This is a genomic window from Streptomyces sp. NPDC046870 (genome assembly GCF_040704595.1).
Classification (GTDB): Bacteria; Actinomycetota; Actinomycetes; order Streptomycetales; family Streptomycetaceae; genus Streptomyces; species Streptomyces argyrophylli.
In genome coordinates, this window is sequence record NZ_JBEYXM010000006.1 from 270,621 (window position 1) to 326,638 (window position 56,018).

Annotated in this window: 52 protein-coding genes, 7 tRNA genes and 2 pseudogenes (2 of these 61 cut by a window edge); 46 read left to right on the forward strand and 15 right to left on the reverse strand. The window is 72.6% G+C overall.

Going from position 1 to position 56,018, the window contains the following annotated elements:
- From AB0946_RS16660 to AB0946_RS16670, 3 genes are all read left to right on the forward strand, one after another.
- Positions 1-901, forward strand: partial view of a glycerophosphodiester phosphodiesterase gene (locus AB0946_RS16660; protein ID WP_366761321.1) — the 3' portion only. The gene continues 275 nt to the left of window position 1, outside the view; only the last 901 of its 1,176 coding nucleotides appear in the window; its start codon lies off the left edge, out of view; the stop codon is at positions 899-901.
- A 122-nt stretch (positions 902-1,023) separates the two neighbouring features.
- Positions 1,024-1,530: a sigma-70 family RNA polymerase sigma factor gene (locus tag AB0946_RS16665; protein ID WP_366761323.1), complete on the forward strand. Its 507-nt coding sequence runs from the start codon at positions 1,024-1,026 to the stop codon at positions 1,528-1,530.
- A 45-nt stretch (positions 1,531-1,575) separates the two neighbouring features.
- Entirely contained in the window at positions 1,576-2,073 is a 498-nt protein-coding gene (locus AB0946_RS16670; RefSeq protein ID WP_366761466.1) for a GNAT family N-acetyltransferase, read from the forward strand.
- A gap of 36 nt (positions 2,074-2,109) precedes the next feature.
- Here AB0946_RS16670 and AB0946_RS16675 read toward each other — a convergent pair whose 3' ends face one another.
- The gene (locus AB0946_RS16675) at positions 2,110-2,529 is read right to left on the reverse strand and encodes a hypothetical protein (RefSeq protein ID WP_366750841.1); all 420 of its coding nucleotides are present in this window, start codon (positions 2,527-2,529) and stop codon (positions 2,110-2,112) included.
- Position 2,530: 1 nt separating this feature from the next.
- Positions 2,531-2,890, reverse strand: coding sequence for a hypothetical protein (locus AB0946_RS16680; protein ID WP_171158062.1), 360 nt, complete (start codon positions 2,888-2,890; stop codon positions 2,531-2,533).
- 537 nt (positions 2,891-3,427) lie between these two features.
- Between AB0946_RS16680 and AB0946_RS16685 the strand changes: the two genes are divergently transcribed.
- The 9 genes from AB0946_RS16685 (at position 3,428) to AB0946_RS16725 (ending at position 16,137) form a co-directional block, all read left to right on the forward strand.
- Complete coding sequence (locus tag AB0946_RS16685) at positions 3,428-4,462, forward strand: ATP-binding cassette domain-containing protein (RefSeq protein WP_366761324.1); 1,035 nt, start codon at positions 3,428-3,430, stop codon at positions 4,460-4,462.
- On the forward strand, positions 4,459-5,196 hold the full coding sequence (locus AB0946_RS16690) for a methionine ABC transporter permease (RefSeq protein ID WP_366761325.1): 738 nt from the start codon (positions 4,459-4,461) through the stop codon (positions 5,194-5,196). The genes AB0946_RS16685 and AB0946_RS16690 overlap by 4 nt, the downstream gene beginning before the upstream one ends.
- Before the next feature lie 119 nt (positions 5,197-5,315).
- Positions 5,316-6,146 (forward strand): MetQ/NlpA family ABC transporter substrate-binding protein, encoded by an 831-nt coding sequence (locus AB0946_RS16695; protein WP_366761326.1) that lies wholly within the window; start codon positions 5,316-5,318, stop codon positions 6,144-6,146.
- Between the two features lie 20 nt (positions 6,147-6,166).
- Positions 6,167-6,988 carry a MetQ/NlpA family ABC transporter substrate-binding protein gene (locus tag AB0946_RS16700; protein WP_366761327.1) on the forward strand — a complete coding sequence of 274 codons (822 nt, stop codon included), beginning with the start codon at positions 6,167-6,169 and terminating at the stop codon, positions 6,986-6,988.
- 161 nt (positions 6,989-7,149) lie between these two features.
- Positions 7,150-7,788, forward strand: a complete 639-nt coding sequence (locus AB0946_RS16705) for a GNAT family N-acetyltransferase (protein WP_366761328.1) — start codon at positions 7,150-7,152, stop codon at positions 7,786-7,788.
- An 88-nt stretch (positions 7,789-7,876) separates the two neighbouring features.
- Entirely contained in the window at positions 7,877-9,106 is a 1,230-nt protein-coding gene (gene cbiE, locus AB0946_RS16710) for a precorrin-6y C5,15-methyltransferase (decarboxylating) subunit CbiE (protein ID WP_366761329.1), read from the forward strand.
- A 390-nt stretch (positions 9,107-9,496) separates the two neighbouring features.
- On the forward strand, positions 9,497-13,861 hold the full coding sequence (gene cobT / locus AB0946_RS16715; protein ID WP_366761330.1) for a nicotinate-nucleotide--dimethylbenzimidazole phosphoribosyltransferase: 4,365 nt from the start codon (positions 9,497-9,499) through the stop codon (positions 13,859-13,861).
- 141 nt (positions 13,862-14,002) lie between these two features.
- Complete coding sequence (gene cobA / locus AB0946_RS16720; protein WP_366761331.1) at positions 14,003-15,235, forward strand: uroporphyrinogen-III C-methyltransferase; 1,233 nt, start codon at positions 14,003-14,005, stop codon at positions 15,233-15,235.
- Positions 15,236-15,318: 83 nt separating this feature from the next.
- A complete protein-coding gene (locus AB0946_RS16725; protein WP_366761332.1) occupies positions 15,319-16,137 on the forward strand; it encodes an RNA methyltransferase in 819 nt (272 codons plus the stop codon).
- Positions 16,138-16,179: 42 nt separating this feature from the next.
- On the opposite strand, the gene AB0946_RS16730 is transcribed toward AB0946_RS16725, so the two are convergent.
- On the reverse strand, positions 16,180-17,619 hold the full coding sequence (locus AB0946_RS16730) for a serine/threonine-protein kinase (RefSeq protein ID WP_366761333.1): 1,440 nt from the start codon (positions 17,617-17,619) through the stop codon (positions 16,180-16,182).
- 602 nt (positions 17,620-18,221) lie between these two features.
- Here AB0946_RS16730 and AB0946_RS16735 point away from each other — a divergent pair.
- From AB0946_RS16735 to AB0946_RS16745, 3 genes are all read left to right on the forward strand, one after another.
- Positions 18,222-18,398, forward strand: coding sequence for a hypothetical protein (locus AB0946_RS16735; RefSeq protein WP_014671580.1), 177 nt, complete (start codon positions 18,222-18,224; stop codon positions 18,396-18,398).
- 264 nt (positions 18,399-18,662) lie between these two features.
- Entirely contained in the window at positions 18,663-19,664 is a 1,002-nt protein-coding gene (locus AB0946_RS16740) for an aminoglycoside phosphotransferase family protein (RefSeq protein ID WP_366761334.1), read from the forward strand.
- Positions 19,665-19,773: 109 nt separating this feature from the next.
- The gene (locus AB0946_RS16745; RefSeq protein ID WP_225811140.1) at positions 19,774-20,070 is read left to right on the forward strand and encodes a zf-TFIIB domain-containing protein; all 297 of its coding nucleotides are present in this window, start codon (positions 19,774-19,776) and stop codon (positions 20,068-20,070) included.
- A 62-nt stretch (positions 20,071-20,132) separates the two neighbouring features.
- On the opposite strand, the gene AB0946_RS16750 is transcribed toward AB0946_RS16745, so the two are convergent.
- From AB0946_RS16750 to AB0946_RS16770, 5 genes are all read right to left on the reverse strand, one after another.
- A tRNA-Val gene (locus tag AB0946_RS16750) sits at positions 20,133-20,204 on the reverse strand.
- 28 nt (positions 20,205-20,232) lie between these two features.
- Positions 20,233-20,304: transfer RNA gene (locus AB0946_RS16755), tRNA-Val, on the reverse strand.
- Between the two features lie 40 nt (positions 20,305-20,344).
- A tRNA-Val gene (locus tag AB0946_RS16760) sits at positions 20,345-20,416 on the reverse strand.
- 1 nt (position 20,417) lies between these two features.
- Positions 20,418-20,491 (reverse strand) — tRNA-Cys (locus AB0946_RS16765).
- 38 nt (positions 20,492-20,529) lie between these two features.
- A tRNA-Gly gene (locus AB0946_RS16770) sits at positions 20,530-20,602 on the reverse strand.
- Between the two features lie 178 nt (positions 20,603-20,780).
- Here AB0946_RS16770 and AB0946_RS16775 point away from each other — a divergent pair.
- The 3 genes from AB0946_RS16775 to AB0946_RS16785 are packed head-to-tail and all read left to right on the forward strand — an operon-like array spanning position 20,781 to position 23,528.
- Positions 20,781-21,836, forward strand: coding sequence for a chorismate-binding protein (locus AB0946_RS16775; protein ID WP_366761335.1), 1,056 nt, complete (start codon positions 20,781-20,783; stop codon positions 21,834-21,836).
- On the forward strand, positions 21,833-22,654 hold the full coding sequence (locus AB0946_RS16780; protein ID WP_366761336.1) for an aminodeoxychorismate lyase: 822 nt from the start codon (positions 21,833-21,835) through the stop codon (positions 22,652-22,654). Before AB0946_RS16775 ends, AB0946_RS16780 begins: the two co-directional genes overlap by 4 nt.
- Before the next feature lie 49 nt (positions 22,655-22,703).
- Entirely contained in the window at positions 22,704-23,528 is an 825-nt protein-coding gene (locus tag AB0946_RS16785; RefSeq protein WP_366761337.1) for a GNAT family N-acetyltransferase, read from the forward strand.
- Between the two features lie 106 nt (positions 23,529-23,634).
- Here AB0946_RS16785 and AB0946_RS16790 read toward each other — a convergent pair whose 3' ends face one another.
- Positions 23,635-24,159, reverse strand: coding sequence for a DsbA family protein (locus AB0946_RS16790; RefSeq protein WP_366761338.1), 525 nt, complete (start codon positions 24,157-24,159; stop codon positions 23,635-23,637).
- 211 nt (positions 24,160-24,370) lie between these two features.
- Here AB0946_RS16790 and AB0946_RS16795 point away from each other — a divergent pair, with 211 nt between their 5' ends.
- Positions 24,371-24,823, forward strand: a complete 453-nt coding sequence (locus AB0946_RS16795) for a hypothetical protein (protein ID WP_366761339.1) — start codon at positions 24,371-24,373, stop codon at positions 24,821-24,823.
- Positions 24,824-24,926: 103 nt separating this feature from the next.
- Positions 24,927-25,130, forward strand: a complete 204-nt coding sequence (locus AB0946_RS16800) for a hypothetical protein (RefSeq protein WP_366761473.1) — start codon at positions 24,927-24,929, stop codon at positions 25,128-25,130.
- 98 nt (positions 25,131-25,228) lie between these two features.
- Here the strand turns inward: AB0946_RS16800 and AB0946_RS16805 are convergent, their stop codons facing one another.
- Together AB0946_RS16805 and AB0946_RS16810 are read right to left on the reverse strand one after the other, a co-directional pair.
- The gene (locus tag AB0946_RS16805) at positions 25,229-25,789 is read right to left on the reverse strand and encodes a CGNR zinc finger domain-containing protein (protein ID WP_366761340.1); all 561 of its coding nucleotides are present in this window, start codon (positions 25,787-25,789) and stop codon (positions 25,229-25,231) included.
- Positions 25,790-26,107: 318 nt separating this feature from the next.
- Positions 26,108-26,521, reverse strand: a complete 414-nt coding sequence (locus AB0946_RS16810) for an SsgA family sporulation/cell division regulator (protein WP_004002642.1) — start codon at positions 26,519-26,521, stop codon at positions 26,108-26,110.
- A 191-nt stretch (positions 26,522-26,712) separates the two neighbouring features.
- Between AB0946_RS16810 and AB0946_RS16815 the strand changes: the two genes are divergently transcribed.
- The 7 genes and pseudogenes from AB0946_RS16815 (at position 26,713) to AB0946_RS16845 (ending at position 29,963) form a co-directional block, all read left to right on the forward strand.
- Positions 26,713-27,177 carry a TIGR02611 family protein gene (locus tag AB0946_RS16815; protein WP_366761341.1) on the forward strand — a complete coding sequence of 155 codons (465 nt, stop codon included), beginning with the start codon at positions 26,713-26,715 and terminating at the stop codon, positions 27,175-27,177.
- A gap of 84 nt (positions 27,178-27,261) precedes the next feature.
- Positions 27,262-27,333: transfer RNA gene (locus AB0946_RS16820), tRNA-Val, on the forward strand.
- Between the two features lie 462 nt (positions 27,334-27,795).
- Positions 27,796-28,827: an alpha/beta hydrolase gene (locus AB0946_RS16825; RefSeq protein WP_366761342.1), complete on the forward strand. Its 1,032-nt coding sequence runs from the start codon at positions 27,796-27,798 to the stop codon at positions 28,825-28,827.
- Positions 28,824-29,112 (forward strand): annotated as a pseudogene (locus AB0946_RS16830) (sugar ABC transporter substrate-binding protein); the annotation flags it as partial. The gene AB0946_RS16825 and the pseudogene AB0946_RS16830, both read left to right, overlap by 4 nt.
- Positions 29,098-29,529, forward strand: a complete 432-nt coding sequence (locus AB0946_RS16835; RefSeq protein WP_366761467.1) for a hypothetical protein — start codon at positions 29,098-29,100, stop codon at positions 29,527-29,529. The pseudogene AB0946_RS16830 and the gene AB0946_RS16835, both read left to right, overlap by 15 nt.
- On the forward strand, positions 29,436-29,852 hold the full coding sequence (locus AB0946_RS16840; RefSeq protein WP_366761468.1) for an SRPBCC family protein: 417 nt from the start codon (positions 29,436-29,438) through the stop codon (positions 29,850-29,852). Before AB0946_RS16835 ends, AB0946_RS16840 begins: the two co-directional genes overlap by 94 nt.
- Before the next feature lie 39 nt (positions 29,853-29,891).
- Positions 29,892-29,963, forward strand: a tRNA-Val gene (locus AB0946_RS16845).
- Positions 29,964-30,016: 53 nt separating this feature from the next.
- Here AB0946_RS16845 and AB0946_RS16850 read toward each other — a convergent pair.
- Positions 30,017-30,742 (reverse strand): 3'-5' exonuclease, encoded by a 726-nt coding sequence (locus AB0946_RS16850; protein WP_366761343.1) that lies wholly within the window; start codon positions 30,740-30,742, stop codon positions 30,017-30,019.
- 168 nt (positions 30,743-30,910) lie between these two features.
- Here AB0946_RS16850 and AB0946_RS16855 point away from each other — a divergent pair, with 168 nt between their 5' ends.
- The 4 genes from AB0946_RS16855 to AB0946_RS16870 all read left to right on the forward strand — a co-directional run bounded on the left by AB0946_RS16855 (position 30,911) and on the right by AB0946_RS16870 (position 35,476).
- Positions 30,911-31,477, forward strand: coding sequence for a DUF4365 domain-containing protein (locus AB0946_RS16855; protein WP_366761344.1), 567 nt, complete (start codon positions 30,911-30,913; stop codon positions 31,475-31,477).
- Complete coding sequence (locus tag AB0946_RS16860) at positions 31,474-32,691, forward strand: hypothetical protein (protein ID WP_366761345.1); 1,218 nt, start codon at positions 31,474-31,476, stop codon at positions 32,689-32,691. Before AB0946_RS16855 ends, AB0946_RS16860 begins: the two co-directional genes overlap by 4 nt.
- 114 nt (positions 32,692-32,805) lie before the next feature.
- Entirely contained in the window at positions 32,806-34,782 is a 1,977-nt protein-coding gene (gene thrS / locus AB0946_RS16865; RefSeq protein WP_366761346.1) for a threonine--tRNA ligase, read from the forward strand.
- A gap of 130 nt (positions 34,783-34,912) precedes the next feature.
- Complete coding sequence (locus AB0946_RS16870; protein WP_366761347.1) at positions 34,913-35,476, forward strand: HIT domain-containing protein; 564 nt, start codon at positions 34,913-34,915, stop codon at positions 35,474-35,476.
- 93 nt (positions 35,477-35,569) lie between these two features.
- Here AB0946_RS16870 and AB0946_RS16875 read toward each other — a convergent pair whose 3' ends face one another.
- Complete coding sequence (locus AB0946_RS16875) at positions 35,570-37,216, reverse strand: hypothetical protein (RefSeq protein WP_366761348.1); 1,647 nt, start codon at positions 37,214-37,216, stop codon at positions 35,570-35,572.
- Between the two features lie 211 nt (positions 37,217-37,427).
- Complete coding sequence (locus tag AB0946_RS16880; protein ID WP_366761349.1) at positions 37,428-39,629, reverse strand: elongation factor G-like protein EF-G2; 2,202 nt, start codon at positions 39,627-39,629, stop codon at positions 37,428-37,430.
- Between the two features lie 245 nt (positions 39,630-39,874).
- Between AB0946_RS16880 and pgsA the strand changes: the two are divergent.
- From pgsA to AB0946_RS16955, 15 genes and pseudogenes are all read left to right on the forward strand, one after another.
- Positions 39,875-40,595 (forward strand): annotated as a pseudogene (gene pgsA / locus AB0946_RS16885) (phosphatidylinositol phosphate synthase).
- The gene (locus AB0946_RS16890) at positions 40,592-41,500 is read left to right on the forward strand and encodes a phosphatidylinositol mannoside acyltransferase (RefSeq protein WP_366761350.1); all 909 of its coding nucleotides are present in this window, start codon (positions 40,592-40,594) and stop codon (positions 41,498-41,500) included. Before pgsA ends, AB0946_RS16890 begins: the two are co-directional and overlap by 4 nt.
- A complete protein-coding gene (locus AB0946_RS16895) occupies positions 41,497-42,660 on the forward strand; it encodes a glycosyltransferase family 4 protein (RefSeq protein WP_366761351.1) in 1,164 nt (387 codons plus the stop codon). Before AB0946_RS16890 ends, AB0946_RS16895 begins: the two co-directional genes overlap by 4 nt.
- Positions 42,661-42,787: 127 nt before the next feature.
- The gene (locus AB0946_RS16900; RefSeq protein ID WP_171158115.1) at positions 42,788-43,330 is read left to right on the forward strand and encodes a hypothetical protein; all 543 of its coding nucleotides are present in this window, start codon (positions 42,788-42,790) and stop codon (positions 43,328-43,330) included.
- Positions 43,331-43,445: 115 nt separating this feature from the next.
- The gene (gene pdxS, locus AB0946_RS16905) at positions 43,446-44,351 is read left to right on the forward strand and encodes a pyridoxal 5'-phosphate synthase lyase subunit PdxS (RefSeq protein WP_208885584.1); all 906 of its coding nucleotides are present in this window, start codon (positions 43,446-43,448) and stop codon (positions 44,349-44,351) included.
- A gap of 13 nt (positions 44,352-44,364) precedes the next feature.
- Positions 44,365-44,964: a pyridoxal 5'-phosphate synthase glutaminase subunit PdxT gene (gene pdxT / locus AB0946_RS16910; protein ID WP_366761352.1), complete on the forward strand. Its 600-nt coding sequence runs from the start codon at positions 44,365-44,367 to the stop codon at positions 44,962-44,964.
- A 65-nt stretch (positions 44,965-45,029) separates the two neighbouring features.
- Positions 45,030-45,782, forward strand: coding sequence for a YebC/PmpR family DNA-binding transcriptional regulator (locus AB0946_RS16915; RefSeq protein ID WP_171158121.1), 753 nt, complete (start codon positions 45,030-45,032; stop codon positions 45,780-45,782).
- Between the two features lie 125 nt (positions 45,783-45,907).
- Positions 45,908-46,447, forward strand: coding sequence for a crossover junction endodeoxyribonuclease RuvC (gene ruvC / locus AB0946_RS16920; RefSeq protein ID WP_366761353.1), 540 nt, complete (start codon positions 45,908-45,910; stop codon positions 46,445-46,447).
- Positions 46,444-47,049, forward strand: coding sequence for a Holliday junction branch migration protein RuvA (gene ruvA / locus AB0946_RS16925; RefSeq protein ID WP_366761354.1), 606 nt, complete (start codon positions 46,444-46,446; stop codon positions 47,047-47,049). Before ruvC ends, ruvA begins: the two co-directional genes overlap by 4 nt.
- Positions 47,050-47,074: 25 nt before the next feature.
- A complete protein-coding gene (gene ruvB, locus AB0946_RS16930) occupies positions 47,075-48,169 on the forward strand; it encodes a Holliday junction branch migration DNA helicase RuvB (RefSeq protein WP_366761355.1) in 1,095 nt (364 codons plus the stop codon).
- 178 nt (positions 48,170-48,347) lie between these two features.
- Positions 48,348-48,851 carry a preprotein translocase subunit YajC gene (gene yajC / locus AB0946_RS16935; RefSeq protein WP_366761356.1) on the forward strand — a complete coding sequence of 168 codons (504 nt, stop codon included), beginning with the start codon at positions 48,348-48,350 and terminating at the stop codon, positions 48,849-48,851.
- Positions 48,852-48,993: 142 nt separating this feature from the next.
- Entirely contained in the window at positions 48,994-50,790 is a 1,797-nt protein-coding gene (gene secD, locus AB0946_RS16940) for a protein translocase subunit SecD (protein ID WP_366761357.1), read from the forward strand.
- A gap of 3 nt (positions 50,791-50,793) precedes the next feature.
- Entirely contained in the window at positions 50,794-51,906 is a 1,113-nt protein-coding gene (gene secF / locus AB0946_RS16945; protein ID WP_366761358.1) for a protein translocase subunit SecF, read from the forward strand.
- Positions 51,903-52,442 (forward strand): adenine phosphoribosyltransferase, encoded by a 540-nt coding sequence (locus AB0946_RS16950; protein WP_366761359.1) that lies wholly within the window; start codon positions 51,903-51,905, stop codon positions 52,440-52,442. The genes secF and AB0946_RS16950 overlap by 4 nt, the downstream gene beginning before the upstream one ends.
- Positions 52,443-52,741: 299 nt before the next feature.
- A complete protein-coding gene (locus AB0946_RS16955) occupies positions 52,742-55,288 on the forward strand; it encodes a bifunctional (p)ppGpp synthetase/guanosine-3',5'-bis(diphosphate) 3'-pyrophosphohydrolase (RefSeq protein ID WP_366761360.1) in 2,547 nt (848 codons plus the stop codon).
- Between the two features lie 87 nt (positions 55,289-55,375).
- Here the strand turns inward: AB0946_RS16955 and AB0946_RS16960 are convergent, their stop codons facing one another.
- Positions 55,376-56,018, reverse strand: the 3' portion of a protein-coding gene (locus AB0946_RS16960) for a DUF349 domain-containing protein (protein WP_366761361.1). The gene runs 587 nt beyond the window's last position; only the last 643 of its 1,230 coding nucleotides appear in the window; its start codon lies off the right edge, out of view; its stop codon occupies positions 55,376-55,378.

The following is a 56,018-nucleotide window of genomic DNA, read 5'->3' on the forward strand; positions in this document are numbered from 1 at the left end:
CGACCTGGTGCCCACCAAGGACGGTCACCTGGTCTGCCGGCACGAGCCGGAGATCGGCGGCACGACGGACGTCGCCTCCCACCCGGAGTTCGCCGACCGCAGGACCACCAAGGTGCTCGACGGGGTCCCCACCACCGGCTGGTTCACCGAGGACTTCACGCTCGCCGAGCTGAAGACGCTGCGCGCCGTCGAGCGCATCCCGGCCAACCGGCCGCACAACACCCTCTACGACGGCCGCTGGGAGATCCCCACCTTCGAAGAGGTCCTGCGGTGGCAGGACGAGCAGACCCGCAAGCGCGGCAAGCAGGTCTGGATCTACCCGGAGACCAAGCACCCCACCTACTTCCGCAAGCTGGGCCTCGGCCTGGAGGAGCGGGTGGCCAAACTGCTGCGCAAGTACGGCAAGGACGGCCGGAACTCCCCGGTCATCCTCCAGTCCTTCGAGCCCGGCAGCATCCAGCTGCTGAACCGGCTGGTCGACAACCCGCTCGTCGTCCTGCTCTCCTCGGCGAACAGCCGCCCGTACGACTTCGTCGAGGCGAACGACCCGCGCACGGTCGCCGACCTCATCACGCCCAAGGGCCTGCGGGAGATCGCCGGTTACGCCCAGGGCATCGGCCCGACCCTGGACCTGGTCATACCGAAGAAGGCGGACGGCACCCTGGCCGAGCCGACGACGCTGGTCTCCGACGCGCACAAGGTCGGCCTGATCCTGCACCCCTACACCATGCGCAACGAGAACCCCTTCCTGCCGGCCGAGTACCGCAAGGGCACCGCGGCCGACGCCTACGGCGATGTCTTCGGCGCCTTCAAGAAGTACTTCGCGACCGGGATCGACGGCGTGTTCACCGACAACGCCGACACCGGACTGCTCGCCCGCGCCGACTTCCTGAAGGGCTGACGGCCCCCTTCCGGACGGCCGACGGCACCCCGCGCGTCAACCGCCGCGCGCCCGGCACTCCGTTCGGGCTGACTGTGCACCGCCCCGGCAACCCGCCGCCGGGGCGGTTCGTCGTTCCGCATATGACGCACGACCTGGTCGCCTCCCTGCATCCCCTGCTCACCGCCGAGGCCTCCGCCGAGGCATATGCCGGGGGAGGCGAGCCGGGCGACCTGGAGCAGGCCGTCTGGCTCCGGCTCCTGGAGCGGCTGGAGACCGACGGGCCACCGCCGGACCCGCAGGGCTGGCTGCGCAAGGCGGTTCGCGCCGAGGCCCGCCGCACCCGCCGCACCACCCGCCTGGAACGGCCCTACGGCACCGACCCGGCCGACGACCTGCGCGCCGGGCCGGAACAGCACGCCCTGACCACCGCCCGGTACCGCGCCCTGCGGGACGCGGTCCGCCGGCTGCCCGGCCGTTGCCCCCGCCTCCTCGAGGCGCTGCTCTCGCCCAAGGACCTCACCTACCGGGAGATCGCGGGGGAGTTGGGTATCTCACAGGGCAGTCTCGGACCGGAACGCTCCAGATGTCTCGGATGTCTGCGCCGATTGCTCACACCGGAGGTTGCGGCACGCGAAGCGCGGGGATAGGAGTGGGGGACGACAGGTGATCAGGTGAGCGGGAGGCATGCGCACATGGGCATGAGCGTGACCATCTCGGTGGCGACCGAACAGGACGCGGAGCAGATCTTCCGGCTCCAGTACCTGTGCTTCCAGAGCGAGGCGGCGCTGTACGGCAACTACCGCATCGACCCGCTCGTGCAGACCCTGGAATCCGTCCGTGAGGAGGTCGCCTCCGACTGCGTCTTCGTCGCCCGGCTCGGCGACGAGGTGGTCGGCTCGGTCCGCGGCAGGGTCACCGAGGACGGCGCGGCGGCCATCGGCAAGCTCTGCGTCCACCCCCGCCTCCAGGGCCACGGCATCGGCGCGAGGCTGCTGCGCACGGCCGAGGCCGCGCTGGCGGACGAGCGCGGCGCCACCCGGTTCCGCCTGTTCACCGGCCACCGCAGCGAGGGCAACCTCCGCCTGTACCGCCGGTCCGGCTACGAGACGGTCGGCCGGGCCAAGGGTGCCGACGGCGTAGAGATGATCATCCTGGAGAAGCAGGCGGGCGCCTACGCGCAGACGGCGTGAGGGCACGCGCCCCGAAAGGGGCGCGGCCGACGCCCCTCAGGCACCCCGCCGGACAGACGCCTTCCGCAGCCAGTACAGCGCGGAGAGCGGCAGGAGCACGGGGATGAAGACGTACCCCATCCCGTACTTCGACCACACCGTCGCGTCCGGGAACGCGGACGGCTCGACCAGGGTCCACGTACCGACGATCAGCACGCCCGCGAGCTCCGCCGCACAGCACACCAGCGCCGCCCGGCGAGCGGTCTCCCCGCCGCGCACCAGCGTGTACGTGATGAAGCCGTACACCACGCCGGCCACGGCGGACAGCGAGTACGCGAGCGGCGCCCGGTCGAACTCCGTGGAGATCTGGTACGCGGACCGCGACACGGCGCCGACCACCATCACGCCGTAGAACCAGACGAGCAGCATGCCCGGCCCGCTGATCAAACGGGCCGGCTTCTCCTGTGCCACCGTCACCTCAGCCTCCCCAGATGTCGAAGAGCCGCACTTCCAGCACGGCCAGCACCACACCGCCGGCGGCCACCGTCACGGAGCCCCAGCGGCTCCGCTCGGCCAGCGACATGAAGCCCGCCGCCGGAACGCACGCGAACGCGCCCAGCAGATACGCCACGAAGATCGTCGTGCCCTGCTCCGGCTTCTCGCCCCGCGCCAGCGCCACGATCCCGATGACCAGCTGCACCAGGGCCAGCAGCGACACCACGGCCATGCCGATGAAGTGCCAGTCCTTGGTCGGCTGGTCGCGGTAGGCGGCCCAGCCGCACCAGGCGGCGAGCAACAGCGCGGCGACCCCGGTCACCAGCGTCAGGGCATTGAGCATGCCGTGACCCTATTACGGCGGAAACAGCCCATCGTCCCCGCCCCCGCCGTACGCGGTCCGGCGCGGCCACCGTGGCATTGGCCACAACGCACCGGGCGGCCGAGCCGGACGCCGGCCCGGCGCAGAGGCCCCGCCGCCCTTGTCCGCACTGGTGAAGGACGGGGGAGCGGGGGCCGTCGTGCCCGGACGGCTGTCCCACCGCCGCTGTCCGCCGCTGTCCAGCATGCGGACAGCGGCGGCTGGTCAGGACCGTACGTCTGCTTTACTTCTCACATGACCACGACGAGCTGCCGCACCCTTGCGACCGAGGCGACCCTGACGCCCGGTGCTCGTTGTATGTGTCGCCTGATGTGTCGAATGTGCGCCTTCTAGAGGGCCCCCGCATCAGCTGAGCCTCGCGCCCCCGAAGCGAGACCCCTGGCATGTCCGTGCGCCGTAGGCCGTACGAGACGCACACCCCTTCCCCCATGCCGGAACCGCATGCACCCGTGCCCGGGCACACCCGCGCCCGCGTACTCGACAGTGACGGAAACCCACGTGATCACCACTTCGGGCCTGACCAAGGTCTACCGCTCCCGCGGCCGTGAGGTCACCGCCCTCGACGGCGTCGATCTGCACGTCCGCGAAGGCGAGGTCTACGGCGTCATCGGCCAGTCCGGCGCCGGCAAGTCCTCGCTCATCCGCTGCGTCAACCTGCTGGAGCGCCCCACCTCCGGCACCGTGACCGTCGCCGGACAGGACCTCACCGCCCTGGCCGGACGCGGCCCGCGCGCCGGCAGGGAACTGCGCCGGGCCCGCAGCCGGATCGGCATGGTCTTCCAGCACTTCAACCTGCTGTCCTCACGGACCGTGCAGGACAACGTCGAACTGCCGCTGGAGATCCTCGGCCAGTCCGGCCGGGCCCGCTCCCGCAAGGCGCTGGAGCTGCTCGACCTGGTCGGCCTCGCCGACAAGGCCAAGGCCTACCCCGCCCAGCTCTCCGGTGGCCAGAAGCAGCGCGTCGGCATCGCCCGCGCCCTCGCCGGCGACCCCAAGGTGCTGCTCTCCGACGAGGCCACCAGCGCCCTCGACCCGGAGACCACCCGCTCCATCCTCCAGCTGCTGCGCGACCTGAACCGGCAGCTGGGCCTGACCGTCCTGCTCATCACCCACGAGATGGACGTCGTGAAGTCGATCTGCGACTCCGCCGCCCTGATGGAGCGGGGCCGGATCGTGGAGTCCGGCACGGTCAGCGAGCTGCTGGCCACCCCGGGCTCGGAGCTGGCCGCCGCGCTGTTCCCCGTCGGCGGCGAGGCCACCGGCAGCGACCGGACCGTCCTCGACATCACCTTCCACGGTGAGGCCGCCACCCAGCCCGTCATCTCCCAGCTCTCGCGCACCTACAACATCGACATATCGATCCTCGGCGCCGCCATCGACACCGTCGGCGGCCTCCAGATCGGCCGCATGCGCATCGAACTGCCCGGCCGCTACGAGGACAACGTGGTGCCGGTGGGCTTCCTGCGCGAACAGGGCCTGCAGATCGACGTGGTGGGCCAGGAGGCCCTGCTGGTGAAGGAAGGTGCCAAGTGACCTGGTCCGAGATGCAGCCGCTGCTGTCCCAGGCGTGTTCCGAGACGCTGACGATGGTGCTCTGGTCCACCCTGATCGCCGTCGCGGCCGGCCTCCCGCTCGGCCTCCTCCTCGTCGTCACCGACCGGGGCGGCCTGGTCCAGAACGTCGTCGCCAACAAGGTGGTCGGCCAGGTCGTGAACATCGGCCGGTCCATGCCGTTCATCATCCTGATGGTCGCGCTGATGAGCTTCACCCGCTGGGTCACCGGCACGACCATCGGCACCACCGCCGCGATCGTGCCGCTCGCCATCGGCGGCATCCCGTTCTTCGCCCGCCTGGTCGAGACGGCCGTCCGCGAAGTGGATCACGGTCTGGTCGAGGCGGTGCAGTCCATGGGCGGCAACACCTGGACGGTCGTCCGCAAGGTCCTGATCCCCGAGGCCCTGCCCTCGCTGATCGCCTCCACCACGACCACGCTCATCGCCCTCATCGGCTACTCCGCCATGGCCGGCACCGTCGGCGGCGGCGGCCTCGGCGACCTCGCCGTCCGCTACGGCTACCAGCGCTTCGAGACCCAGCTCATGTGGATCACCGTCGCGATCCTCGCCGTCGTCATCTCCCTCATCCAGTTCGCCGGCGACTTCGCGGCCCGCTCCCTGTACAGCCGGGGCGGCCGGTCGGGCCCGGCGCCCAGGCTCCGCCTGCTCAAGGCCAAGGAGCCGGCGGCGGCCGACGTCAGCAAGGTCGCGTAAGCCGCCCCCGGACACCCCGTCCGCCCACCCGTCACCCGACCACCACCCCGCAACGACGGCGCTCCGCGCCGACAGCCCCCGACCCGGGGTCGCACCACCCTTAAGGAAAGGCACTTTTCGTGCGTAACACCGCCAAGTTCACCACCGCCGTCCTCGCCGCCGGAGCCGTCACCTTCGGGCTCACCGCCTGCGGCTCCGACAAGGACTCCGGCTCCTCCGACTACAGCGGCCCACTGGTCGTCGCAGCGAGCCCGACCCCGCACGCCCAGATCCTGGACTTCGTCAAGGACAAGCTGGCGAAGAAGGCGGGCCTCGACCTGGAGGTCAAGGAGTTCACCGACTACATCACGCCGAACACGGCGACCGAGGACGGCTCGGTGGACGCCAACTACTTCCAGAACCAGCCGTACCTGGACGACTTCAACAAGAAGCGCGGCACCCACATCGCGCCCGTCGTCACGGTGCACCTGGAGCCGCTCGGCCTGTACTCCCACAAGGTCAAGAAGGCCGACGCCCTCAAGAGCGGTGCGACCATCGCCGTCCCGAACGACGCCGTCAACGAGGCCCGCGCCCTGAAGCTGCTCGCCGCCAACGGGCTCATCGCCCTCAAGGACGGCGTCGGCACCGAGGCGACCCCCCAGGACATCACCAAGAACCCCAAGGACCTCAAGTTCAAGGAGGTCGAGGCGGCCCAGACCGCGCGCTCCCTGGACGACGTGGACGCGGCCGTGATCAACGGCAACTACGCCATCTCCGCCGGCATCAAGCCCGCCAAGGACGCCCTGGTCCTGGAGTCCGCGAAGAACAGCCCGTACGGCAACTTCCTCGCGGTCAAGGAGGGCAACCAGAAGGACCCGCGCGTGAAGAAGCTCGCCAAGCTCCTCACCTCGCCCGAGGTCAAGAAGTTCATCGAGGACAAGTACCAGGGCTCGGTCATCCCGTCCTTCTGAGCCCTGAGGGGACCGAAACGATGCGCATGTCCGTCATCGCCGTGGCGGCCCTGGCCCTCGGCCTGACCGCCTGCGGCTCCGGCACGGACTCCGGCAAGGGCGGTGGCACGGACGACACCCTCGTCGTCGGCGCCACCGCCGTCCCGGCCGGCGAGGTGCTCACCTACGTCAGGGACCACCTCGCCGCCGGGGCCGGCCTGAAGCTGGAGATCAAGGAGTTCACGGACTACGTCCTGCCGAACACCGCCCTCCAGGAGGGCGAGCTGGACGCGAACCTGTACCAGAACCAGCCCTACCTGGACGACTTCAACAAGTCCAAGGGCACCGACCTCGTCTCCGTGGTGAAGCCCTACCTGCCGCCCATGGGCGTCTACTCCCACAAGGTGAACAAGGTCACCGAGCTCGCCGACGGAGCCACCGTCGCCGTGCCGAACGACATCACCAACGAGGGGCGCGCCCTGAAGCTGCTGGCCGCGGGCGGCGTCATCGAGCTGAAGGCCGGCGCCGGCGCCGACGCGTCCCCCGCGGACATCACGTCCAACCCCCGGCACCTGAAGATCCGCGAGCTGGAGGCCGCCCAGCTGCCCCGCTCGCTCGGTGACGTGGACGCCGCGGTCATCAACAACAACTACGCCCAGGACGCGGGCCTCAGCCCCACCGAGGACGCGATCCTCCTGGAGTCGGCGAAGGACAACCCCTACGCCAACCTCCTCGCCGTCAAGCGCGGCCACGAGGACGACCCACGGGTGAGGAAGCTCGCGAAGCTGCTCGTCTCGCCCGAGGTGCGGAGGTTCATCCAGGACAAGTACCACGGGTCCGTCCTGCCGACGACCGGAGGCTGACGGCACGCACACGGCGTTTCGCGACGCACGGGGTCCACACCCTCACCGGGTGTGGACCCCGTCGTGCGGTTCAGTGGTTCCATGCTGCATGCTGGGCAGTTCAGCAGACCTGACGGTCCTGACCGTCTCTCGAGGAATTTCCGAAGGTTACGGAGCGGCGCATGACGAGCACCTTCCCCAACATCTCCATCAGCACGGAGCGGTTGGTGCTGCGCCCCCTCGACGAGGACGACGCGCCCGCACTGGCGGACATGATGAACGACGAACAGGTCGTCGCCTGGACCACCGTCCCGCACCCGTACACCGAGGCCGACGCCCACCGGTGGATCACCCGCGTCGCCCCGGGCGAACGCACCGCGGGGCGCGGGATCGTCCTCGCCGTCACCGAGTTCCTCACCCAGCGGCTCGTCGGCGTCGTCCACCTGAGGAACACGGACTGGCGCGTCCGCTCCAGCCAGATCGCCTACGTCATCGCCCCCTGGGCGCGCGGCGAGGGCTACGCCTCCGAAGCCGTCCTCGCCATCGCGCAGTGGCTGTTCCACGACCAGAAGTTCGAACGGCTCGAACTGCGCACCGCCGCCGACAACACCGCCTCCCAGCAGGTGGCCCAGAAGATCGGCTGCATCAGCGAGGGCGTCCTGCGCAACGCCTGGATAGCCCGCGCCAGGACCGGGGACGGTACCTGGACCGAGGTGCGCACGGACGTCATCGTCTGGAGCCTGCTCCCGGAGGACCTCGCCGGGGTCGGCGAGCAGCCGGCCGACACCGGGGGTTTCACGTCGTACTCGGACTGGAACTGAGCTTCCCCGGCTTCACCAGGTACTCTCACGGAGCCCGCTTCGGGCTCCCTCCCCAAGACCCGCGCAGAACCACTGGAGACTGACGACGATGGCCGACCGGGTCACGGTGATCGGCTGGGACGGCTCGCCGCTGACCGACGCGGCACGGGCCGCCCTCGCAGCCGCCACCCTCGTGGCCGGCGCCGCACACCACCTGGCGCTGCCCGAACTCCCGCCCACCGCCGAACGCGTCCGCCTCGGCAGCCTCGCCCTGGCCGCGCGCCGCATCGCCGCCCACCGCGGTACCGCGGTCGTGCTCGCCGACGGCGACCCCGGCTTCTTCGGTGTCGTGCGCACCCTGCGCGCCCCCGAGTTCGGCCTGGAGGTGGAGGTGGTCCCCGCCGTCTCCTCCGTCGCCGCGGCCTTCGCCCGTGCCGGCATGCCGTGGGACGACGCCCAGGTCGTCGTCGCCCATCCGCGCAGCCTGCGCCGGGCCGTGAACGTCTGCCGCGCCCACACCAAGGTCGCCGTCCTCACCTCGCCGGGTGCCGGCCCCGCCGAACTCGGCCTCCTGCTGGAGGGCGTGCACCGCACCTTCGTCATCTGCGAGGAACTGGGCACCGAACGGGAACAGGTCAGCGTCGTCACCTCCGACAAGGCGGCCGACCACACCTGGCGCGACCCCAACGTCGTCATCGTCATCGGCGGACCGGCCGGCGCGCAGGAGGGCGGGGGCTGGATCGCCGGACGCGACCCGGGCGCCGGACCGCGCGGCTGGGTGCAGCCCGACGAGAGCTACGGTGCCGGCCCGGCCGGCGGTCTCGGCGAGGGCGAGAACCAGCTGCTGCGCGCCGCCCAACTCGCCCGCCTCGGCCCGCGCGTCGGCGACCTCGTCTGGGACATCGGCTGCGGCAGCGGCGCGTTCGCCACCGAGGCCGCGCGCGCCGGCGCGGCCGTCATCGCCGTCGACCACGACCCGGCCGCCTGCGCCCGCACCGAGAACGCCGCGCGCCGCTTCGGCGTCCAGCTCCAGATCGTGCACGGCAGCGCCCCGCACGTCCTCGAGAACCTGCACGAACCGGACGTCGTCCGGGTCGGCGGCGGGGGACCGGCCGTCGTCTCCGCGGTCGCCGACCGGCGCCCTCAGCGGATCGTCACGCACGCCGCCACCCGGGACGTCGCCGAACGCGTCGGCCGCGACCTGACCGAGCACGGATACCGGGTCGAGTGCGCCCTGCTCCAGTCCGTCGAACTCGACACCCTGGCCTGGACGGAGACCGAGCGGAACGTGGCGTTCCTGCTCAGCGGGGAATTGCGGCGGCGCGAAGCGCCTCGTTGAGGGGTGACGGTCGGGCGGCGGACGGGACGGCCGGACCGCGCCCCGTGATCCTGTTGTCGTACCGCGCGCGGTAGGCTGGCCGATCGTTGTACCGCACCGGTGGGCCGAACTTCGTTCACCAATGTCCGGAACGCACGCCCGTTTTGGGGTGGGTGTGGTACGGCGGAACCGGAGGACGCGCAACGTGGCGCAGTCCACAACGGGCTGTCGCGGATCTTGCTGTCGCGACGGCACGACGACCGGGACAATGCCACTGAATGGCTTTGTCGCCTTTTCCGGCGGGTCGTTCGTGCCGCTGGGCACGGACGCTCGTTCTTCACTGCGGGCGGTCGGTGCGCCGTTCCGGGTGAGCTGGTCGTAGGAGCACTAACCGATGGGCGAGGGGTACGCATGACCGACACCGGCCAGGTCCCGGGCGAGGGGCAGCCGGAGAGCGCAGGCATGGTGGAGCAGCCGGGCGTCCCCGCGCACGGCGCGTACACCTACCTCTCCGAGGCTCCCGCCGAGGACGAAGACCTGCTGCTGCCGGGTGCCCAGGGCGCGTGGGGCAACGAGGTGCCGCCACCCGCTCCGGAACCGGTGGTGGAGGCCGTCCACGAGCCGGGCCCGCACGAGACGGCCGGACGTGACAGCGGCTCGGTCGACCTCAGCGGTGTCCGCCTGCCCGATTCGGGTCCGGCGTCGGTGCCGCCGTCGCCCATCCTCTCGGCGCCGCACGACCCGGCGGCCGCCCCGCAGCCGCCGCGCCGCCCGCTGCACCTCGGCCCGCCGATCCCCGACACCTCCGCCAGCCCGGTCCGCTCCCTCGCCGACCGCGGTCCCGCGGGAGCGCCGGTACGGCAGCCCGGACCGGCGGCGAGCGGCCCCGAATACCTCGAAGCCCCGGCGCAGGCGGCTCCGCAGAGCGCGGCTCCCTGGGGCGCGGCACAGGTCGCTCCCCAGGCGCCGGCTGCCGAAACGGTTGGCCCGTCCGACGCGGCCCAGGCGGCGGTGGCCCGGCTCACCGGCCAGGCGCCGTCCCCGACCGACACCGGCCATGTGCAGGTCGTCCACGGTCACGACGGGGTCCAGCCGGCCCACGCGCACGACGGGGTCTACACGGCACCGGCGGCGCCGGCCGCCGAGGCTGCTCCGCAGGGCGCGGCTTCCGGTGACGAAGGGGCCGTCGCCGACGCGGCGCCCGTTGCCGTACCGGCCGCCGAGGCGGCGCCGGGGCCGGCGCACGAGGTGCCCCCGACGCCGGAGGCCCAGAGCGTTCCGGACGGGACGGCGCCGGCACAGGCCGCACCGACCGTCGCGCTGCCCTCGGAGGCCACCGGTGCCGAGGGGGCCGCGGAGGCGGTCGCCGTCGCCGGGGCCGCGGCCCAGGAAGCCGCCGGGGACGCGGCTCAGCCGACGACACCGGCGGCGGCCGACGGCGTACAGCCGGCCGAGCCTGTGCGGGCTGCGGAGGCCGGGCAGGTTGCCGGCGCCGGGGAGGTCGTCGCCGGGGAGCAGGTCGTCGCGCAGTCCGCTGAGGTTGCGCAGGCTGCCGAAGCGGTGCAGCTCGCCGAGCCCGTGCAGGCTGCCGAGCCTGTGCAGGCTGCCGAGCCTGTGCAGGCCGCGGAGGCCGGGGAGGTCGCCGGCGCCGGGGAGGTCGTCGCCGGGGAGCAGGTCGTCGCGGAGTCCGCTGAGGTTGCGCAGGCTGCCGAAGCGGTGCAGCTCGCCGAGCCCGTGCAGGGTGAGGAGCCCGTGCAGGCTGCCGAGCCTGTGCAGGCCGCGGAGGCCGGTCAGGTTGCCGGCGTCGAAGAGGTCGTCGCCGGGGAGCAGGTCGTCGCGGAGTCCGCTGACGTCGCGCACGCCGCCGCGGTGGCCCAGCCCGTAGCTCCCGCGCAGGCTGCTGTCGTCGGGCAGGCTCCTGACGCGGTGCAGGCTGCGGATGGTGTGCAGGTTGCCGAGGTGCCGCAGGCCGCGGAATCCGGGCATGTCGCCGACGCGGCCCAGCCCGTCGACCCCGCGCAGCCGACTGGCGCGGAGCAGCTCGCCGACGCCGTCCAGGTTCCCAGCGGCGTGCAGCTCGCCGAGGTGCCGCAGGCCGCCGCCGGGCAGGCCGCCGAGGCCGCCCAGCTCGCCGCCCCCGTGCAGCCGACCGGCGCCGAGCAGGCCGCCGGCCGGCCGCAGAGCGCGGAAACGCAGCAGGGTGCCGTCGCGCACGCCGCCGACGCCGCACAGCCTCACCTTCCGGCAGAAGCCCAGGCGTCCGCCGAAGCCCAAGCCGCCGTCACGCCCCGGAGCGTGGTGGAGTCCGCCGACGCGGTTGCCGCCCAGAACCCGGCCGCGACCCGGGAAGCGGCCACCGTCCAGCCTCAGGACGTGCCCGTCCAGGTGACCGCCGACGGCGCCGAACCGGCCGTCGCCGAGCCCTCCGTCGCCGCCCACCCCACGGCCGCCCAGGCACCGCAGCCCGCCGCACCGGTCGCGGAGGCACCGCACGGTGACGGCGTCCAGACGCCGGAGCCGGCCGTCCCGGCCGCCGCGGAGGCACCCCACGCCGACCCGGCGCAGACCGCCGTACCCGCAGCCGCCGCCGGGCAGGGCCCCGTGCCCGTCCCGTCCGCCGACGACGGCGCCGCCGGGGCCGTAGGGGTGGCCGAGCCGGCCGTGCTCCAAGGCCCGCAGCTCGCCGAGAGCGTCCCGCACGCCGCCGACGCTCCGGCCGCCCCGCAGCCGGCCGCCGCCGTACCCGACGCCCCGCACCCGCAGGACTCCGCGCAGGACCCGGAGCAGCCGCTGCCCTCCGGGCTCCCGGCGGGCGCGGAGCCGCAGCCGCTCGGGGAGTTCGTGCCGGTGGAGGGACAGGTGCCCACCACCCCGCACCTGGCGCCCACCCCGCCGCACCCCCTCGTCGTGCCCGCACCCCGTGACGGCGAGCCGGACCCCGCGCCCGCCCCCGATCTCGTCCAGCACGCGGAGGACCTGCGGACGAGGGGCGCCGACCAGGAAGAGGACACGGCGCCGGTGGCGGAGGCACGACAGTCCGCCGGCCCCGCCGCGCCGGGCTACGCCGACGCCGAGCGCGAGGCCGTCCTGAAGGTGATGCGCGAGCGCCGCGACATCCGCAACGGCTTCCGCAGCGACCCCATCCCGCACGAGGTGCTGCTCAGGGTCCTGGAGGCCGCGCACACCGCGCCGTCCGTGGGTCACTCGCAGCCCTGGGACTTCGTCGTCATCCGGTCCGCCGAGACCCGGCGGACGATGCACGAACTGGCGATGCGGCAGCGCGAAGCGTACGCCAAGTCGCTGCCGAAGGGCCGGGCCAAGCAGTTCAAGGAACTGAAGATCGAGGCCATCCTCGACACCCCGGTCAACATCGTCGTCACCGCCGACCCCACCCGCGGCGGCCGGCACACGCTCGGCCGTCACACCCAGCCGCAGATGGCGCCCTACTCCTCGGCGCTCGCGGTGGAGAACCTCTGGCTCGCCGCCCGCGCCGAAGGCCTCGGCGTCGGCTGGGTCAGCTTCTTCGACGAGCGGGAGATGGTCCGCGCGCTCGGCCTGCCCGAGCACCTGGAGGTCGTCGCCTACCTGTGTGTCGGGTACGTCGACGAGTTCCCGGACGAGCCCGAGCTGATGCAGGCCGGCTGGTCCAAGCGACGCCCCCTGTCCTGGGTGGTGCACGAGGAGACGTACGGCCGCCGCGCCCTGCCCGGAGAGGAACCCCACGACCTGCTTGCCGAGACCGTCGCACAGATCCGCCCGCTCGACGCCAAGGCGCTCGGCGAGGCGTGGGAGCGCCAGAAGCGCATGACCAAGCCGGCCGGCGCGCTCGGCATGCTGGAGATCATCTCCGCACAGCTGTGCGGGCTGTCCCGGCAGTGCCCGCCGCCGATCCCGGAGCCCGCCGCCGTCGCCATCTTCGCCGGCGACCACGGCGTGCACGCCCAGGGCGTGACCCCCTGGCCGCAGGAGGTCACCGCCCAGATGGTGGCCAACTTCCTCGGCGGGGGCGCCGTCTGCAACGCCTTCGCCAGTCAGGTCGGCGCGGAGGTGTGCGTCGTCGACGTCGGCGTCGCCGCCGACCTGCCGGCCACCCCGGGCCTGCTGCCCCGCAAGATCCGCGGCGGCACGTCCGACATGACCACCGGCCCCGCGATGACCCGCGAGGAGGCCAGGGCGGCCATCGAGGTCGGCATCGAGACCGCCCGCGACCTGGTGGCGGCCGGCAACAAGGCCCTGCTCACCGGGGAGATGGGCATCGCCAACACCACCGCCTCCGCCGCGCTGATCTCCGTGTACACCGGCGCCGACCCGGCCGAGGTGACCGGGCGCGGGACGGGCATCAACGACGAGACGCTCGCCCGCAAGACGGAGGTCGTCCGCCGTGCCCTGGAACTCCACCAGCCGGACCCGGCCGACCCGATCGGCGTCCTCTCGGCGATCGGCGGCTTCGAGCACGCGGCGATGGTGGGCCTGCTGCTCGGCGGCGCCTCGCTGCGCACGCCGGTGATCCTGGACGGAGTGAGCGCCGGCGCGGCCGCCCTCGTGGCCCGCGCCATCGCCCCGGAGGTCCTCGCGGCCTGCATCGCCGGTCACCGCAGCGCCGAGCCGGGCCACGTGGCGGCCCTGAACAAGCTGGGTCTGCGCCCCCTGGTCGACCTGGACCTCCGGCTCGGCGAGGGCACCGGCGCCCTGCTCGCGCTGCCGCTGGTGCAGAGCACGGCGCGGGCCATGCACGAGGTGGCCACGTTCGATTCGGCGGGGGTCACGGAGAAGTAGGCCCGGCGGCACGGGTGGTCCGGTGTTCAGCTTCCGGACCACCCGTGTCCCCTGCCCTGCCCTCCGCTTAAAATCTGCACGTCAGGGCCGCTCCGAAGGTGCAGCGCGCCCATCGCACAGCTGCACGAGGAGCCGTCCCTCATGGCCGAACACCCCGCCTACCCCGTAGGTCTCCGCCTCTCCGGCCGTCGCGTGGTCGTCCTCGGCGGCGGCCAGGTCGCCCAGCGCCGCCTCCCGGCGCTCATCGCGGCCGGCGCGGACATCGTCCTCGTCTCCCCGCAGGCCACCCCCTCGGTGGAGGCCATGGCGGACGCGGGCGAGATCACCTGGGTGCGGCGCGGGTACGCGGACGGCGACCTCGCCGAGGCCTGGTACGCCCTCATCGCCACCAGCGACCCCGCGGCGAACACGGCCGCCTCCGCCGAGGCGGAGCGTCACCGCGTCTGGTGCGTCCGCTCCGACGACGCCGACCAGGCGACCGCCTGGACCCCGGCGACCGGTCACAGCGAGGGCGTCACCGTCGCCGTGCTCACCACGCACGCGCGGGGCCGCGACCCGCGGCACACCGCGGCCATCCGGGACGCGGTCGTCGAGGGCCTGCGCGACGGCACCCTCGTCGCCCCGCACCACCGCACCCGCACCCCGGGCGTGGCCCTGGTCGGCGGCGGCCCGGGCGACCCGGACCTGATCACGGTCCGCGGCCGGCGCCTCCTCGCCGAGGCGGACGTCGTCATCGCCGACCGGCTCGGCCCGCGCGACCTGCTCGCCGAACTCCCCCCGCACGTCGAGGTGATCGACGCGGCGAAGATCCCGTACGGCCGGTACATGGCCCAGGAGGCCATCAACAACGCGCTCGTCGAGCACGCCAAGCAGGGCAAGGCGGTCGTGCGGCTCAAGGGCGGCGACCCGTTCGTCTTCGGCCGGGGCATGGAGGAGGTCCAGGCGCTCGCCGAGGCCGGCATCCCGTGCACGGTGGTCCCGGGCATCTCCAGCTCGATCTCGGTGCCGGGCGCGGCCGGCATCCCGGTCACGCACCGGGGGATCGCCCACGAGTTCACCGTGGTCAGCGGCCATGTGGCACCCGACGACGAGCGCTCCCTGGTCGACTGGGCCTCGCTGGCCAGGCTCACCGGCACCCTGGTGGTCCTGATGGGTGTCGACAAGATCGGAAAGATCGCCGAGACGCTCGTCGCCCACGGCAGGTCGCCCGCGACGCCGGTCGCCCTGGTGCAGGAGGGGACGACCGCCGCCCAGCGGCGCGTGGACGCCACCCTGGCCACGGTCGCCGAGACGGTCCGCGCCGAGGACGTGAGGCCCCCGGCGGTCATCGTCATCGGCGAGGTGGTGCGGGTCGGCCCCGCGCCGGTGGCCTGACCCTGGCCCGATCACGCGTAACCCGGGGTAACCCGCCCCTCCCGACCGTTGGCACCACATCCAGGACAAGGCAGTATCACCCTGTGGCCGATCTCATCACCATCGAGGATCCCGACGACCCGCGCCTGGCCGACTACACGGGCCTGACCGACGTGGAGCTGCGCCGCAAGCGCGAGCCCGCCGAGGGCCTGTTCATCGCCGAGGGGGAGAAGGTCATCCGCAGGGCGAAGGACGCCGGCTACGAGATGCGGTCGATGCTGCTCTCGGCCAAGTGGATCGACGTCATGCGCGACGTCGTCGACGAACTCCCGGCCCCGGTCTACGCCGTCAGCCCCGAACTCGCCGAACGCGTCACCGGCTACCACGTGCACCGCGGCGCCCTCGCCTCCATGCAGCGCAAGCCGCTGCCGACGGCCGGCGAACTGCTCCGTTCCGCCCGCCGGGTGGTGGTCATGGAGTCGGTGAACGACCACACCAACATCGGCGCGATCTTCCGCTCGGCGGCGGCTCTCGGCATGGACGCGGTGCTGCTGTCGCCCGACTGCGCCGACCCGCTGTACCGGCGGAGCGTCAAGGTCTCCATGGGCGCGGTGTTCTCGGTGCCGTACGCCCGGCTGGAGACCTGGCCCAGGAGCCTGGACTCGGTGCGCGAGGCCGGCTTCACCCTGCTCGCGCTCACTCCGGACGAGAAGGCCAGCCCCCTCGACGAGGCCGCCCCGCACAGGATGGACCGGGTGGCGCTCATGCTCGGCGCCGAGGGCGACGGACTGTCCGCGCGGGCGCTGGCCGCCGCCGACGAGTGGGTCCGCATCCCGATGTCCCACGGCGTCGACTCGCTCAACGTGGGCGCGGCGGCCGCGGTCGCCTTCTACGCGGTGGCCACGGGCCGCCCGGAGTCCTGACCGGGCGCACCCCGGCCCGCCGAGCCGTCCCGCGGGCGGCCCTCAGTTACCGGCGTCGCGGCTGAGAGCGGACGTGTCCGGGTTCGGTACGAACGTCGCGTCGCCCAGCGGCGAGTGACCCGGCTGGGTGTGCTGCTGCCGGGGGACGCCGTCGTCGCCCAGCCCGCGCGCCGGCCCCTGGCAGCCCTGGGCCACCGCGATGCCGAGCGCCACGAGCAGCGTCACCACCACGAAGACGAACAGCCGCTGCCGCAGCAACCGCGGATTGGCCGGCCGCCGCAGGCTCCCCGCCGGGCGCTGCCCCGGCCGGCCGGAACCACCGCGCTGAGCGGGCCGGCCGCCACCGGAACGCGGACCGCCGCCGCGCGGCACCGGGGTGGGCCGCGCCGTACCCGGCCGCGGGGAGGACCCGGCACCGCCACCGCGCGCACCGCCGCCACCGCGGGAGGGCACCCCGCCGCGCGAGGACACCCCGCCCCTGGAGGACACGGAGGGCGCACCGCCCCGGGCGGGGGTGCCGCCGCGCGGCAGCGGCGTACCGGGGGAGGCGCGCCGCTGGGTGCGCTGCTGCTCGGGGTAGGTGTCGGCGAGCCGTCCGGTGGGCCGGTCCGCCTCGGCGGCACGCGGCGAGGGCGGCCGTACGCCGTCCAGGCCCTGCGCCTCCCGGGCGGCGATCTCCTTCAGCCGCAGCGACAGCTGGAGCGTGCTGGGCCGCTCGTCGGGGTCCTTCGCCAGGCAGGCCCGGATCAGCGGGGCCAGGGCGTCCGGGACGCCGTACAGCTGCGGCTCCTCGTGCACCACCCGGTACAGCATCACCTCGGAACTGCCCTGCCCGAACGGCGAGTCGCCGGTCGAGGCGTACGCCAGGGTCGCGCCCAGGGAGAAGACGTCGGTGGCCGGGGTGACCGCGGCCCCGCGCACCTGCTCCGGGGCGAGGAAACCGGGGGAGCCGACCGCGGTCCCCACGTGGGTGAGCGTGGAGGCACCGGTGGCCCAGGCGATGCCGAAGTCGATGATCCGCGGCCCCTTCGGGGACAGCAGGATGTTGGAGGGCTTCAGGTCCCGGTGGACGACCCCGGCCTCGTGCACGGCGACCAGCCCCTCGGACAGGGCCGCGCCGATGGCCGCGGTGTCCGCCGCGCCGAGAGCGCCCTCCTCGGCGACCTTGTCGTGCAGGGACGGGCCCGGTACGTACTGGGTGGCGAACCAGGGCCGCTCGGCCTCCAGGTCCGCGGCGACCAGCCGGGCCGTGCACCCGCCCCGGATCCGCCGGGCCGCCGACACCTCGCGCGCGAAGCGCGACCGGAACTCCTGGTCCTCCGCGAGATCGGGCCGGATCACCTTCAGGGCGACCCGCTGCCCCTTCTTGTCGGAGCCGAGATAGACCACGCCCATCCCGCCCGCGCCGAGCCGTCGGTGAAGCCTGAACGAGCCGACGACGCGCGGGTCCTCGCGCCTCAGGCGCATCATCGCCATGTTCATCCCCGCTGCCCGGTCCCTGTGACGTGGCACAGCTTACGTTTCCACGGCCGCCTGCGCGCAGAGGCCGCGCCCTCTGGGCCGGATGGATTGTGTCGGCCGTCCGGGGGAGGTGAAACGCGGTCAGGAGGCTCCGGTGGACGGCGACTTCACGCCACCGATGGCCTCAACCCGTCGGTGCGGCAGGCGGGTTGACGTCCTGCTGGGCCGCGGTGCACGGGTTGGTGCGCCCGCCGGCCCGTGGCCGCCGGCGACCCGCGGCCGTGCCCGCGCCCCGGATGCCTGCCCACCCCCGGCACCCCCTCCGCCCCGGACGGGAGTGATCGAAGTCACTCAACTCATCCCATAGAGCGCGTCGGAAATAACGGGACGAAGTGGGCTACCCCTCCGGGAACACCCCGAGACGCCGGCCCGCGTCTCCACCCAGGGGAGTACGTCGCAGGTCATGGCTCATCCTCATGGAGGCCCGGCAATCGGTACGCGGGCATGACGCCCGGTCGGCGCCGCGCGCCTAGATTTGAGGTCAAGCGGCGGGTGCAGCACTCGTCCCCCGAGGTCACCACCCGCCGCTGCCGACGACAACCGAAACGGTCAGGAGAGGGACCATGGCCCACACGGCACCGCGACGCACGGCGTTCGCCCCCCGCCGCACGGGCCGCCGCCACCCCCTGGTGGCGACGCTCATGGCCCTTCCCCTGGCGGCCCTGCTCCTGCTCGTCTTCGACGGCTGGGAGACGGTGGCCACACAGGCGTCGTCCGTGGGTGCGATGCTGGGGCGCTGAGCGGCGACCCCAGGCCCGGAAGAGCGGTCCGGGCGGGGACATCCATCCATGAAACCCCGTGGGGACGGGGGTACGGCGGACGGCACACATGCCGGCGCAGCTGGGGAGCTGCGCCGGCATTGGCCGTTCCCCCGGCGTCGCCGGCCCGCGGTGCGCACGCCGGCCACGGGTGCCCGGAGCGGTCTCACATGGTGCGCCGGACCCGCCGCCCCCCCACCCCGATACCCTCACCCCAGCACCCGCCCAGCCCGCCCCGAGGCCCCCTTGACCGCAGACACCGGCACCGGAACCGCCCGGACCGACGACCCCGCCCTCGTGTCCGCGCTGGCCGACCGGGCCAGGGCCGCCGCTCACCCCCGTACCCCCGCCACCGCCTGCTCCTGCCCCAGCATCCCCCTCGCCGACCGCCGGGACGCCACCGTCGTCCGCCACGACACCACCGTCGCCAAGGCCCACGCCCCGGACACGGACCCCGCCGCGCTCACCCTCCGTGTCGCCACGGCCGCCCGCCTCCCCGGCCTGCTCCTGCCCCCGCTCACCCGGGACACGGCCACCCTGCACGACCGCCTGGTCACCTTCTGGCCGTACGGCGCCCCCGTGGACCCGGACGACCCGGACGCCGCGCCCTGGGAGGCCGCCGCCACCCTTCTCGCCCTCCTGCACCGCGCCCCCGTCCCCGCCGGCCTCCCCCCGATGCGCGGCCCCGTCAAAGCCGCCCGCGCGGTCGACCGCCTCCGGGCGGCCCTGCGCACCACGCCCGGCCGGGCCGCGCACCCAGCCGCCCGGCCCGTCCTGGGCGCCTGGGCCGCCCTGCCCGCCTGGGCTCGCGCGCAGGCGCCGATGCCCGGCCCGCCTGCCCTGTGCCACGGCGACCTGCACCTCGGCCAGCTCGTCCGGCACCCCGCGCCGGACGGCCCGTGGAAGCTGATCGACGTGGACGACCTCGGTGCCGGCGTCCCGGCCTGGGACCTCGCCCGCCCCGCCGCCTGGTACGCCTGCGGACTGCTCCCGCCCGACGAGTGGACCCGCTTCCTGACCGCCTACCGGCAGGCCGGCGGCCCGGCCGTGCCCGCGGACGGCGACCCCTGGACCGCCCTGGACGTCCCGGCCCGCGCGCTCACCGTGCAGACGGCGGCCCTCGCGGTCACGAAGGCGCTCGCCGCGGACCGCCCGCTGGACGAGGTGGAGCAGGCCGTGGTGGACGCGTGCGGGCGCATGCCGTCCGGCCCCGCCCGCCTTCCGCGTCCCTCGCGGCCCGGACCCTGATCCGGCCTGATCCACACGAGAGGCCCTAGGCTGCAACCGCCCGGGGCCGGACGGAGTCTGTCCTGGGGAAACGCGAAGCAGGACCGACCGGCGAGGAGTTGAGCCGACCATGCAGTGTCCGAAGTGCCATGCGCCGATGCACACCTACAACCGCAACGGCGTCCAGATCGAGCAGTGCAGCGGCTGCCGCGGCATATTCCTCGACTACGGCGAGCTGGAGGCGCTGACCCGCCTGGAGGCCCAGTGGTCGCAGCCGGCCCCGCCGCCCCCGCCCGCCGCACCGCAGGCCTACCCGGCGGCTCCGCCCGCACCCGCCTGGGGCGCCCCGCACGGCGGCCACGGCGGTCATGGTCACTACGGCCACCACCGCCACAAGAGCTTCGGGCACATGCTCTTCTCCAGCTGATCACCGCTGGGCACACGAAGGAGCCCCCGGCCGTGCGAGACGGCCGGGGGCTCCTTGCTGCGTGGACGATACTGGGATTGAACCAGTGACCTCTTCCGTGTCAGGGAAGCGCTCTCCCGCTGAGCTAATCGTCCGGGGCTGTGACCCGCGAGTCACAGGCAGTGCGCGATACTGGGATTGAACCAGTGACCTCTTCCGTGTCAGGGAAGCGCTCTCCCGCTGAGCTAATCGCGCGGGTGGGATCTTCGAGAAGACCCAGGATCCGAAGATCCAGTGGACGATACTGGGATTGAACCAGTGACCTCTTCCGTGTCAGGGAAGCGCTCTCCCGCTGAGCTAATCGTCCTTGGAGGTGGAGACGGGATTTGAACCCGTGTAGACGGCTTTGCAGGCCGTTGCCTCGCCTCTCGGCCACTCCACCAGGAGTGTAAGGGGATCGGGACGACCCCTTCTCCTTCGAGCGGACGACGAGGCTCGAACTCGCGACCTCAACCTTGGCAAGGTTGCGCTCTACCAACTGAGCTACGTCCGCCTGTCGTTTCGGTCCGCTTCCGCGTCCCGGCGACGTGTTGAACTCTAGCGGATTCCCGGGCCAGTACAAAAACGCGTTTGCGCAGCGTGCTGCGGTGCGTCCGGCGGACCCCGTGGTCAGGGCCCCCTCCGGGACATCCCGCGGCCGCCTCCCGGACACCCGCCCTAGACTCGACCACGTGCTCCACCACCCGTCCGGCCTCCCCCCGCTGGCCCGTTTCGGCGACCGTGTCGCCACCGGCCTGCTCGACGTCACCAGCGATCCCGCCGCCCTGGACTCCACCGGCTTCTGGGCCGTCTGCGCGGACTTCGAGGGCCGCTTGACCTGCGCGCGCTTCGCCGACGTACGCGAGGAGCCGGTGCCCGCGCCGGCGCCCGGCGCATGGCGGGGACCGCGGCCGGGGGACTGGACCTCCTCCCTGGACCGCGCCGGGTACACGGCGGCCGTGCAGCGCATCCGCGAGCACATCGCGGCCGGCGAGGTCTACCAGGCCAACCTCTGCCGCGTGCTCGGCGCGCCGGTCGGCCCCGGCGCCGACGTGGACGCCCTGACCGCGCTGCTGGCCCGCGGCAACCCGGCGCCGTACGCGGGAACGATCCGGTTGCCGGAGCACGGCGTGGAGATCGCCACCGCCTCGCCCGAGCTGTTCCTGCGCCGCGACGGCCGTACGGTCGAGTCCGGACCGATCAAGGGCACCGGGCGCACCGAGGCGGACCTGCTGGAGAAGGACTACGCCGAGAACGTGATGATCGTGGACCTGGTCCGCAACGACATCGGCCGCGTCTGCGCGACCGGCAGCGTGACCGTCCCCGACCTGTGCGCCGTGGAGAAGCACCCGGGGCTCGTCCACCTCGTCTCGACCGTCCGCGGCGAGCTGCGGGCGGGCGCCGGCTGGCCGGAGCTGCTGGCCGCGGCCTTCCCGCCCGGCTCGGTCACCGGCGCCCCCAAACGGAGCGCCCTGACGATCATCGAGGCGCTGGAGACGGCGCCGCGCGGCCCCTACTGCGGCGGCATCGGCTGGGTGGACGCCGACCGGGGCACCGCCGAGCTGGCCGTGGGCATCCGCACCTTCTGGATCGACCGCGCCGCGGGCGCCCTGCGCTTCGGCACCGGAGCCGGCATCACCTGGGGGTCCGACCCGGAGGGGGAGTGGCGGGAGACCGAGCTGAAGGCGTCCCGGCTGCTCGCGGTAGCGTCGGGGGCGTACGACGAGACCGAGGGGGCGCTCCTATGAGGATCTGGCTGGACGGCGAGCTGCGGGACCTGGAATCCGCCAGGATCTCCGTCCTCGACCACGGGCTGACCGTCGGCGACGGTGTCTTCGAGACCGTCAAGGCGGTCCACGGCACGCCGTTCGCGCTCACCCGGCACCTGGACCGGCTGACCCGCTCGGCCCGCAGCCTCGGCCTGCCCGACCCCGACCACGACGAGGTGCGCCGTGCCTGCGCGGCCGTCCTGGAGGCGGACCCGGTGCCGCTGGGCCGGCTGCGGATCACCTACACCGGCGGCCACGGCCCGCTCGGCTCCGACCGCGGCGACCAGGGCCCGACCCTGGTGGTGGCCGTCGGCGGGACCAGCCGCCGTCCCGACTCCACGGCGGCGATCACCGTCCCGTGGACCCGCAACGAACGCGGCGCCCTCGCCGGCGTGAAGAGCACCTCGTACGCCGAGAACGTCGTCGCCCTGGCCCGCGCCCATCAACACGGCGCCTCCGAGGCGCTGTTCGGCAACACGGTCGGACAGCTCTGCGAGGGCACCGGGTCCAACGTCTTCGTCGTCCTCGACGGCGAGATCCACACCCCGCCGGTCACCTCGGGCTGTCTGTCCGGCATCACCCGGGCCCTGGTCGTCGAGTGGGCCGGCGCCAAGGAGACCGACCTGCCGCTGGACGTTCTCCGGCGCGCCGACGAGGTCTTCCTGACCTCCACCCTGCGGGACGTACAGGCCCTGCACCGGATCGACGACCGCGAACTGCCCGGCACCAGCGGCCCGGTGACCGCCGAGGCCATGCGGATCTTCGACGAGCAGGCCGGGCGGGACCTGGATCCCTGAGCCGGAAAACGGGCTGACGCGAGCGGTCGTCCTGGGTAGAACACCTGTGATGACCACGACCCTGCGGCCGGCCGAGCCGCTCCAGCAGCACCCCGACGGATCCCGTTCCCGCCGCTACGCGGTGTGCGTGAACAGCCGTCCCGTCGGCGAGATCCACCTCGGCACCTCGCCGTCCCTCGGCGCCTCGGTGGCCCGGGTCGTCGACCTGCGGATCGCCGAGCCCGACCGGCGGCGCGGCCGGGGCACCGTGGCGGTGCTCGCCGCGGAGGAGGTGGCCCGGGGCTGGGGCTGCGCACAGATGGAGGCGGTGGTGCCCGCGACGGCGGACGCCGCGCTGCGCCTGTTCGGTGCCCTCGGCTACACGGTGCGCAACCGCGGCATGGAGAAACGCCTCGGCGCCACCCCGCCCGCGCTGCCGCCGGGCAGCCGCGCGCGCCCCATGACCGAGGCCGAGTTCGCCGCCTGGCGGGAGGCGGAGGGCGAGCGGTACGCGCGCGGGTGGATCGGGCGCGGCGTCCCCGAGGCCGCGGCCCGGGCCAAGGCCCGCGACGACCACGCGCGGCTGCTGCCGCACGGGCTCGCGACCGAGGGTGTGCTCTTCAGCGTGCTGGAGCACGAGGGCTCCCGGGTGGGCACCCTCTGGCTGGCCCTGGAGGACGCCAGGGCGTTCGTGTTCGACGTGGAGACCGGTGCCGCCCACCGGGGGCGGGGACACGGCCGCACGCTCATGCTGCTGGCGGAACGCCAGGCGATCGAGGCCGGCCGGACGGTCCTCGGCCTGAACGTGTTCGCCGACAACACCCCGGCCGAGCGGCTGTACGCGTCACTCGGCTACCAGGTGGTGACCCATTCCCTGAGCAAGCCCCTGCTGTAGGCCCGCGCGGGCCCGTGCCGCGCGGCCTGGGACGACGGTTCACGCCCGCCGGTTCCCGCGGAGCCGGTCCGCGCCCTCGCCCCGCCGCCGGGTCCCCGCCCCCGGGTCAGACCTCGCGGCCGGCCAGCAGCCGGTCCGCGATCTCCTCGATGCGCCCGCGCAGGCCCTCCTGGCTCTTGCCGCCGTCGAGGCGCTCGCCGCCGATGACGTACGTGGGGGTGCCGGTCACGCCGATCGCCTTGCCCTCGGCCTGGTCGGCGTCGACGGCCAGGATGTGCCGCCCGTCGATCAACGCGGTGTCGAACTCCTCCGCGTCCAGGCCGAGTTCCCGGGCCACCTCGACCAGGAAGGGCTCTCCCTGACGGTCCAGCTCCGCCACCCGCTCCAGCACGGCCTCCACGTACGGCCAGCCCTTGCCCTGCTCCAGCGCCTCCTCGGCGGCCTGGGCGGCGGCGAAGGCGTGCTGGTGCTTCTCCAGCGGGAAGTGCCGCAGCCGCAGCTCGAGCCGGTCGCCGTAGCGGGCGCGCAGGGCACGGACGTCGTCCAGGGCGGTGCGGCAGTCGGGGCACTGCAGTTCGCACCAGACGTCGAGGACGAGGGGCTCGGTGCGTGCGGGGGAGGAGTCGCTCATGTCCCCAGTCTTCCAGGCCGCGACCGGGCGGCCCAATCGGGATCCCGGCCGGTCGGTGGGGGGCCGGGACCGGCGCTCCGGGCGTCGGGCCCGGAGCGGCACTCCAGGAGGAGGCGACCCGGAGATGTCCCTGATGTCCGGCCGGGGCATGGCATCGCGGGGACCGGGCGGTGCACGATGGAGACGACGGACGAACCCGCCAGGAGGACGGATGATTGCCGAGACAGTCTGCTCCGCCGTGTCGGCGGCGGGCCTGGGTATCGCGGTGGTCACGGCCTACCGCAAGCGCTTCCTGGCGGCGGCCCGCCTCGCGGCCTACTCCCTGGTGCCGGTCGGCCTGGTCATGACCGGAGTCGTCGGCTGGCTCGCCGACACCGCCCTGAGCCCCACCGCCTGGGCGGGCTTCGGAGTGCTGGGCGCGGCCTGGCTGCTGTTCGCCGGCACGCGTGCCCTGGAGCGACGGCGCGGAGGCGCCGGACGCAAGGCGGCCGGGCGGGCCGAGCGGGACGCGGTGGCGCCCGCGGCCTCTGCGCCGTCCCTGGGCGAGGGACCCCGGCCCGCGGCGCGTCCCACGGCCGGACCCCGGGCCGGCGCGCCCCGGAGCGCCGACTCGGGCGAGGACTTCAGCGACATCGAGGCCATCTTGAAGAAGCACGGCATATGACAGTCACATGACTGGCTGAAACGACACAGAGGGTCCCCGGACGGCCGGAATCGTTCACGAGCCGGACGAGACCTCGCGGTATTGGTGAAGTCCCGCAAGATCCGTGAGCGGTGATCGCGTACGGCCCCTCGGGTGCGCCATCATCGGCCGCGAGATGCTGGACACGCAACAGAGCGAGGCCGCGCCGCAGAAGGACGAGCCGCGCGGATGCCTCTTCGCCCTTTCCCAGCCACCGCTGATGATCTTCCTTGCGGTGATCGGGTGTCTGCTGCTCATGGCTGCGCTGCACGACCTGCTGCTGCTGTGAGACGTACACGTCCGTCCCGGCGCCACCCGCCGGGACCGACGTCGCACCGGAGCGGGCGGAGGACACCTCCGGCCGCCGCCTCCCGGCCGGCCGCCTCCTCAGCCCGTCGCCTCCTTGCGCCGGGCCCGGTAGGCGGCGACGTGCAGCCGGTTGCCGCAGGTGCGGCTGTCGCAGTAGCGGCGCGAGCGGTTGCGGGACAGATCCACGAAGGCGCGCCGGCAGTCCGGGGCCTCGCAGCGCCGCAGCCGTTCCTGCTCGCCCGCCACCACGAAGAAGGCGAGCGCCATCCCGCAGTCCGCGGCGAGATGGTCGGCCACGGAGGCGCCCGGTGCGAAGTAGTGCACATGCCAGTCGTAGCCGTCATGGTCGGTCAGGCGGGGCGTGGTGCCCGCGGCGGCGACCAGCTCGTTGATCATCATGGCGGCGGACCGGGCGTCCGGGGCCGCGAAGATCGCTGCGAACCGGGCCCGGACCCTGCGCACCGCGGAGAGGTCGAACTCCGAGAGAACGCCGACATCGCTCATCTTGTGGCCCCGTACGAAATCCGCAAGAGCCGGGACATCGGGCAGTCCGTCCGCCGCCGCGTCGTCCTCCGGCGCGGTGTTCACCAGATCCACCACGGTGTCGAGGGCGCACCGGGTGTCGTGGGTGATCAGCACGTTTCGCTCCCTGGCCTGGGGGTCGGGCGGACGCCCGCCGATGCTGGCCGATGGTAGCGACAACCGCGCCCACCGCACCCGTGTGTGCCGGACCTCTCGCCTGCCGGCAGGACGCCGCCGGCCGCCCGGGGGTTCCCGGGGCCGGGCCGCCCGCACGCTGCGCACCCGGACGGACACGCCGGGCAGCCGGACGCGTACAGCCCGACGCCGCCTCCGTGACACTCACGGTGACGGCGCCGGCCTGTGCCGTATGCGGTTGTCTTGGCCCGAGCCGTCTCCCCGAGTGGACGGCGCCGGGCTGCTCGGAAGGGCCGCGGCCTAGCTCTCCGCCAGGATGTGCGAAAGCTCCTGATCCAGGTCGAAGTGCCGGTGTTCCGTGCCGGGCGGCACGGCGGCGTCGGTTCGCTTCAGGAAGGACTCCAGGGCCCGCGCCGGGGCCTCAAGCAGCGCCTCCCCCTCCGGGGAGCTGAGGGCGATGCACACGACGCCCTGACCATGGCTGCGGGATGGCCAGACGCGGACGTCGCCGGTGCCGGTGGGCCGGTGAAGCCCCTCGGCGAGGAGGTCGCGGGCGAACACCCACTCGACGGTCTCCTCGGCTCCGGTGTGGAAGGTGGCGTGCACGGCGTAGGGGTCGGCCGTGTCGTACCGCAGGCCTGCGGGGACAGGCAGGGAGGACTCGCTCGACACAACGAGGCGCAGGTGCAGCTCGCAGCTGACCGTGGTGTTCATAAGCGCCAGGGCCTTTCGCTCAGTGTGCGCTCGGGGATTCGCACGTCGGCGAAATCGACATGCCACCTACGGTGCCGTTGTAAACCCCTCTGAGGGTTTTGCGTGTGTTTACGTAACTCTTCCGGCCGAGAACTCGTGCCAGACCTACGACCATTCCGGTGACCGGATTCACTCGGGTAGGGTTTGTCTGTATGAATACGGGGAGTGACGATCCGGGCGAGGTCGCCGTGGCAGCGGACGAGACGAGGGCGGACCGGGCCGAGACCGGCCAGGAGGTCGAGCGCGGGCTCGGCTCACGGGCGCCGGAGTTCGTCAAGGCCCGCCGGGTCCTGCACCTGAGCTGGCAGGTCGGGGTCTTCGTGGTCGGCCTCGCGGTGGTCGGCGCGGGGATCGTCATGCTGCCGCTGCCCGGGCCCGGCTGGGTGGTGATCTTCGGGGGCATGGCCATCTGGGCGACCGAGTTCGTCTGGGCCCAGCTCGTGCTCCGCTGGACCAAGCGCAAGGTCACCGAGGCGGCCCACCGGGCCCTCGACCCCAGGGTGCGCCGCCGGAACATCACCCTGACCGTGATCGGGCTGGTGATCATCGGCGTGCTCGCCGGGATCTACCTGTGGAAGTTCGGCCTCGTCATGCCGTGGAAGATCAAGGACCAGTGACGCGGCCCCGGGGCCGGACCGCCTCCGCCGCCCGGCGCCGGTCGGAGGCACCCGCTGACATGGGGTAATGTTCTCCCTGTGCCCGGGCGATTAGCTCAGTGGGAGAGCGCTTCGTTCACACCGAAGAGGTCACTGGTTCGAACCCAGTATCGCCCACCCGGACCGACGGCCCACCTGCGACCAGCAGGTGGGCCGTCGGCGTACGCGCGCCGCGCCCCGCCGGTGGCGGACGCGAGGGGCCGGCCCCGGCACTCCCGCACCGGGCGCGTTGTTGCGGAAACGGCAACAACGCTCGTGCCCGTGGCGCCGCGCACCGGATCATGGTGACGCGGACCCCGGCCGGGCAGCCCGAGCGCCGGCCGGCGGACCCCGGGGACCGGGTCAACCGGCGCCGACGACCCACCCGGCTCCGCCAACCGACCACCCGTCCCGATGACCGTCCCCGTCACCGACCGCGCGGGCGTCCTGGCGGCATCCTCGCCTCCGCCACCTGAAGCCTCGCCGGCCGGCCCGGCCGTCACGGGCCGGCCGTCCCGCCCCTCGCCCACGGACCAGCACGGTCCTCGCACCCGCACCGCAGCCCCGGTCGACGCAGGCACACCACCCCCAGGAGGTCCCATGCCCAGCCCCGCTCCCGCCGGCGCTCCCAGGCCCGCCGCCCCCACGCCCACCCACCTCGTCCTCCCCACTCCCGCCGGCCGCACCCACGCCGTGCAGCAGGGCGGTCAGGGGCCGCTCGTGCTGCTCCTGCACGGCTTCCCGGAGTCCTGGTACGCCTGGCGTCACCAGCTGCCGGTGCTCGCCGCCGCCGGTTACCGCGCGGTGGCGATCGACGTGCGGGGGTACGGCCGTTCGTCCAAGCCGGACGCGGTGGACGCGTACCGGATGCTGGACCTGGTCGCGGACAACGTCGCCGTGGTGGAGGCGCTGGGTGAGCGGTCCGCGGTGGTCGTCGGGCACGACTGGGGTGCGTCGATCGCCGCCGTATCGGCGCTGACCAGGCCGGACGTGTTCCGGGCCGTGGGTCTGCTGAGCGTGCCGTACACCCCGCCGGGCGGCCCGCGGCCCAGCGAGGTCTTCGCGGCGATGGCCGGGGAGGGGGCCGGGAGCGGCGCCGGGGAGGAGTTCTACGTGTCGTACTTCCAGCGGCCGGGCCGTGCGGAGGCCGAGATCGAGCCGGATGTGCGGGGGTGGCTGGCCGGTTTCTACGCGGCCCTGTCCGCCGACACCATGCCGGCTCCGGACGCCCCGGCCCCGTACTTCGTCAGCCCCGGCGGCACACTGCGTGACCGTTTCCCCGCCGGTGTACTGCCGTCCTGGCTGGAGGAGCAGGACCTCGACGTGTACGCCGGGGAGTTCGAGCGGACCGGAACGACCGGGGCCCTGAACCGGTACCGGAACATGGACCGGGACTGGGCGGACCTGGCCGGTCGGGCGGGCGCCCCGATCACGCGGCCCTCGCTGTTCATCGGGGGTGAGCGGGACGCCTCCCTCGCCTGGCTGGCCGACGCGCTGAAGGCCTTCCCCGAGACCCTGCCGGGACTGCTCGGCTCGCACGTCCTGGACGGATGCGGGCACTTCGTCCAGCAGGAACGCCCGGACGAGACGAACCGCATCCTGCTCGACTGGTTGGCGTCCCTGCCGACCTGATCGGCTCCGGGCGAACGACCCCGAAGGCGGCCGGGGCGTCGGCGGCCACGCCGGGCTCGGTACGGGGGGCGACAGCGGCACCGGGAGGAGGGCGGTGACGATCCGTTACTCGTGGTGGGGTGCCGAGGACTCCTTCCGGAGAAGTTCCGGACGCAGGCCGTCGGCGGAATTCCCGGGCGTTTCCAAAACGCCGTCACATTCCTTGGGAAGTATGACAAGCGAGGAATTCGCCTTGATCCGGAGTCACAGGCGCAGGATGGAAACCTGAGCCTGGACCACTTCCGCGAGGACGTCGGGAAGGTCCGCGAGGTCGACGTCACCCACCTCGGGACATGGGCGGGCCTCGGAACCCGGCACGGCGTCCGGCACTACGCCGGGACTTCAACGGAATGCCGCTACCGCAACGCCCGAGTCCCCCCTGGAAGACCGAGAAGCGGGGGAGCGCCGCTGCACGGGCGGCGGCGCTCGCGCCCCCAGCGTGACGCCGGCCGCGGCCCGGCGCATGAGTACCCGTACTCAGATCCCGCACGACGATCCCCGCACGACCGGCCCCGCACGTCCTCGCGCACACTCGATCCATGGAATGGAACCACTACCGCTTCCTCAGCGTGTGGGCCCTGCCCGCCCCGCCGGCCACCGTGTACGCGGCACTGGAGCGGGCCGAGGACTACCCCCGCTGGTGGCCGCAGGTACGGGCGGTGACCCGGCTGGACGACGGCACCGGCGTGATCACCATCCGGTCCACGCTGCCGTACGCCCTCACGTCCACCGTGCGGGAGACCCGGCGCGACCCCGCCGCCGGCGTCCTGGAGGTCACCCTGTCCGGCGACATCGACGGCTGGGCCCGCTGGACGGTCACCCCCGGCGGCCCCGGCACCCTCGCCCGGTACGACCAGGAGGTCCGCGTCCGCAAGCCCCTGCTCAGACGCCTCGCCGTACCCGGACGGCCGCTCTTCCGGCTCAACCACCGGCTGATGATGCGGGCGGGGCGGCGCGGACTGCTGCGCCACCTGGAAGCGGTTTGAAGGAACCCGGCCCGGGCCTGTATTGTTCAGTGCGTTCCCGGGCGATTAGCTCAGTGGGAGAGCGCTTCGTTCACACCGAAGAGGTCACTGGTTCGAACCCAGTATCGCCCACCGGGAAAGGCCGGTCCGCCGTCGCGGACCGGCCTTGTTCATGCCGCGAGCCCTCACGCGGCCGCCGGCAGCTCCGGCCGCAGCGGCCACTCCGTGCTGACGACCTCCTCCGAACCGCTGCGCGCGAACCACGCCTGCAACCCCCGCGCCTGCGCCGCGTGCCAGTTCGCCTGCAAGGTGTGCAGGTCGGCGGGGGACAGGCGCTCCAGCCGGGCCGAGAACCGGCGGCCCAGCGCCCGCACGACATCCATCGCGGCCAGCGCGTCCGCCGCCGCGTCGTGCGCCTCCTGCAGCGTCACCTCGTAGTGCGCGCACAGGTCCACCAGCGTGCGCCGGCCCTTGCGGTACCGGTCCAGGTGCTTGTCCAGCACCCGCGGGTCCAGCACCCTGAGCGGCGCCGACTCGAACCAGCGGTCCAGCGACGACGCCCGGTGCCGGCGCAACTCCCGGTCCAGCAGCGTCAGATCGAACGGCGCGTTCATCACCACCAGCGGCCGGCCCAGCGCCGCGTGCTCGGCCAGCTGCTCGGCTATCTCGTACACCACCGGGGCCGGCCAGCGCCCGTTGTGCTGCAGGTGCTCCTCCGTCAGTCCGTGCACCGCCGTCGCCGCCTCCGGCACCGGCACACCCGGGTTCACCAGCCACCGGCTGATCCGGGGCCGGGTCCCCGGCGCGTCCTGGACGACGACGGCGGCCGACACGATCCGGTCGGTCTCGACGTCCACGCCCGTCGTCTCCGTGTCGAAGGCGGCCAGCGGCCCCTCGTACCAGGTCGTCATGCCAACCCAACTCCTCGTTCACCCATGGCAGATGACGTACCGTCTTCTGCCCGTTTGGTGATACCCGGGCCGTTTGCGCCGTACGCCGGGAGGAGACAACAGGAGTACGGGTCTTTGCAGTTCAACGGCCCACAGCGGAGAAACCCTTGCCTGGGAAGGCTGTTGGTCATGGCCATAGCGCAGCCCGAGCGGGGCGGGCTGCTGCCCGAACGTCCGGGACACCTTCGCGGCTCGCTCGCCACCACCGCCTGCATGGAGACACTGCAGGTCGGCTATCTGCACGCGGTCGCCGCCGCGGCGGGCTGCTCGCTGTCCCAGCCGTTCCCCGACAACGGCATCGACTGGCACGTCAGCCACAGCGCGCCCGGGCACACCGTCGACGACGAGGTCACGATCAAGGTGCAGCTGAAGGCCACCTACCAGATCGCGCCGAACCCTCCGGGGCGCTCGTTCTCCTTCACCCTCGACAACGACCACCTGCGCAAGCTCGCCCGCACTCCCGTCTCGGTGCACAAGATCCTGGTCGTCATGCTCGTGCCGCGCTCCCAGGACGACTGGCTGCGCGCCGGCCACGACCGCCTCGACCTGCGGCACTGCTGCTACTGGAGCAACCTCGCCGGCCACCCCGTCACCGGCCGGAACCGGACCACCGTGCGGATACCGACCTCGCGCATCTTCGACGACCGGGCGCTCTGCGAGATCATGACGCGGGTCGGGACGGGAGGAAGACCATGAGGAACCGTCCCTGCGACGAGCCGGTACGGCAGGTCCGGCCGCACCCCGACGACCTCCCCTGGGACCGGCCGCCCGAGCCCGCCGACGTCGACCCCGCCGTGCTCGGCGCCCTGCTGCACCGGCACGGCTGGCAGCGGCGCGGCGGAGCACCCGGCCGGTACGGCCGCTGGACCCCGCCCGGCCCGCCCGGCGGCGGGACCAGCCTGCTCGTCCCCGAGAGCCGCGCCTTCCCCGACAGCGACGACCTGCTCGGCGAGGCCCTCGGCGCCCTCACCCGCAGCCGCACCCCCTCCGCGCGCGAGGTCCTGATCTCCCTCGCCGTACCCAGCGACGAGGTCCGCTGGTGGCGCGACACCCCGGCCGGGCCCGCCGGCGCCGCCCCCTGGACCGCCGACGACCACCTGCGCGGCGCCGCCCGGCGCACGCTGCTCGCCGCCGCGCTCGCCACACGCGCGCGTGCCGGCTACTACGGCGCCCGCCACCGCCGCTCCGCCTCCGTCCTCCTGGACGACGTCCTCGTCGGCCCCGCCACCGAGGGCCGCACCCTCACCGCCTTCGTCCCCGTGACCGCCGGCCGGCCCCTCGCCGTCCGCCTCCACCAGGCCCTCCACGCCGCCCGCGAGGCCATCGACTACCGCAGGGCAACCGGCGGCATGGACGCCTTCGACGGCGCCGTCGAAGCCGGCGTCAGCCGGGAACTCACCGAGGCGCTCGCCGCCCTCGTCCGCGGCACCGAGGGCGCGCGCGTCACCGTCGCCTGGGCACCCGGCGCCGGCGTCCCCGAAGGCTGCGCCCCCTCCGCCGAACCCGTCGAGTTCTCACCTGGCGACCTGCCCGCGCTCCGCGAGGCCGCCGCCCGCTACCTGCGCGCCGAACCCTCCGTCCCGGTCACCGTCACCGGCGCCGTCGTCCGCATGCGCCGCTCCGGGCCCGGCGGCGAGGGCACCGTACGCCTGCGCGTCCTCGCCGGCGCCGACGTCCCGCACGTCCGCGTCACCCTGGGCGAGGAGGACTACCGCATCGCCGGCCACGCCCACCTCGTCGGCCTCCCCGTCCGCGTGCGCGGCCGGCTGGAGCGCCGGGGCGGCTTCCGCGTGCTCGGCGGCGCCTCGGGAGTGGTCCCCGTGCAGGTGGACGAGGCCGAGCGGGACCGGCTGCTGAAGTCCCTCCAGGAGAACCTCGACTTCTTCGAGGAGGCCTGCGGGGAAGCGTGACGGAAGGGGTGCGGACGGTAACCGTTTCGCGGTCGGCGCCGTCGGGTCGGTACGATCGCCTGTGCGCGCGCTCCTGGTATGGCGCCGCAGCCCACCTTCAGTCAGGAGAGACCGGTGTCAGACGTCCGTGTGATCATCCAACGCGATTCCGAGCGGGAAGAACGCGTGGTGACGACGGGCACTACGGCCGCCGACCTCTTCGCGGGCGAGCGCTCCGTCATCGCCGCGCGCGTGGGCGGCGAGCTGAAGGACCTCGCGTACGCCCTGTCCGACGGCGACGAGGTCGAGGGCGTCGAGATCTCGTCCGAGGACGGCCTGAACATCCTGCGCCACTCCACCGCGCACGTCATGGCGCAGGCCGTGCAGGAACTGTTCCCCGAGGCCAAGCTGGGCATCGGCCCGCCCGTCAAGGACGGCTTCTACTACGACTTCGACGTCGAGAAGCCGTTCACGCCCGAGGATCTCAAGGCCATCGAGAAGAAGATGCAGGAGATCCAGAAGCGCGGGCAGCGCTTCTCCCGTCGTGTCGTCACCGACGAGGCGGCCCGCGAGGAGCTCGCGGACGAGCCGTACAAGCTGGAGCTGATCGGCCTCAAGGGCTCGGCGTCGCACGACGACGGCGCGGACGTCGAGGTCGGCGCCGGCGAGCTGACGATCTACGACAACCTGGACGCCAAGACCGGCGAGCTGTGCTGGAAGGACCTGTGCCGCGGTCCGCACCTGCCCTCGACCCGGCTCATCCCGGCGTTCAAGCTGATGCGCAACGCGGCCGCCTACTGGCGCGGCAGCGAGAAGAACCCGATGCTCCAGCGCATCTACGGCACCGCCTGGCCCTCCAAGGACGAGCTGAAGGCGTACCTGGACTTCCTCGCCGAGGCCGAGAAGCGCGACCACCGCAAGCTCGGCAGCGAGCTGGACCTGTTCTCCATCCCGGAGCAGATCGGCTCCGGCCTCGCCGTCTTCCACCCCAAGGGCGGCATCGTCCGCCGGGTCATGGAGGACTACTCGCGGCGCCGCCACGAGGAGGAGGGCTACGAGTTCGTCTACACCCCGCACGCGACGAAGGGGAAGCTCTTCGAGACGTCCGGGCACCTGGACTGGTACGCCGACGGCATGTACCCGCCCATGCAGCTCGACGAGGGCGTGGACTACTACCTCAAGCCCATGAACTGCCCGATGCACAACCTGATCTTCGACGCGCGCGGCCGGTCGTACCGTGAACTGCCGCTGCGCCTGTTCGAGTTCGGGACCGTGTACCGGTACGAGAAGTCGGGCGTCGTGCACGGCCTGACCCGCGCCCGCGGCTTCACGCAGGACGACGCGCACATCTACTGCACCCGTGAGCAGATGTCCGACGAACTGGACAAGACGCTCACCTTCGTCCTCGGCCTGCTGCGCGACTACGGCCTGACCGACTTCTACCTGGAGCTGTCCACCAAGGACCCGGAGAAGTTCGTCGGCTCCGACGAGGTCTGGGAGGAGGCGACCGAGACCCTGCGCGAGGTCGCCGAGAAGCAGGGCCTGCCCCTCGTCCCCGACCCGGGCGGCGCCGCCTTCTACGGCCCGAAGATCTCCGTCCAGGCCAAGGACGCCATCGGCCGGACCTGGCAGATGTCGACCATCCAGCTCGACTTCAACCTGCCCGAGCGGTTCAACCTGGAGTACACGGGCCCCGACGGTTCCAAGCAGCGCCCGGTCATGATCCACCGCGCGCTGTTCGGGTCCATCGAGCGCTTCTTCGCCGTCCTGCTGGAGCACTACGCGGGTGCGTTCCCGGCGTGGCTGGCGCCGGTCCAGGCGATCGGCATCCCGATCGGCGACGCGCACGTGGAGTACCTCCAGAAGTTCGCGGCCGCGGCCAGGAAGCAGGGCCTGCGCGTCGAGGTGGACTCCTCCTCGGACCGCATGCAGAAGAAGATCCGCAACGCCCAGAAGCAGAAGGTGCCCTTCATGGTCATCGCGGGCGACGAGGACATGTCGAACGGCTCGGTGTCCTTCCGCTACCGCGACGGCTCGCAGGAGAACGGCATCCCGTTCGACGAGGCCCTCGCGAAGATCGCCAAGGTGGTCGAGGAACGGGCCCAGGTCTGAGCGGCCTGAGCACCGAAGGCCCCCGGGACCACGGTCCCGGGGGCCTTCCCCGTCCCCGCCCACCGGCCGGGTCCGGCCACAGGGCGTCGGCCGGCCGCCCCGGCGACACGCCGGGAAGGGCCGAAGCCATATGCTGCCTAGCATGACGAGTGAGCCGGAGCAGCAGATCGGAGTGGGGACGCAGGACGCGTTCCAGCGCCTGTGGACGCCCCACCGGATGGCCTACATCCAGGGTGAGAACAAGCCGACCGGCCCGGGGGCCGGCGACGGCTGCCCCTTCTGCTCGATTCCGGCCAAGTCGGACGAGGACGGGCTGGTCGTCCGGCGCGGTGAGCATGTGTACGCCGTCCTCAACCTGTACCCGTACAACGGCGGCCACCTGATGACCGTGCCCTACCGCCACGTGGCCGACTACACGGACCTGACCGGACCGGAGACCGCCGAGCTGGCGGAGCTGACCAAGCAGGCGATGACCGCCCTGCGGACCGCGTCCGGCGCGCAGGGATTCAACATCGGCATGAACCAGGGCGGGGTGGCGGGGGCCGGTATCGCCGCGCACCTGCACCAGCACATCGTCCCGCGCTGGGGCGGCGACACGAACTTCATGCCGGTCGTGGGCCACACGCGGGTGCTGCCGCAGCTCCTGGCGGACACCCGGAAGATGCTGGCGGAGGCGTGGCCGGCGGCGGCGTGAGCCCGTCCGCCGCATGAGGACGAGGCCGTCCACGGCCGGTGCGCGGCTCCGGGGACGGCCCCCGGCCCCGGCACCGGCCGGACCGCCGGGGCCCTACGCGTCGTAGACGTCGGCCTTCTTCGGCATCGGGTCCTGGACGTTGCCGCTGAGGAAGGCCGAGCGGGCGCCGAACTTCTCCGTGTTCACGCCGTTCTCCTCCAGGAGCTTGATCGCGGCGGAGTGGACCACGCGCAGCACCGGTGTCGCCGCGCGCAGCGCGTCGTCGGCCATGAAGCGGTGGCGCCAGGGCTGGTCGGCCCAGGCGTGCCGCAGGCCGAACGGCTCGGGCAGGCCCAGGGAGCCGCCGAGCCAGTTCAGCAGCGGCGGGTACCAGGTCAGCGGGGCGCGCACGGCGAGCCGTACCACCTCGTCGGTGGTGACCAGCGGCAGCTTGATCGTGCGGTTCTCCCAGGGCTTGAAGGACTTGGCGACCTCCTTGGTCGGTGCCTCCGGCTTGCTGGTGAACAGCGGGTTCACCGGTCCCAGCGCGTGCCCGGTGACCTCGATGCGCAGCGTCTCGTGCAGCACGGTGACCGTGATCAGCATGGTGATGACCAGCTGCCCGTCCCACAGGGTCCACTGCACGCCCAGGTAGTGCCGGTCACCGCTGCCGAACTGCTGCTTGTTGCAGATGTCCTGTATGGCGTGCGGCTTGACCTGGAAAGCCTCGACGTCGGTGCCCTCGGGCCGGGACACCGCCGTGGCCTTCTCGCCGATCGGGGTGACGATCCAGTGCCGTATCGACGGCTTCGGGAAACCGCCGGTGTTCAGCGGGCCGCGCTCCAGGAGGGCCAGCTGGTCGTGGATCGCGCGCACGACGTCCCAGCTGCGGAAGGGGTGGATCTCCCGGCCGGGATCGGCGGGCACGAGGTCCTCGGCGAGCTGCCAGGCGCCCCAGCGGGTGCCCATGCCGAGTATGCCCTTGGGACCGGCGTAGAAGACCGAGTTCGACTGCTGCTCGGCGCTCAGCCGGGCCAGTGACTGGCGCAGCTCCTCCGCGGCGGTCTGGCCCGGACCGCGCGGCACGGCCTCCGGGACCTTGGCGCCGACGCTGGTGCCCGAGAGCAGGCCGTCCCAGCGGACGCGCAGGTCCTTGGCGGTGCGCTCGCAGATCTGCTTGGCCCAGAACCAGCCGAGCACGGGGACGACCACGCACGCGCGGGCGTACCAGGCCCAGAAACCGGAGAACGGCATCTTGATCAGGAACAGCGCGGCGAGCAGACCGACGCCCAGCAGGAGCGCGGTGGCCAGTGCCCCGGCCCGCTTGTCCTCGCGCCTGGTGACCAACGTGCGCAGCTGGAAGACGAGCAGCCAGCCGATCATCCCGGGCAGGAAGAGCAGGCCGCAGACGACGGTGACGGCCGTCAGGCGGTTGTCGCGCTCCCGGCGGATGTTGTTGGCCGCCAGGGCGTGCTCCACGACGAACTTCGGTTCGGAGCCGAAGGACTGGATGAGCGGCTTGCGTCCGGGGGCGAGCATCCGGTCGACGAGGGCCCGGGAGAACGCCTCACCGAGATTGGGCCGGAACAGCTTGATCCGGCCGGGTTTGACGGTCGACTGGTGCCACTCGTTGTCGGCCTTCTTGATCTCCTCGATCGGGCTGTCCCGGTACGCCGCGGAGGCCAGCGCGGAGGTCGCCGCCTGCCCCTCGTCGCCCGAGACGGGTACCTGGGGCCCGTCCCACTCCGTTCCAAACGACATTCCCGCCCCCATCACCGCCGGTGCCGTTCCTGCGGCCTTCCCGACTTCCCTGCCCCGCACACCTGTTGGACCGGCCGTCGTGCCCGCACCGGTCGGCTGCCGGTCGGTCGCGGCGCGACGACATCAGGTGATCAGCGTATCCGCCGGCACCGACAGCGTGTGGGCGGACGGCCGAAGCCGCCCGCCCGTGCGCCGGTCGTGCGCCGGTGTACTACGCCTCGTCCCCGGCCTGTTCGCGGACGCGTTCGGCGATCTGCGGCGGCATCGGCTCGTGCCGGGCGTACCTGCGGTCGAAGCGGGCCGTGCCGTGCGACAGCGAACGCAGGTCGACGGCGTACCGCCCGATCTCGAACTCGGGCACCTCGGCGCGGATCAACGTCCGTCCCGTACCGACCTGTTCGGTGCCGAGCAGCCGGCCGCGACGGCTGGAGAGATCGCTCATCACGGCCCCCACGTAGTCGTCGCCGACCAGGACGGTCACCTCCGCGACCGGCTCCAGCAGATGGATCCTCGCGTCCGCCGCGGCCTCGCGCAGCGCGAGCGCGCCCGCCGTCTGGAAGGCGGCGTCGGAGGAGTCCACCGAGTGGGCCTTGCCGTCCACCAGCGTGACCCGCACGTCGACCAGGGAGTAGCCGGCGGCGACCCCCTTGGCGGCCTGCGCGCGGACGCCCTTCTCGACGGACGGGATGAACTGGCGGGGCACCGCGCCGCCGACCACCTTGTCCACGAACTCGATGCCCGAGCCGCCCGGCAGCGGTTCGACCTCGATCTCGCAGATGGCGTACTGGCCGTGGCCGCCGGACTGCTTGACGTGCCGGCCGCGCCCGGTGGCCCGGGTCGCGAACGTCTCCCGCAGGGAGACCCGGTGCGGGACGACGTCGACCTGGACGCCGTAGCGGCTGCGCAGCCGTTCCAGGACGACGTCGGCGTGGGCCTCGCCCAGGCACCACAGGACGACCTGGTGGGTGTCCTGGTTCTGTTCCAGGCGCATGGTCGGGTCCTCGGCGACCAGCCGGGACAGCCCCTGGGAGAGCTTGTCCTCGTCTGCCTTGCTGTGCGCGTGGATGGCGAGCGGCAGCAGCGGGTCGGGCATCTGCCAGGGCTCCATCAGGAGCGGGTCGTCCTTGGCGGAGAGGGTGTCGCCGGTCTCGGCGCGGCCGAGTTTGGCCACGCAGACCAGGTCGCCGGCGACGGCGTGGGTGACCGGGCGCTGCTGTTTGCCGAACGGCATGGACAGGGCGCCGACCTTCTCGTCCACGTCGTGGTCCTCGTGCCCGCGGTCGGCGAGGCCGTGCCCGGAGACGTGCACGGTCTGGTCCGGGCGCAGGGTGCCGGAGAAGACGCGGACCAGTGAGAGCCGGCCGACGTACGGGTCGGAGGAGGTCTTGACGACCTCGGCGACCAGCGGGCCGTCCGTGTCGCACGGCTTCAGCTCGCGCGGCTCGCCGTCGATGGTGGTCACCCCGGGCAGCGGGTGCTCGAACGGCGTCGGGAAGCCGCGCGTGACCAGTTCCAGCAGCTCCACCGTGCCGAGGCCCTGCCTGGCGCCCTCGGCGGCGGGGGCGGCGGCCAGCACGGGGAAGAACGAGCCGCGTGCCACGGCCCGCTCCAGGTCCTCGATCAGCGTCTTGACCTCGACCTGTTCACCGCCCAGGTAGCGGTCCATGAGGGTCTCGTCCTCGCTCTCCGCGATGATCCCCTCGATGAGCCGGTTGCGGGCCTCCTCGATGTCCGGCAGCTGGTCCTCGCCGGGCTCGGACTCCTTGCGTTCCCCGGTCGAGTAGTCGAACAGCTTCCGCGACAGCAGTCCGACGAGCCCGGTCACGGGCGCGTGCCCGTCGGGGCCCTCGGGGCCGCGCAGCGGCAGGTACAGCGGCAGGACGGCGTCGGGGTCGTCACCGCCGAAGGCCTCCGCGCAGATCCGGGTCATCTCCTCGAAGTCCGCGCGGGCGGCCTCCAGATGCGTGATCACGATCGCGCGGGGCATGCCCACGGCCGCGCACTCCTCCCACACCATCCGGGTCGATCCGTCCACGCCGTCGGAGGCCGAGACGACGAAGAGGGCCGCGTCCGCCGCCCGCAGACCGGCCCTCAGCTCACCGACGAAGTCGGCGTAGCCCGGGGTGTCCAGGAGGTTGACCTTGATGCCGTCCCATTCGACCGGCACGAGGGAGAGCTGTACCGAACGCTGCTGCCGGTGCTCGATGTCGTCGTGGTCGGAGACGGTGCCGCCGTCCTCGACGCGCCCCGCCCGGTTCACCGCCCCCGCGGTCAGCGCGAGCGCCTCCACGAGGGTGGTCTTTCCCGAGCCGGAGTGGCCGACCAGCACCACATTCCGTATGGACGCGGGTCGGTCGGCCGCCAGAGCCCTGCCGGCGGCCCCGGGGTGGTGTGTCTGTGCCTTGTCGCCCATGATCCTGCCTCCCGTGCACGGTGAGGGTGGGCGCGGACACGCGGGATCCGCGTGTGCGGCGGCTCCGGCGACGCCCGCGGTTCTTCGAGCTTTCCACTCCCGTCACGCCGCGTCCATACGAAGGACTACGAAGCGTGCGTGCGCGGCACCGATCCCGTCACGCACGCCCCGCGCGCGACGGCACGCGCCGGTTCCCGGCGCGGCTGTGGGTGCCCGCCCGCCACGCACACGCGCGCGTGGCTACGATGGGCCAGCCGGCGGCCACCAGGGGCCGCGGCGACACCGACCGTCGGGAAGGCCATGCTGAACAAGTACGCGCGTGCATTCTTCACGCGTGTCCTCACACCGTTCGCCGCGTTTCTCATCCGCCGGGGCGTGAGCCCCGACACGGTCACGCTCATCGGCACGGCCGGGGTCATCGCGGGAGCGCTGGTCTTCTACCCCAGGGGCGAGTTCTTCTGGGGCACGGTCGTGATCACCCTGTTCGTCTTCTCCGACCTGGTCGACGGCAACATGGCCCGCCAGCTGGGCCGCTCCAGCCGCTGGGGCGCCTTCCTGGACTCCACCCTGGACCGGGTCGCCGACGGCGCGATCTTCGGCGGCTTCGCGCTCTGGTACGCGGGCAACGGGAACGACAACGTGCTGTGCGCGGTGTCGATCTTCTGCCTGGCGAGCGGCCAGGTGGTGTCGTACACCAAGGCGCGCGGGGAGTCGATCGGGCTGCCGGTCGCCGTCAACGGGCTCGTCGAGCGTGCCGAGCGGCTGGTGATCTCGCTGGTCGCGGCCGGCTTCGCGGGCCTGCACAAGTTCGGCGTGCCGGGCATCCAGTGGCTGCTGCCCATCGCCCTGTGGATCGTCGCCGTCGGCAGCCTCGTCACCCTGGTCCAGCGGGTCGTCACCGTCCGCCGCGAGTCCGCAGAGGCGGAGGCGGCGGCCCGGCAGAGCACGAGCGAGGCGACGCAGTGAGCGCCGCCGACCGGCTCACCGACGCGCTGTACGGACTCGGCTGGAGCACCGTCAAGAAGCTCCCGGAGCCGGTCGCGGTGCGCCTCGGCCGGACCATCGCCGACCTCGCCTGGAAGCAGCGCGGCAAGGGCGTCCAGCGGCTGGAGGCCAACTACGCGCGCGTGGTGCCGGGCGCCGGCGCGGAGCGGCTGGCCGAGCTGTCCCGCGCGGGCATGCGCTCCTACCTGCGCTACTGGATGGAGTCCTTCCGGCTGCCGGCCTGGAGCGCCGAGCGCGTGCGCACGGGCTTCGACCCGAAGGACGTGCACCATCTGACCGACGGCCTCGCCGCCGGCCGGGGCGTGATACTCGCCCTGCCCCACCTGGCCAACTGGGACCTGGCCGGCGCCTGGGTCACCACGGAGCTGAGGACGCCGTTCACGACGGTCGCCGAGCGGCTGAAGCCCGAGACGCTGTACGACCGGTTCGTCGCCTACCGCGAGGGCCTCGGCATGGAGGTCCTGCCGCACAGCGGCGGCTCCGCGTTCGGCGCCCTGGCCCGCAGGCTGCGCGGCGGCGGCCTGGTCTGCCTGGTGGCCGACCGCGACCTGTCCGCCTCCGGCGTCGAGGTCGACTTCTTCGGCGAGACGGCCCGGATGCCGGCCGGACCCGCCCTGCTGGCCCAGCAGACCGGCGCGCTGCTGCTGCCCGTCACCCTCTGGTACGACGAGACGCCCGTCATGAAGGGCCGGGTGCATCCGGCGATCGAGGTCCCCGAGTCAGGTACCCGGGCGGAGAAGACGTCTTCCATGACACAGGCGCTGGCCGACGCCTTCGCCACCGGGATCGCCGACCACCCGGAGGACTGGCACATGCTCCAGCGGCTGTGGCTCGCCGACCTCGACCCCGCGAAGGGACCCGCGTGAGAATCGGGATCGTCTGCCCGTACTCCTGGGACGTGCCCGGTGGCGTCCAGTTCCACATCCGCGACCTCGCCGAGTACTTCCTGCGGCTCGGCCACGAGGTGTCCGTCCTCGCCCCGGCCGACGACGACACCCCGCTGCCGCCGTACGTGGTCTCGGCCGGCCGGGCGGTCCCGGTGCCGTACAACGGCTCGGTGGCCCGGCTGAACTTCGGCTTCCTTTCGGCCGCGCGGGTACGGCGCTGGCTGCACGAGGGAGCCTTCGACGTGGTGCACATCCACGAGCCGACCTCGCCCTCGCTCGGCCTGCTGACCTGCTGGGCGGCGTCCGGCCCGATCGTGGCCACCTTCCACACCTCCAACCCGCGCTCGCGCGCGATGATCGCCGCGTACGCGATCCTCCAGGCGGCACTGGAGAAGATCAGCGCGCGGATCGCGGTCAGCGAGTACGCGCGCCGCACCCTGGTCGAGCACCTCGGCGGGGACGCGGTGGTCATCCCCAACGGCGTCGACGTGGACTTCTTCGCCAAGGCGGAGCCCAAGCCGGAGTGGCAGGGCGACACCATCGGCTTCATCGGCCGCATCGACGAGCCCCGCAAGGGCCTGCCGGTGCTGATGCGGGCCCTGCCGCGCATCCTCGCCGCCCGGCCGGGGGCCCGGCTGCTGGTCGCCGGCCGGGGCGACGAGGACGCGGCCGTCGAGAACCTGCCGAAGGAGCTGCGCTCCCGCGTCGAGTTCCTCGGGATGATCAGCGACGAGGACAAGGCGCGGCTGCTGCGCAGCGTCGACCTGTACGTCGCCCCCAACACCGGCGGGGAGAGCTTCGGCATCATCCTGGTCGAGGCGATGAGCGCGGGCGCCCCCGTGCTCGCCTCCGACCTGGACGCGTTCGTGCAGGTCCTCGACCAGGGCCAGGCCGGCGAGGTCTTCACCAACGAGGACGCCGGCGCGCTGGCCGACGCGGCCGTGCGGCTGCTGGAGGACCCCGCCCGGCGGACCGCACTGCGCGAGCGCGGCAGCGCCCACGTACGGCGGTTCGACTGGTCCACGGTCGGCGCGGACATCCTGTCCGTCTACGAGACCGTGACGGCGGGCGCGGCGGCGGTGGCCGCGGACGAACGCACGACGGGCCTGAGAGCACGCTTCGGGCTGGCACGGGACTGAGCGCCGGGCCGGGTGCGCGGGCCGTCCGGGCCGAGCCGCGGGGACCTGGCCGCAGCCGCTCCCGGCCGTGCCCGGTGACGCGGTACTGGCTCGTGGCGGCGGTCCGCGCAGCCGATAGCCTTCCGGCGTGACCGCAACCCTCATCTGGATCCTCGTCGCGCTCATCGCCGTCGGCGTGTACCTCAGCTGGACGGCCGGGCGGCTGGACCGGCTGCACGTGCGGATGGACGCCGCGCGGGCCGCGCTCGACGCCCAGTTGCTGCGACGGGCCTCCGTCGCGCAGGAACTGGCGACCTCGGGCGTGCTGGACCCGGCCGCCTCGATCGTCCTCTACGAGGCCGCGCACGCGGCCCGGCAGGCGGAGGAGGAGCAGCGGGAGGTCGCCGAGAGCGAGCTGAGCCAGGCGCTGCGGGCGGTCTTCGAGGACCCGGCGCAGGTGGAGGCCGTACGGGAGGCCCCCGGTGGCGAGGAGGCCGCCCGTGAGCTGGCCGAGGCGGTCCGCCGGGTGCCGATGGCCCGCCGCTTCCACAACGACGCCGTGGGGGCCGCCCGCAGACTGCGCGAGCACCGCAAGGTCCGCTGGTTCCGGCTGGCCGGCCACGCCCCCTTCCCGCTGGCCTTCGAGATGGACGACGAGCCCCCCGCGGCCCTGGTCGAGCGGGTCGCCTGACCGACGGGCGGAGCAAAAGGATCCACCGGCTTGTCATTGGCCCTTGCTGTGGCCTGGTCCACTCACGTTTCCTCGTCGGTGCAGAAAACCCTCTTCCCTTTCAGTGAGGTCACCCGTGTCCACCATCGACAACCAGGCTCCCGAGACCGGCACCGCCCGCGTGAAGCGCGGCATGGCCGAGCAGCTCAAGGGCGGCGTGATCATGGACGTCGTCACGCCGGAGCAGGCGAAGATCGCCGAGGACGCGGGCGCCGTCGCCGTCATGGCCCTGGAGCGGGTCCCGGCCGACATCCGCAAGGACGGCGGCGTGGCCCGCATGTCCGACCCGGACATGATCGAGGGCATCATCGACGCCGTCTCGATCCCGGTCATGGCCAAGTCCCGCATCGGCCACTTCGTCGAGGCCCAGGTGCTCCAGTCCCTCGGCGTCGACTACATCGACGAGTCCGAGGTGCTCACCCCGGCCGACGAGGTCAACCACTCCGACAAGTGGGCCTTCACCACCCCCTTCGTCTGCGGAGCCACCAACCTGGGCGAGGCCCTGCGCCGCATCGCCGAGGGCGCCGCGATGATCCGCTCCAAGGGCGAGGCCGGCACCGGCAACGTCGTCGAGGCCGTCCGCCACCTGCGCCAGATCAAGAACGAGATCGCCCGCCTGCGCGGCTTCGACAACCACGAGCTGTACGCCGCCGCCAAGGAGCTGCGCGCCCCGTACGAGCTGGTCAAGGAGGTCGCCGAGCTGGGCAAGCTCCCGGTGGTGCTGTTCTCCGCCGGTGGCGTGGCCACCCCGGCCGACGCCGCCCTGATGCGTCAGCTCGGCGCCGAGGGCGTCTTCGTCGGCTCCGGCATCTTCAAGTCCGGCGACCCGGCCAAGCGCGCCGCCGCCATCGTCAAGGCCACCACCTTCTACGACGACCCGAAGATCATCGCGGACGCCTCCCGCAACCTCGGCGAGGCCATGGTCGGCATCAACTGCGACACCCTCCCCGAGACCGAGCGCTACGCGAACCGCGGCTGGTAAGGCACTGAAACCCATGAACACCCCCGTCATCGGCGTCCTGGCCCTCCAGGGCGACGTACGGGAGCACCTCATCGCCCTGGCCGCGGCCGACGCCGTGGCCAGGCCGGTGCGGCGCCCCGAGGAACTCGCCGAGGTCGACGCCCTCGTCCTGCCCGGCGGCGAGTCCACCACCATCTCCAAGCTGGCCGTCCTGTTCGGCGTGATGGAGCCCCTCCGCGCGCGCGTGCACACTGGCATGCCGGTCTACGGCACCTGCGCCGGCATGATCATGCTCGCCGACAAGATCCTCGACCCCCGCTCGGGCCAGCAGACCGTCGGCGGCATCGACATGATCGTGCGCCGCAACGCCTTCGGACGGCAGAACGAGTCCTTCGAGGCCGCGGTCGACGTCAAGGGCGTCCCGGGCGATCCTGTGGAGGGCGTCTTCATCCGCGCCCCGTGGGTGGAGTCCGTGGGCGCCGGGGCCGAGGTGCTCGCCGAGCACGACGGCCACATCGTCGCCGTACGCCAGGGCAACGCGCTCGCCACGTCGTTCCACCCGGAACTGACCGGCGACCACCGCGTGCACTCCCTGTTCGTCGACATGGTGCGCGCGTACCGGACACCGGAGTAGGACGAGAGTCCTTGTAGGATCTCTGGCGTTCGTATCTGGATGGGTTACGCGAAGGAGACAGGCAGATGTCCGGCCACTCTAAATGGGCCACGACGAAGCACAAGAAGGCCGTGATCGACGCCAAGCGCGGCAAGCTCTTCGCGAAGCTCATCAAGAACATCGAGGTCGCGGCGCGGATGGGCGGCGCGGACCCGGAGGGCAACCCGACGCTGTACGACGCCATCCAGAAGGCGAAGAAGTCGTCGGTCCCCAACAAGAACATCGACTCCGCGGTCAAGCGCGGCGCGGGCCTGGAGGCCGGCGGCGCCGACTACGAGACGATCATGTACGAGGGCTACGGCCCGAACGGCGTCGCGGTGCTCATCGAGTGCCTCACCGACAACCGCAACCGCGCCGCCTCCGAGGTCCGCGTCGCCATGACCCGCAACGGCGGTTCCATGGCCGACCCGGGCTCGGTGTCGTACCTGTTCAACCGCAAGGGCGTCGTCATCGTCCCCAAGGGTGAGCTGAGCGAGGACGAGGTCCTCATGGCCGTCCTGGACGCGGGCGCCGAGGAGGTCAACGACCTCGGCGAGACCTTCGAGGTCATCAGCGAGGCCACCGACCTGGTCGCGGTCCGCACCGCCCTCCAGGAGGCCGGCATCGACTACGACTCCGCCGAGGCCAACTTCGTCCCGACCATGCAGGTCGAACTGGACGAGGAGGGCGCGAAGAAGATCTTCAAGCTGATCGACGCCCTGGAGGACAGCGACGACGTGCAGAACGTCTTCGCCAACTTCGACGTGAGCGACGAGATCATGGAGAAGGTCGACGCGTAACGCCCAGAGCTGGCTGACCGGGCCGACGGGACACCCCCGTCGGCCCGTCGCGTTGTCCGGCGTTGTCAGTGGCACCCGATAGCCTGCACGGACAGGCGACGGGGTGATCGGAGGGAGGGGCGCGCGTGCGCGTACTGGGGGTGGACCCCGGGCTGACCCGGTGCGGGGTCGGTGTCGTCGAAGGGGTCGCGGGCCGTCCGCTCACCATGCTCGGCGTCGGGGTCGTCCGCACCCCCGCGGACGCCGACCTCAGCCACCGGCTGCTCGCCGTGGAGCAGGGCATCGAGCAGTGGATGGACGAGCACCGCCCCGAGTTCGTCGCCGTCGAGCGCGTCTTCAGCCAGCACAACGTGCGCACGGTCATGGGCACCGCCCAGGCCAGCGCCGTCGCCATGCTGTGCGCCGCCCGGCGCGGCATCCCCGTCGCCCTGCACACCCCCAGCGAGGTCAAGGCCGCCGTCACCGGCACCGGGCGCGCCGACAAGGCACAGGTCGGAGCGATGGTGACCCGGCTGCTCCGGCTCGCCGCGCCGCCCAGGCCGGCCGACGCCGCCGACGCCCTCGCGCTCGCCATCTGCCACATCTGGCGGGCCCCCGCCCAGAACCGGCTCCAGCAGGCCGTCGCCCGGCAGGCAGTCCACGCAACGAAAGGCCGTACGGCATGATCGCCTTCGTCAGCGGCACGGTCGCCGCGCTCGCCCCCGACGCCGCGGTCGTCGAGGTGGGCGGCGTCGGCATGGCCGTCCAGTGCACCCCGAACACGCTGTCGACGCTCCGGATCGGTCAGCCGGCCAGGCTGCACACCTCCCTCGTCGTCCGCGAGGACTCGCTCACCCTGTACGGCTTCGCCGACGACGACGAGCGGCAGGTCTTCGAACTGCTCCAGACCGCGAGCGGCGTCGGCCCGCGCCTGGCCCAGGCGATGCTCGCCGTGCACACCCCCGACGCGCTGCGCCGCGCGGTCGCCACCGGTGACGAGAAGACCCTCACCGCCGTCCCCGGCATCGGCAAGAAGGGCGCCCAGAAACTGCTGCTGGAGCTGAAGGACCGGCTCGGGGCGCCCGTCGGCGCCCCCGCCGTCGGCGCACCCGTCAGCCAGGGCTGGCGCGACCAGCTGCACGCCGCCCTGATCGGCCTGGGCTACGCCACCCGCGAGGCCGACGAGGCGGTCGCCGCCGTCGCTCCGCAGGCCGAGGCCGCGGGCGGCACCCCCCAGGTCGGGCAGCTGCTCAAGGCCGCCCTGCAGACCCTGAACCGCGCCCGCTGACCTGCGCCACCGCTAGGAGAACTTCGTGAACTGGGACGACACGACCGACGGCGCCGCCGAGGAGCGGCTCGTCGGGCCCGCCGAGGAGCGGCTGGTGGGCTCTGTCGCCGACCGGGAGGACCAGGCCGTCGAGGCCGCCCTGCGCCCCAAGGACCTCGGCGAGTTCATCGGCCAGGAGAAGGTCCGCGAACAGCTCGACCTCGTCCTGCGCGCCGCCCGCGCGCGCGGCGCCACCGCCGACCACGTCCTGCTCTCCGGAGCGCCGGGTCTCGGCAAGACCACCCTGTCGATGATCATCGCCGCGGAGATGGGCGCCCCGATCCGCATCACCTCCGGCCCCGCCATCCAGCACGCCGGCGACCTCGCCGCGATCCTCTCCTCCCTCCAGGAGGGCGAGGTCCTCTTCCTGGACGAGATCCACCGCATGTCCCGGCCGGCCGAGGAGATGCTGTACATGGCGATGGAGGACTTCCGCGTCGACGTCATCGTCGGCAAGGGCCCCGGCGCCACCGCGATCCCGCTGGAGCTGCCACCGTTCACCCTCGTCGGCGCCACCACGCGCGCGGGCCTGCTGCCGCCGCCGCTGCGCGACCGCTTCGGCTTCACCGCGCACATGGAGTTCTACGAGCCGCACGAGCTGGAGCGCGTCGTGCACCGCTCGGCGCACCTGCTGGACGTCGAGATCGAGCCGGACGGCGCCGCGGAGATCGCCGGCCGCTCCCGGGGCACGCCCCGCATCGCCAACCGCCTGCTGCGCCGGGTCCGCGACTACGCGCAGGTCAAGGCCGACGGGCTGATCACCCGTGACATCGCGGCCGCCGCCCTCGCCGTGTACGAGGTGGACGCGCGCGGTCTCGACCGGCTGGACCGCGCGGTGCTGGAGGCCCTGCTGAAGCTGTTCGGCGGCGGGCCGGTCGGCCTGTCGACCCTCGCCGTCGCGGTGGGGGAGGAGCGGGAGACCGTCGAGGAGGTCGCCGAACCGTTCCTGGTCCGGGAGGGACTGCTCGCCCGCACTCCGCGCGGCAGGGTCGCCACGCCGGCGGCATGGTCGCATCTCGGCCTCACCCCGCCGCGCCCGTCCGGCACGGGAAACGGACAACAGGACCTGTTCGGGGCGTGATGGTCACCGCCCGGCGAGGGCAATGGTGCGGGCAGGAACCCAGGTGCCATGCTGAGCGTTGTTCCATGCGAGCGGACTCGCTTAGACTCCGCCGATGCCGCCCTTGCGGGCGGCGCCGACCACACCCCCATCCAACTGGCCGCTCACCCGCGCGGTCGCGCGAAGGAAATTCCGTCCCGTGAATGCCTATACCCTTCTCCCGTTCATCGTGCTCATCGCGGCGATGTTCCTGATGACGCGTTCGGCCAAGAAGAAGCAGCAGCAGGCCGCCCAGATGCGGAACGAGATGCAGCCCGGCTCCGGTGTCCGCACGATCGGGGGTATGTACGCGACGGTCAAGGAGGTCAACGAGGACACCGTCCTCCTCGACGCCGGACCGGGCGTCGAGCTCCTCTTCGCCAAGAACGCCATCGGCGCCATCCTCAGCGACGACGAGTACAACCGGATCGTCCACGGCATCGAGCACGACCTCAAGTCCGACGCCGGTCTCGTCCCGGACGACGCCTCCTCCCTCACCGAGACCGACGAGACCGACGGGCCTGCCGCCGCTGCCGCCGCCTCCGACGACAAGATCGACCTCGGTAAGAAGGACGCCGCCGAGGACGCCGACGCGGCCGGTGCCGCCGAGGCCAAGGCGCAGGACGAGCCGAAGAAGACCGACGGCGACTCCGACGCGAAGTAGTCACGCCCCGGGAGGCGCGACGGCGGCATGATGGCGCCCCGCGTATCCCGGGCGCGTCTGTTTCCCGCACGGGAGCCCGACACCATGTCATGGCCGACCGCGCCGACGGGGCGCGGGGCGGCCCGAGAGGGAGTACGAGAAGGTGGCAGCACCTAAGAGGGGCCGAAGCGCGAGCGCCCAGAGCAAGCCAGGGCGCTCGCTGGCCCTCATCCTGATCGCCATCGTGGCGCTCACCGGAGGGATGTTCCTCTCCGGGCACACCACTCCGCGTCTCGGTATCGACCTCGCCGGTGGCACGAGCATCACGCTCAAGGCGAAGGCCGACCAGGGGTCCGCGATCAACAAGGCCAACATGGACACCGCGGTCGACATCATGAACCGCCGTGTCAACGGCCTCGGCGTCTCCGAGGCGGAGGTGCAGACCCAGGGGACCGACAACATCATCGTCAACATCCCCAAGGGCACCAACTCCAAGGAGGCCCAGGAGCAGGTCGGCACCACCGCCAAGCTGTACTTCCGGCCGGTCCTGGCCAGCGAGCCCAGCGGCGCCGCCGCGCAGAGCCCCTCGCCGAGCGCGTCCCCCAGCGGCGGCTCCTCGGCGAAGCCGAGCACGAGCCCGTCGTCCAGCGCGTCCTCGCCGCAGAAGGCCTCGTCCGGCTCGTCCGGCTCCGCGTCCCCCTCGGCCACGGCGACCTCCCAGGGCCGCGCCGTCAGCGACGCGCTGAAGGCCGACTCCACCCCCTCGCCGAGCGCTTCCGCCTCCGGCAGCGGCAAGCCGTCGGCCACCCCCTCGGCCAGCCCCAGCGGCGGCACGAACACGGACTCCAAGCTCCAGGCCCAGTACGCGGCCCTGGACTGCAGCAAGGCCACCGACCGCGCCAACGCCGGCAAGAACGCCAAGCCCGGCGAGTCCACCGTGGCCTGCGGCGAGATCGACAAGGCCTGGTACAAGTACCTGCTCGGCCCCGCCGCCGTGGACGGCACCGAGGTGAAGAAGGCCCAGGCGGTCTTCGACACCCAGGGCGCCGCCGGCTGGCAGGTCCAGATGACCTTCACGGGCAGCGGTGCGAAGAAGTTCTCCGACATCACCGGCGAACTGGCCAAGAACCAGCCCCCGCAGAACGAGTTCGGCATCGTCCTCGACGGTGAGGTCGTCTCCAGCCCGTACGTCAGCTCGGCCATCACCGGCGGCCAGGCGGAGATCTCCGGCAGCTTCAAGCAGGAGGAGGCGCAGAGCCTCGCCAACATGCTGTCGTACGGCGCCCTGCCGCTGTCCTTCCAGGAGCAGTCCGTCACCACCGTCACCGCCGCGCTCGGCGGTGAGCAGCTGCACGCCGGTCTGCTCGCCGGCGCGATCGGTCTCGCGCTGGTCGTCATCTACCTGGTGGTCTACTACCGCGGCCTGTCCGTCGTGGCCATGGCCTCCCTGGTGGTGTCCGCGATCCTCACCTACGTGATCATGTCGCTGCTCGGCCCGGCCATCGGCTTCGCGCTGAACCTGCCCGCCGTCTGTGGCGCGATCGTCGCCATCGGCATCACCGCGGACTCGTTCATCGTGTACTTCGAACGCATCCGGGACGAGATCCGCGAGGGCCGCACGCTGCGCCCCGCCGTCGAGCGGGCCTGGCCGCGCGCCCGGCGCACCATCCTGGTCTCCGACTTCGTGTCGTTCCTCGCCGCCGCGGTGCTGTTCATCGTCACGGTCGGCAAGGTGCAGGGCTTCGCCTTCACCCTGGGCCTCACCACGCTCCTCGACGTGGTCGTCGTCTTCCTCTTCACCAAGCCGCTGATGACGCTGCTGGCCCGCCGCACGTTCTTCGCGGGCGGCCACAAGTGGTCCGGACTCGACCCGAAGAGCCTCGGTGCCAAGCCGCCGCTGCGCCGCACCCGCCGTCCCGCCGGTCCCGTCGCCGGCCCTGTCGACCCGAAGGAGGCGTGAGCGATGTCGAAACTCGGCAACCTCGGCGCTCGACTGCACCGCGGCGAGATCTCCTACGACTTCGTCGGCAAGCGCAAGATCTGGTACGGCATCTCGATCCTGATCACCATCACCGCCATCGTCGGCCTGGCGGTGCGCGGTCTGAACATGGGCATCGAGTTCCAGGGCGGCGCGGTCTTCACGACGCCCACGAAGATGAGCACGTCGGTGGCCCAGGCGGAGGACTACGCCAACACGGCCTCCGGTCACCAGGCGGTCGTGCAGAAGCTCGGCAACGGCAGCCTGCGCATCCAGATCGCCGGCATCGACACCGGCCAGTCCGACAAGATCAAGCAGGAGCTGGCCAAGGACCTCAAACTCGACCCCGAGAAGCTCGCCGCCGACCTGGTCGGCCCGAGCTGGGGTGAGCAGATCGCCAACAAGGCCTGGGAGGGCCTGGCGATCTTCATGGTCCTCGTGGTGATCTACCTGGCGATCGCCTTCGAGTGGCGGATGGCCATCGCGGCGCTCGTCGCGCTGATCCACGACATCACCATCACGACCGGTATCTACGCCCTGGTCGGCTTCGAGGTCACGCCCGGCACGGTCATCGGTCTGCTGACCATCCTCGGTTACTCGCTCTACGACACGGTCGTCGTCTTCGACAGCCTCAAGGAGCAGACGAAGGACATCACCAAGCAGAGCCGGTTCACCTACGGCGAGATCGCCAACCGGTCGATCAACGGCACCCTGGTCCGCTCCATCAACACCACGGTCGTCGCCCTGCTGCCGGTCGCCGGTCTGCTCTTCATCGGCGGCGGCTTCCTCGGCGCGGGCACGCTCAACGACATCTCCCTGTCGCTGTTCGTCGGCCTCGCGGCCGGTGCCTACTCGTCGATCTTCATCGCCACGCCGCTCGTCGCCGACCTCAAGGAGCGCGAGCCCGCGATGAAGGCCCTCACCAAGCGGGTCCTGGCCAAGCGCGCCCAGGCCGGCACGGAGGGGGACCTCGCCGCGGAGAGCAGGACCGGCGCCGATGACGACGCGGACGACGCCGCTCCCGCCGTGGTGGGCCCGCGCAACCAGCCCGCCTCCCGTGGCCGGGGCCGCGGCCGCACCTCCGGGAAGCGCCGATGACCGGCATCCAGGAGCTGCTGCTCAGCCGCATCCGTGACGTCGCCGACTACCCGGAGCCCGGGGTGATGTTCAAGGACATCACCCCGCTCCTGGCCGACCCGGCGGCCTTCACCGCGCTCACCGACGAGCTGGCCGGCATCGCCGCCGCCACCGGAGCGACCAAGGTCGTCGGCCTGGAGGCCCGGGGCTTCATCCTCGGCGCCCCGGTCGCCGTCCGCGCCGGTCTCGGCTTCATCCCCGTCCGCAAGGCGGGCAAGCTGCCCGGGGCCACCCTGCGCCAGGCGTACGACCTGGAGTACGGCTCCGCGGAGATCGAGGTGCACGCGGAGGACCTGGTCGCCGGCGACCGCGTCCTGATCGTGGACGACGTCCTCGCCACCGGCGGCACCGCCGAGGCCGCGATCCAGCTCATCCACCGCGCGGGCGCCGAGGTCTCCGGCCTCGCGGTCCTGATGGAGCTGGGCTTCCTGGACGGCCGCTCCCGGCTGGAACCGGCCCTCGGCGGCGCACCGCTCACGGCCCTCCTCCAGGTCTGACGACCGGGTACGCCGGTCGGGTCCGACCGGTCCGCACAGCACGACGGCCGCCCCGGGAACACCGGGGCGGCCGTCGTCGTGGGGCCATGCGCACACCGCGGCCGCCGTCGCCGTACGGACACCCGCCGCACACCCGGAGACCTCCCCGAGGACACTCGCCGGAATCCCCGGGTGTCCCCGCGCGTTGCAGGGATACACGGTCCTCACATCCGCCTGCAGGCGATGACCGGGCGCAGGATCGCTACCATGGGGTTTCCGGAGCCTGACCGGGGGACCCGGATCGCGCACGAGGAGCCCTCTTGCCAGACGAGGCCCAGCCACTGACCGCCGCCAAGCCCGAGCCCGCCTCGGCGCCCGCGGCGAAGCCCGCGCCGGCCGCTTCCCACGTGAAGAACGACACCCGCGGGACGGTCCAGCGCGCCCAGTCCGCGCCCGTCGAGAAGAGCGGCGAGTCCACGCGCCCCAAGCCGGCCCCTCCCGAGCGCCCGACGCAGCCGCCCGTGGTCCGCCAGCCGGCCACGCCGCCCACCCGCACCGGCTCCTCCAACCGCGTCCGCGCCCGCCTCGCCCGCCTCGGCGTCCAGCGCGCGAACCCGTACAACCCGGTCCTGGAGCCGCTGCTGCGGATAGTGCGCAGCAACGACCCCAAGATCGAGAACTCCACGCTGCGCCAGATCGAGCGCGCCTACCAGGTCGCCGAACGCTGGCACCGCGGCCAGAAGCGCAAGAGCGGCGACCCGTACATCACGCACCCGCTCGCCGTCACCACCATCCTCGCCGAGCTCGGCATGGACCCGGCCACGCTGATGGCCGGGCTGCTGCACGACACCGTCGAGGACACCGAGTACGGGCTGGAGGACCTGCGCCGCGACTTCGGCGACGTCGTGGCCCTGCTCGTCGACGGCGTCACCAAGCTGGACAAGGTCAAGTTCGGCGAGGCCGCGCAGGCCGAGACCGTGCGCAAGATGGTCGTCGCCATGGCCAAGGACCCGCGCGTCCTGGTCATCAAGCTCGCCGACCGCCTGCACAACATGCGCACCATGCGCTACCTCAAGCGCGAGAAGCAGGAGAAGAAGGCGCGCGAGACGCTGGAGATCTACGCGCCGCTCGCCCACCGCCTGGGCATGAACACCATCAAGTGGGAGCTGGAGGACCTCGCGTTCGCGATCCTCTACCCCAAGATGTACGACGAGATCGTACGGCTGGTGGCCGAGCGGGCACCGAAGCGTGACGAGTACCTGGCCATAGTGACCGACGAGGTCCAGGCCGACCTGCGCGCCGCCCGCATCAAGGCGACCGTCACCGGCCGCCCGAAGCACTACTACAGCGTCTACCAGAAGATGATCGTGCGGGGCCGCGACTTCGCCGAGATCTACGACCTGGTGGGCATCCGCGTCCTCGTCGACACGGTCCGCGACTGTTACGCCGCCCTCGGCACGGTGCACGCGCGATGGAACCCGGTCCCCGGCCGGTTCAAGGACTACATCGCGATGCCCAAGTTCAACATGTACCAGTCGCTGCACACGACGGTCATCGGACCCAACGGCAAGCCGGTCGAGCTGCAGATCCGCACCTTCGACATGCACCGCCGCGCCGAGTACGGCATCGCCGCGCACTGGAAGTACAAGCAGGAGGCCGTCGCCGGCGCCTCCAAGGTCCGCACCGACGCGCCCAAGCCCGCCGGCAAGGCCGGCAAGGACGCGGCCGCCATCAACGACATGGCGTGGCTGCGGCAGCTGCTGGACTGGCAGAAGGAGACCGAGGACCCGAGCGAGTTCCTGGAGTCCCTGCGCTTCGACCTGTCCCGCAACGAGGTCTTCGTCTTCACCCCCAAGGGCGACGTCATCGCGCTGCCCGCGGGTGCCACCCCGGTGGACTTCGCGTACGCCGTCCACACCGAGGTCGGCCACCGCACCATAGGGGCGCGGGTCAACGGCCGTCTCGTACCGCTCGAATCCACCCTGGACAACGGTGACCTGGTGGAGGTCTTCACCTCCAAGGCGGCCGGCGCCGGCCCGTCCCGGGACTGGCTCGGCTTCGTCAAGTCACCGCGGGCGCGCAACAAGATCCGTGCCTGGTTCTCCAAGGAGCGCCGGGACGAGGCGATCGAGCAGGGCAAGGACGCCATCGTGCGGGCCATGCGCAAGCAGAACCTGCCGATCCAGCGCATCCTCACCGGCGACTCGCTCGTCACGCTCGCGCACGAGATGCGCTACTCCGACATCTCCGCGCTGTACGCGGCCATCGGGGAGGGCCACGTCTCCGCGCAGAACATCGTGCAGAAGCTGGTCCAGGCCCTCGGGGGCGAGGAGGCCGCCACCGAGGAGATCGACGAGACGGTCCCGCCGTCCCGTACCCGGGGCCGCAAGCGCCGCTCCAGTGCCGACCCGGGCGTCGTCGTCAAGGGCGTCGAGGACGTGTGGGTCAAGCTGGCCCGCTGCTGCACACCCGTGCCCGGCGACCCGATCATCGGTTTCGTCACGCGGGGCAGCGGTGTGTCGGTTCACCGCAGCGACTGCGTCAACGTGGACTCCCTGTCCCGTGAGCCCGAGCGCATCCTGGACGTCGAGTGGGCGCCCACCCAGTCCTCGGTCTTCCTGGTCGCCATCCAGGTCGAGGCGCTGGACCGGTCCCGGCTGCTCTCGGACGTCACCCGGGTCCTGTCCGACCAGCACGTCAACATCCTGTCGGCGGCCGTCCAGACGTCCCGCGACCGCGTGGCCACCTCCCGTTTCACCTTCGAGATGGGCGACCCCAAGCACCTCGGCCACGTCCTGAAGGCCGTCCGGGGCGTGGAGGGCGTGTACGACGTCTACCGCGTGACCTCGGGCCGCACCCGCTCGTAGGACGGCTCCGGCCCCGCGCCGGGCCCCCGCACAGCGAAAGGGCCCCGTACGCCTCGTACGGGGCCCTTCGCGATGCGACGGGGGGATTTAGCCGCCGAACTCCTGCAGGCCCTTCAGCGCCTGGTCCAGGAGCGCCTGACGGCCCTCCAGTTCCTTCTCCAGCTTGTCGGCCCTGGCGTTGTTGCCCTGGGCGCGCGCCTGCTCGATCTGCGCCCTCAGCTTGTCCACGGCGGCCTGGAGCTGACCGGTCAGACCCTCGGCACGTGCGCGTGCCTCCGGGTTCGTCCGGCGCCACTCGGCCTCCTCGGCCTCCTGGATCGCCCGCTCGACGGCGTGCATCCGGCCCTCGACCTTCGGCCGCGCGTCCCGCGGGACGTGACCGATGGCCTCCCAGCGCTCGTTGATCGAGCGGAAGGCGGCCCGCGAGGCCTTCAGGTCGGTGATGGGCAGGAGCTTCTCGGCCTCCTCGGCCAGCTCCTCCTTCAGCTTCAGGTTCTCCGACTGCTCCGCGTCCCGCTCGGCGAAGACCGAGCTGCGGGCGGCGAAGAACACGTCCTGGGCGCCGCGGAAGCGGTTCCACAGGTCGTCCTCGTGCTCGCGCTGGGCACGGCCCGCGGCCTTCCACTCGGCCATCAGCTCGCGGTACCGGGCGGCCGTAACACCCCAGTCCGTCGAGTCCGACAGCGCCTCGGCCTCCGCGACCAGCCGCTCCTTGGTCCGGCGGGCCTCC

What these genes read in the sequence shown, in the direction of transcription:
- AB0946_RS16860 (WP_366761345.1), top strand. Translation starts at nt 31,474, where the DNA reads ATGAGGAACCGTCCCTGCGACGAGCCGGTACGGCAGGTCCGGCCGCAC.
- secF (WP_366761358.1), top strand. Translation starts at nt 50,794, where the DNA reads ATGTCGAAACTCGGCAACCTCGGCGCTCGACTGCACCGCGGCGAGATC.
- AB0946_RS16735 (WP_014671580.1), top strand. Translation starts at nt 18,222, where the DNA reads ATGGCCCACACGGCACCGCGACGCACGGCGTTCGCCCCCCGCCGCACG.
- cbiE (WP_366761329.1), top strand. Translation starts at nt 7,877, where the DNA reads ATGGCCGACCGGGTCACGGTGATCGGCTGGGACGGCTCGCCGCTGACC.
- AB0946_RS16680 (WP_171158062.1), bottom strand. Translation starts at nt 2,890, where the DNA reads ATGCTCAATGCCCTGACGCTGGTGACCGGGGTCGCCGCGCTGTTGCTC.
- AB0946_RS16870 (WP_366761347.1), top strand. Translation starts at nt 34,913, where the DNA reads ATGCTGCCTAGCATGACGAGTGAGCCGGAGCAGCAGATCGGAGTGGGG.
- AB0946_RS16795 (WP_366761339.1), top strand. Translation starts at nt 24,371, where the DNA reads ATGATTGCCGAGACAGTCTGCTCCGCCGTGTCGGCGGCGGGCCTGGGT.
- AB0946_RS16790 (WP_366761338.1), bottom strand. Translation starts at nt 24,159, where the DNA reads ATGAGCGACTCCTCCCCCGCACGCACCGAGCCCCTCGTCCTCGACGTC.
- cobT (WP_366761330.1), top strand. Translation starts at nt 9,497, where the DNA reads ATGACCGACACCGGCCAGGTCCCGGGCGAGGGGCAGCCGGAGAGCGCA.
- AB0946_RS16705 (WP_366761328.1), top strand. Translation starts at nt 7,150, where the DNA reads ATGACGAGCACCTTCCCCAACATCTCCATCAGCACGGAGCGGTTGGTG.
- AB0946_RS16875 (WP_366761348.1), bottom strand. Translation starts at nt 37,216, where the DNA reads ATGTCGTTTGGAACGGAGTGGGACGGGCCCCAGGTACCCGTCTCGGGC.
- AB0946_RS16810 (WP_004002642.1), bottom strand. Translation starts at nt 26,521, where the DNA reads ATGAACACCACGGTCAGCTGCGAGCTGCACCTGCGCCTCGTTGTGTCG.
- AB0946_RS16815 (WP_366761341.1), top strand. Translation starts at nt 26,713, where the DNA reads ATGAATACGGGGAGTGACGATCCGGGCGAGGTCGCCGTGGCAGCGGAC.
- AB0946_RS16950 (WP_366761359.1), top strand. Translation starts at nt 51,903, where the DNA reads ATGACCGGCATCCAGGAGCTGCTGCTCAGCCGCATCCGTGACGTCGCC.
- AB0946_RS16780 (WP_366761336.1), top strand. Translation starts at nt 21,833, where the DNA reads ATGAGGATCTGGCTGGACGGCGAGCTGCGGGACCTGGAATCCGCCAGG.
- cobA (WP_366761331.1), top strand. Translation starts at nt 14,003, where the DNA reads ATGGCCGAACACCCCGCCTACCCCGTAGGTCTCCGCCTCTCCGGCCGT.
- AB0946_RS16850 (WP_366761343.1), bottom strand. Translation starts at nt 30,742, where the DNA reads ATGACGACCTGGTACGAGGGGCCGCTGGCCGCCTTCGACACGGAGACG.
- AB0946_RS16915 (WP_171158121.1), top strand. Translation starts at nt 45,030, where the DNA reads ATGTCCGGCCACTCTAAATGGGCCACGACGAAGCACAAGAAGGCCGTG.
- AB0946_RS16855 (WP_366761344.1), top strand. Translation starts at nt 30,911, where the DNA reads ATGGCCATAGCGCAGCCCGAGCGGGGCGGGCTGCTGCCCGAACGTCCG.
- pdxT (WP_366761352.1), top strand. Translation starts at nt 44,365, where the DNA reads ATGAACACCCCCGTCATCGGCGTCCTGGCCCTCCAGGGCGACGTACGG.
- ruvA (WP_366761354.1), top strand. Translation starts at nt 46,444, where the DNA reads ATGATCGCCTTCGTCAGCGGCACGGTCGCCGCGCTCGCCCCCGACGCC.
- AB0946_RS16730 (WP_366761333.1), bottom strand. Translation starts at nt 17,619, where the DNA reads ATGAACATGGCGATGATGCGCCTGAGGCGCGAGGACCCGCGCGTCGTC.
- AB0946_RS16825 (WP_366761342.1), top strand. Translation starts at nt 27,796, where the DNA reads ATGCCCAGCCCCGCTCCCGCCGGCGCTCCCAGGCCCGCCGCCCCCACG.
- AB0946_RS16880 (WP_366761349.1), bottom strand. Translation starts at nt 39,629, where the DNA reads ATGGGCGACAAGGCACAGACACACCACCCCGGGGCCGCCGGCAGGGCT.
- AB0946_RS16785 (WP_366761337.1), top strand. Translation starts at nt 22,704, where the DNA reads ATGACCACGACCCTGCGGCCGGCCGAGCCGCTCCAGCAGCACCCCGAC.
- AB0946_RS16700 (WP_366761327.1), top strand. Translation starts at nt 6,167, where the DNA reads ATGCGCATGTCCGTCATCGCCGTGGCGGCCCTGGCCCTCGGCCTGACC.
- AB0946_RS16670 (WP_366761466.1), top strand. Translation starts at nt 1,576, where the DNA reads ATGGGCATGAGCGTGACCATCTCGGTGGCGACCGAACAGGACGCGGAG.
- AB0946_RS16665 (WP_366761323.1), top strand. Translation starts at nt 1,024, where the DNA reads ATGACGCACGACCTGGTCGCCTCCCTGCATCCCCTGCTCACCGCCGAG.
- AB0946_RS16745 (WP_225811140.1), top strand. Translation starts at nt 19,774, where the DNA reads ATGCAGTGTCCGAAGTGCCATGCGCCGATGCACACCTACAACCGCAAC.